Annotated in this window: 52 protein-coding genes (1 of these 52 cut by a window edge); 5 read left to right on the plus strand and 47 right to left on the minus strand. The window is 62.1% G+C overall.

The features are described 5' to 3' along the window. Window positions 1–411 precede the first annotated feature (411 nt). Entirely contained in the window at window positions 412–1,614 is a 1,203-nt protein-coding gene (locus B5477_RS01450; protein WP_079698043.1) for an acetate/propionate family kinase, read from the minus strand. Between the two features lie 117 nt (window positions 1,615–1,731). Between B5477_RS01450 and B5477_RS01455 the strand changes: the two genes are divergently transcribed. Next, on the plus strand, window positions 1,732–2,943 hold the full coding sequence (locus B5477_RS01455) for a tRNA(Met) cytidine acetate ligase (RefSeq protein WP_079698044.1): 1,212 nt from the start codon (window positions 1,732–1,734) through the stop codon (window positions 2,941–2,943). Here B5477_RS01455 and B5477_RS01460 read toward each other — a convergent pair. Further along, window positions 2,940–3,389 (minus strand): hypothetical protein, encoded by a 450-nt coding sequence (locus B5477_RS01460; RefSeq protein ID WP_079698045.1) that lies wholly within the window; start codon window positions 3,387–3,389, stop codon window positions 2,940–2,942. The two genes, B5477_RS01455 and B5477_RS01460, sit on opposite strands and share 4 nt — an antisense overlap. Before the next feature lie 165 nt (window positions 3,390–3,554). On the opposite strand from B5477_RS01460, the gene B5477_RS01465 reads away from it, so the two are divergent. Continuing rightward, window positions 3,555–6,182 carry a valine--tRNA ligase gene (locus B5477_RS01465; protein WP_079698046.1) on the plus strand — a complete coding sequence of 876 codons (2,628 nt, stop codon included), beginning with the start codon at window positions 3,555–3,557 and terminating at the stop codon, window positions 6,180–6,182. A gap of 275 nt (window positions 6,183–6,457) precedes the next feature. Beyond that, on the plus strand, window positions 6,458–7,567 hold the full coding sequence (locus tag B5477_RS01470; protein WP_079698047.1) for a hypothetical protein: 1,110 nt from the start codon (window positions 6,458–6,460) through the stop codon (window positions 7,565–7,567). A gap of 36 nt (window positions 7,568–7,603) precedes the next feature. Here B5477_RS01470 and uvrC read toward each other — a convergent pair whose 3' ends face one another. The 37 genes from uvrC to B5477_RS01655 all read right to left on the minus strand — a co-directional run bounded on the left by uvrC (window position 7,604) and on the right by B5477_RS01655 (window position 48,914). After that, the gene (uvrC, locus tag B5477_RS01475; RefSeq protein ID WP_242942092.1) at window positions 7,604–9,457 is read right to left on the minus strand and encodes an excinuclease ABC subunit UvrC; all 1,854 of its coding nucleotides are present in this window, start codon (window positions 9,455–9,457) and stop codon (window positions 7,604–7,606) included. 113 nt (window positions 9,458–9,570) lie between these two features. Next, window positions 9,571–9,834 carry an HPr family phosphocarrier protein gene (locus B5477_RS01480; RefSeq protein WP_079698048.1) on the minus strand — a complete coding sequence of 88 codons (264 nt, stop codon included), beginning with the start codon at window positions 9,832–9,834 and terminating at the stop codon, window positions 9,571–9,573. A 264-nt stretch (window positions 9,835–10,098) separates the two neighbouring features. Then, entirely contained in the window at window positions 10,099–10,860 is a 762-nt protein-coding gene (gene trmD, locus B5477_RS01485; RefSeq protein WP_079698049.1) for a tRNA (guanosine(37)-N1)-methyltransferase TrmD, read from the minus strand. Further along, window positions 10,857–11,363, minus strand: a complete 507-nt coding sequence (gene rimM, locus B5477_RS01490; protein WP_079698050.1) for a ribosome maturation factor RimM — start codon at window positions 11,361–11,363, stop codon at window positions 10,857–10,859. The genes trmD and rimM overlap by 4 nt, the downstream gene beginning before the upstream one ends. Window positions 11,364–11,472: 109 nt before the next feature. Further along, a complete protein-coding gene (locus B5477_RS01495) occupies window positions 11,473–11,706 on the minus strand; it encodes a KH domain-containing protein (RefSeq protein WP_079698051.1) in 234 nt (77 codons plus the stop codon). Between the two features lie 28 nt (window positions 11,707–11,734). After that, window positions 11,735–11,977 (minus strand): 30S ribosomal protein S16, encoded by a 243-nt coding sequence (gene rpsP / locus B5477_RS01500; protein ID WP_079698052.1) that lies wholly within the window; start codon window positions 11,975–11,977, stop codon window positions 11,735–11,737. A gap of 60 nt (window positions 11,978–12,037) precedes the next feature. Then, on the minus strand, window positions 12,038–13,375 hold the full coding sequence (gene ffh, locus B5477_RS01505) for a signal recognition particle protein (protein WP_079698053.1): 1,338 nt from the start codon (window positions 13,373–13,375) through the stop codon (window positions 12,038–12,040). Between the two features lie 39 nt (window positions 13,376–13,414). Continuing rightward, window positions 13,415–13,783 carry a YlxM family DNA-binding protein gene (ylxM, locus tag B5477_RS01510; protein WP_079698054.1) on the minus strand — a complete coding sequence of 123 codons (369 nt, stop codon included), beginning with the start codon at window positions 13,781–13,783 and terminating at the stop codon, window positions 13,415–13,417. Window positions 13,784–14,485: 702 nt separating this feature from the next. Continuing rightward, entirely contained in the window at window positions 14,486–15,346 is an 861-nt protein-coding gene (locus B5477_RS01515; protein ID WP_079698055.1) for a YitT family protein, read from the minus strand. Between the two features lie 222 nt (window positions 15,347–15,568). Further along, on the minus strand, window positions 15,569–16,522 hold the full coding sequence (locus B5477_RS01520; RefSeq protein ID WP_181966672.1) for a transketolase family protein: 954 nt from the start codon (window positions 16,520–16,522) through the stop codon (window positions 15,569–15,571). 2 nt (window positions 16,523–16,524) lie between these two features. Beyond that, window positions 16,525–17,373, minus strand: coding sequence for a transketolase (locus B5477_RS01525; protein ID WP_079698056.1), 849 nt, complete (start codon window positions 17,371–17,373; stop codon window positions 16,525–16,527). Window positions 17,374–17,422: 49 nt separating this feature from the next. Further along, the gene (locus B5477_RS01530; protein ID WP_159448891.1) at window positions 17,423–18,238 is read right to left on the minus strand and encodes an HAD-IIB family hydrolase; all 816 of its coding nucleotides are present in this window, start codon (window positions 18,236–18,238) and stop codon (window positions 17,423–17,425) included. A gap of 14 nt (window positions 18,239–18,252) precedes the next feature. Then, a complete protein-coding gene (locus B5477_RS01535) occupies window positions 18,253–19,170 on the minus strand; it encodes an RluA family pseudouridine synthase (RefSeq protein ID WP_079698058.1) in 918 nt (305 codons plus the stop codon). Beyond that, window positions 19,170–19,652 carry a signal peptidase II gene (gene lspA, locus B5477_RS01540; RefSeq protein WP_079698059.1) on the minus strand — a complete coding sequence of 161 codons (483 nt, stop codon included), beginning with the start codon at window positions 19,650–19,652 and terminating at the stop codon, window positions 19,170–19,172. Before lspA ends, B5477_RS01535 begins: the two co-directional genes overlap by 1 nt. 81 nt (window positions 19,653–19,733) lie before the next feature. Further along, entirely contained in the window at window positions 19,734–22,472 is a 2,739-nt protein-coding gene (gene ileS, locus B5477_RS01545) for an isoleucine--tRNA ligase (RefSeq protein ID WP_278335617.1), read from the minus strand. 192 nt (window positions 22,473–22,664) lie between these two features. Next, the gene (locus B5477_RS01550; protein WP_159448892.1) at window positions 22,665–23,363 is read right to left on the minus strand and encodes a DivIVA domain-containing protein; all 699 of its coding nucleotides are present in this window, start codon (window positions 23,361–23,363) and stop codon (window positions 22,665–22,667) included. A 16-nt stretch (window positions 23,364–23,379) separates the two neighbouring features. Beyond that, a complete protein-coding gene (locus B5477_RS01555; protein ID WP_132083832.1) occupies window positions 23,380–24,099 on the minus strand; it encodes a YlmH family RNA-binding protein in 720 nt (239 codons plus the stop codon). Between the two features lie 36 nt (window positions 24,100–24,135). Beyond that, window positions 24,136–24,603 (minus strand): cell division protein SepF, encoded by a 468-nt coding sequence (locus B5477_RS01560; RefSeq protein WP_079698063.1) that lies wholly within the window; start codon window positions 24,601–24,603, stop codon window positions 24,136–24,138. An 81-nt stretch (window positions 24,604–24,684) separates the two neighbouring features. Then, window positions 24,685–25,404 (minus strand): YggS family pyridoxal phosphate-dependent enzyme, encoded by a 720-nt coding sequence (locus B5477_RS01565; RefSeq protein WP_079698064.1) that lies wholly within the window; start codon window positions 25,402–25,404, stop codon window positions 24,685–24,687. Beyond that, window positions 25,382–26,605, minus strand: coding sequence for a biotin/lipoyl attachment domain-containing protein (locus B5477_RS01570; RefSeq protein ID WP_079698065.1), 1,224 nt, complete (start codon window positions 26,603–26,605; stop codon window positions 25,382–25,384). The genes B5477_RS01565 and B5477_RS01570 overlap by 23 nt, the downstream gene beginning before the upstream one ends. Next, window positions 26,602–26,853: an RNA chaperone Hfq gene (hfq, locus tag B5477_RS01575; protein WP_181966685.1), complete on the minus strand. Its 252-nt coding sequence runs from the start codon at window positions 26,851–26,853 to the stop codon at window positions 26,602–26,604. The genes B5477_RS01570 and hfq overlap by 4 nt, the downstream gene beginning before the upstream one ends. Window positions 26,854–26,958: 105 nt before the next feature. Beyond that, a complete protein-coding gene (gene miaA / locus B5477_RS01580) occupies window positions 26,959–27,909 on the minus strand; it encodes a tRNA (adenosine(37)-N6)-dimethylallyltransferase MiaA (protein ID WP_079698067.1) in 951 nt (316 codons plus the stop codon). Window positions 27,910–27,943: 34 nt separating this feature from the next. Continuing rightward, complete coding sequence (mutL, locus tag B5477_RS01585) at window positions 27,944–30,055, minus strand: DNA mismatch repair endonuclease MutL (protein ID WP_079698068.1); 2,112 nt, start codon at window positions 30,053–30,055, stop codon at window positions 27,944–27,946. Between the two features lie 125 nt (window positions 30,056–30,180). Further along, a complete protein-coding gene (gene mutS / locus B5477_RS01590; protein WP_079698069.1) occupies window positions 30,181–32,796 on the minus strand; it encodes a DNA mismatch repair protein MutS in 2,616 nt (871 codons plus the stop codon). A gap of 85 nt (window positions 32,797–32,881) precedes the next feature. Beyond that, a complete protein-coding gene (locus B5477_RS01595; RefSeq protein ID WP_079698070.1) occupies window positions 32,882–33,286 on the minus strand; it encodes a YlbF/YmcA family competence regulator in 405 nt (134 codons plus the stop codon). 22 nt (window positions 33,287–33,308) lie between these two features. After that, complete coding sequence (gene miaB, locus B5477_RS01600; RefSeq protein WP_079698071.1) at window positions 33,309–34,715, minus strand: tRNA (N6-isopentenyl adenosine(37)-C2)-methylthiotransferase MiaB; 1,407 nt, start codon at window positions 34,713–34,715, stop codon at window positions 33,309–33,311. Window positions 34,716–35,029: 314 nt separating this feature from the next. Then, a complete protein-coding gene (locus tag B5477_RS01605; RefSeq protein ID WP_242942093.1) occupies window positions 35,030–36,094 on the minus strand; it encodes a M24 family metallopeptidase in 1,065 nt (354 codons plus the stop codon). 23 nt (window positions 36,095–36,117) lie between these two features. After that, the gene (locus tag B5477_RS01610; protein ID WP_079698072.1) at window positions 36,118–36,771 is read right to left on the minus strand and encodes a GntR family transcriptional regulator; all 654 of its coding nucleotides are present in this window, start codon (window positions 36,769–36,771) and stop codon (window positions 36,118–36,120) included. Then, complete coding sequence (locus B5477_RS01615; RefSeq protein WP_200806033.1) at window positions 36,761–38,092, minus strand: L-cysteine desulfidase family protein; 1,332 nt, start codon at window positions 38,090–38,092, stop codon at window positions 36,761–36,763. The genes B5477_RS01610 and B5477_RS01615 overlap by 11 nt, the downstream gene beginning before the upstream one ends. 119 nt (window positions 38,093–38,211) lie before the next feature. Continuing rightward, window positions 38,212–39,051 carry a carbohydrate ABC transporter permease gene (locus B5477_RS01620; RefSeq protein ID WP_079698073.1) on the minus strand — a complete coding sequence of 280 codons (840 nt, stop codon included), beginning with the start codon at window positions 39,049–39,051 and terminating at the stop codon, window positions 38,212–38,214. Window positions 39,052–39,069: 18 nt separating this feature from the next. Continuing rightward, window positions 39,070–39,948: a carbohydrate ABC transporter permease gene (locus tag B5477_RS01625; protein WP_079698074.1), complete on the minus strand. Its 879-nt coding sequence runs from the start codon at window positions 39,946–39,948 to the stop codon at window positions 39,070–39,072. 147 nt (window positions 39,949–40,095) lie between these two features. Then, window positions 40,096–41,535, minus strand: a complete 1,440-nt coding sequence (locus tag B5477_RS01630; RefSeq protein WP_079698075.1) for an ABC transporter substrate-binding protein — start codon at window positions 41,533–41,535, stop codon at window positions 40,096–40,098. A 67-nt stretch (window positions 41,536–41,602) separates the two neighbouring features. Then, on the minus strand, window positions 41,603–42,565 hold the full coding sequence (locus B5477_RS01635; protein WP_079698076.1) for a uroporphyrinogen decarboxylase family protein: 963 nt from the start codon (window positions 42,563–42,565) through the stop codon (window positions 41,603–41,605). Window positions 42,566–42,778: 213 nt separating this feature from the next. Beyond that, window positions 42,779–44,188, minus strand: coding sequence for a Sapep family Mn(2+)-dependent dipeptidase (locus B5477_RS01640; protein ID WP_079698077.1), 1,410 nt, complete (start codon window positions 44,186–44,188; stop codon window positions 42,779–42,781). A 193-nt stretch (window positions 44,189–44,381) separates the two neighbouring features. Continuing rightward, the gene (locus B5477_RS01645) at window positions 44,382–46,286 is read right to left on the minus strand and encodes a hypothetical protein (RefSeq protein ID WP_079698078.1); all 1,905 of its coding nucleotides are present in this window, start codon (window positions 46,284–46,286) and stop codon (window positions 44,382–44,384) included. Window positions 46,287–46,543: 257 nt separating this feature from the next. Next, on the minus strand, window positions 46,544–48,655 hold the full coding sequence (gene feoB / locus B5477_RS01650) for a ferrous iron transport protein B (protein WP_079698079.1): 2,112 nt from the start codon (window positions 48,653–48,655) through the stop codon (window positions 46,544–46,546). Window position 48,656: 1 nt separating this feature from the next. Continuing rightward, the gene (locus B5477_RS01655; protein ID WP_079698080.1) at window positions 48,657–48,914 is read right to left on the minus strand and encodes a FeoA family protein; all 258 of its coding nucleotides are present in this window, start codon (window positions 48,912–48,914) and stop codon (window positions 48,657–48,659) included. Window positions 48,915–49,135: 221 nt separating this feature from the next. Between B5477_RS01655 and B5477_RS01660 the strand changes: the two genes are divergently transcribed. Both B5477_RS01660 and B5477_RS01665 read left to right on the plus strand, forming a co-directional pair. Further along, window positions 49,136–49,756 (plus strand): potassium channel family protein, encoded by a 621-nt coding sequence (locus B5477_RS01660; protein WP_079698081.1) that lies wholly within the window; start codon window positions 49,136–49,138, stop codon window positions 49,754–49,756. A 19-nt stretch (window positions 49,757–49,775) separates the two neighbouring features. After that, window positions 49,776–50,438, plus strand: a complete 663-nt coding sequence (locus tag B5477_RS01665; RefSeq protein WP_079698082.1) for a potassium channel family protein — start codon at window positions 49,776–49,778, stop codon at window positions 50,436–50,438. Between the two features lie 42 nt (window positions 50,439–50,480). Here B5477_RS01665 and B5477_RS01670 read toward each other — a convergent pair whose 3' ends face one another. The 8 genes from B5477_RS01670 to acpP form a co-directional block, all read right to left on the minus strand. Beyond that, window positions 50,481–51,482 (minus strand): inorganic phosphate transporter, encoded by a 1,002-nt coding sequence (locus B5477_RS01670; RefSeq protein ID WP_079698083.1) that lies wholly within the window; start codon window positions 51,480–51,482, stop codon window positions 50,481–50,483. Window positions 51,483–51,585: 103 nt separating this feature from the next. After that, a complete protein-coding gene (gene rsmI / locus B5477_RS01675) occupies window positions 51,586–52,422 on the minus strand; it encodes a 16S rRNA (cytidine(1402)-2'-O)-methyltransferase (RefSeq protein WP_079698084.1) in 837 nt (278 codons plus the stop codon). Then, window positions 52,415–53,152: a tRNA1(Val) (adenine(37)-N6)-methyltransferase gene (locus tag B5477_RS01680; protein ID WP_079698085.1), complete on the minus strand. Its 738-nt coding sequence runs from the start codon at window positions 53,150–53,152 to the stop codon at window positions 52,415–52,417. The genes rsmI and B5477_RS01680 overlap by 8 nt, the downstream gene beginning before the upstream one ends. A 66-nt stretch (window positions 53,153–53,218) precedes the next feature. Continuing rightward, window positions 53,219–53,941 (minus strand): hypothetical protein, encoded by a 723-nt coding sequence (locus B5477_RS01685; protein WP_079698086.1) that lies wholly within the window; start codon window positions 53,939–53,941, stop codon window positions 53,219–53,221. A gap of 46 nt (window positions 53,942–53,987) precedes the next feature. Continuing rightward, the gene (gene proS, locus B5477_RS01690; protein ID WP_079698087.1) at window positions 53,988–55,424 is read right to left on the minus strand and encodes a proline--tRNA ligase; all 1,437 of its coding nucleotides are present in this window, start codon (window positions 55,422–55,424) and stop codon (window positions 53,988–53,990) included. Between the two features lie 31 nt (window positions 55,425–55,455). After that, window positions 55,456–55,677, minus strand: coding sequence for an OadG-related small transporter subunit (locus B5477_RS01695; protein WP_079698088.1), 222 nt, complete (start codon window positions 55,675–55,677; stop codon window positions 55,456–55,458). 13 nt (window positions 55,678–55,690) lie between these two features. After that, on the minus strand, window positions 55,691–56,830 hold the full coding sequence (locus B5477_RS01700; RefSeq protein WP_079698089.1) for a sodium ion-translocating decarboxylase subunit beta: 1,140 nt from the start codon (window positions 56,828–56,830) through the stop codon (window positions 55,691–55,693). A gap of 192 nt (window positions 56,831–57,022) precedes the next feature. After that, window positions 57,023–57,088 carry the 3' end of an acyl carrier protein gene (gene acpP / locus B5477_RS01705; RefSeq protein ID WP_079698090.1) on the minus strand. 192 nt of this gene lie beyond the right edge of the window, so the window shows 66 of its 258 coding nt (coding positions 193–258); its start codon lies beyond the right edge, outside the window; the stop codon is at window positions 57,023–57,025.

Genomic DNA, 57,088 nt, shown 5'->3' on the forward strand with positions numbered 1-57,088 from the left:
CTGAACCCGCCCGGCACGCCCGGAGCCGCCCCAGCCGGCAGAACGCAAAGCGCCAGCGCCGCCGCCAACACGAATGCCATGATCCTGTTCTTTCCCATTTTGTCCCGTCCTCTCTGCGCAAAGGTACACCTTTGCCAATCCCGCATTTTTGCCGCGGCCAGCCTGAAAAACGGGCTGGTTTTTCCTGTTTTCAGGGGAAATCCCGCTCTTTCTAAAGGTGTAGGTTTCTGCAACACCTGTGCCGCTTTCATTATTCCATATCCCGGCTGAAAATGCAACAAAAACCGGAGAGGGGCCCGCCGGGCGCTCAAAGGGACGGCGCGGGGAGAAAGCCGGGCCCGCCACAGCATTATGCCCCATAGCCGCAAAAAAAGCCCCCGCCGGCCGGCGGGGGCTTTTCAATCGGTCTTATTACTTGCTGATGATCTCGACGGTGTCCTTGGCGATCATCAGTTCCTCGTTGGTCGGGACGACCCAGACCTGCACCTTGGAGGAGGGGGCGGAGATCATCATCTCGCTGCCCGAGGCCGAATCGTTGGCGGTCTTGTCCAGCTCGATCCCCATGAACTCCAGCCCCTCGCAGCACTCCTCGCGCAGCTCGGACGAATTTTCGCCGATCCCGCCGGTGAAGCAGACGGCGGTCAGCCCGCCCATGGCGGCGGCATAGGAGCCGATGTACTTCTTGATCTGGTAGCGCAGCATGTCGCAGGCGAGCTGGGCGCCGTGGTGATGGTCGTTGTTCTTGGCGTTGACCAGGTCGCGCGCGTCCGAGCTGAGGCCCGAAACGCCCAGGAAGCCGGACTTCTTGTTGAGCATGTCGCTCATCTCGTCCGGGGTCATGTGCTCCTTGTTCATCAGGTAGGTGACCACCGACGGGTCGACCGCGCCGGAGCGGGTGCCCATGATCAGCCCGTCGAGCGGGGTGAAGCCCATGGTGGTGTCGTAGCACTTGCCGTCCTTCACCGCGCTGATCGAGGAGCCGTTGCCCAGGTGGCAGACCACCACGCGGGTCCCCTCGGGGCGCTTGCCGGTGATTTCGAGGTACCGGGCGCTGACGTAGCGGTGGCTGGTGCCGTGGAAGCCGTATTTGCGGATGTGGTATTTCTCATAGTACTCGTAGGGCAGGGCGTACATGTACGCCTTCTCGGGCATGGTCTGATGGAAGGAGGTGTCGAACACCGCCACCATCGGGGTATCCTTGCCGAACACCTCGACGCACGCGCGCATGGCGGCCGCCTGGGGGGGATTGTGCAAGGGGCCCAGCTCGGAGAAGGACTCGATGTCCTCGATGACCTTTTCGGTGATTTTGGTGGAGACCTTGTAGACCTCGCTGCCGTGCAGCACCCGGTGGCCCACCGCCGAGATTTCCTTCACATCCCCGATCACCTTGCCCTCGCCCGAGGTGAGGACCTTGACGACCTCCATGAACGCTTCCTTATGGGTGGGGAAGGCCACCTCATACTGGATCTTCTTGCCGTCGTCGGTCTTGTGGGTGATCAGGCCGTCCACCCCGATGCGCTCGCAGTTGCCCTTGGCCAGCACATGCTCGTTTTGCATGTCGATGAGCTGATACTTCAGCGACGAGCTGCCGGCGTTTATTACCAATACCTTCATTTGCTGCTTTCCCTCCGAATATTTCAGTTTTCTTGACTTTGACTCAGATAGTTATATATTATTACATTAAGGTAAAAATTTCAAGGGCAAGACGGAAGAAACCGGAGAAAAGGCGGGATGAAAATGCGTGTCGCGGGGATCGTGGCGGAGTATAACCCCTTCCACAACGGGCACCGGTACCAAATCGAGGCGACCCGCCGGGCGGGCGCCGAGTGCGTCGTGGCGGTGATGAGCGGCAATTTTGTGCAGCGGGGCGAGCCCGCCCTCCTGGATAAGTTCACCCGCGCCAAGGCCGCCCTTTCGTGCGGGGTCGACCTCGTGCTCGAGCTGCCGCTGCCCTTCGCCGCCGCGGGGGCGCAGCGCTTCGCGCGCGGGGCAGTCGCCCTGCTCGACGCGCTCGGCTGCGTCGACACCCTCTCCTTCGGCAGCGAATGCGGGGCGCTGCCCCCGCTGCTGCAAGCCTGGCTGGCGCTGGAGGACGAGCGGGTGCGCGCCCGGCTGCGCGCGCTGCTCAAAGAGGGGCAGCCCTTCGCCGCCGCGCGCCAGCAGGCGGTGGGCGAGCTCTTCGGAGAAGATGCCGGGGCGCTGCTGCGCCAGCCCAACAACATCCTGGCGCTCGAGTACCTCGGCGCGCTCGGGAGCCTCGGCAGCAAAATCGAGCCCTTCACCGTCCCCCGCAAAGGGGCCGGACACGACAGCGGCGCACCCGTCGGGGCTTTCGCCAGCGCCAGCGCGCTGCGCGCGCTGGCAGTAAAGCAGGGGGTATCCGCCCTCTCCCCCTATGTGCCGGCAGAGGCGCTGGCGTGCTACCGCGGCGCGCCGGTCTGCGCGCCGGGGGCGCTCGAGCTCCCGCTGCTCTCCCGGCTGCGCGCCCTGGCGCCCGGGGAGCTGAGAGCCCTCCCCGAGCTCAGCGAAGGGCTGGAGCACCGCCTTTACAAGGCGGCGCGGCAGGCGCGTGACCTTGGCGAGCTCTATGCGCTCGTCAAATCCAAGCGCTACTCCCACGCGCGGGTGCGCCGCCTGGCGCTCGCCGCTTTTTTGGGGGTGCGCGACGAGGACGGCGCCCTGCCCCCACCCTACATCCGGGTCCTGGGGTACACCCCGGCCGGGAAGGAGCTGCTGACGGCTTCGAGCGCCGCCCTGCCCGTCGGCGCCTCGCTGCGCCGGCTGCAGGCGCTGGGCGGGCGCGCCCAGCGCCTGGCGCTGCTGGAGGCCGCCGCGGGGGACCAGTATGCGCTGCTGTGCTCCCCCCGCGGGGAGTGCGGGCTGGATTACACCCATCCGCTGATCCGCTCTGCCGGCCCGCATGACAAAACCTGTTCCGGTTAACCGACGGCCTGGCGCAGGGCTGAGAGCGTTTCATCCGGGAGGGTGTAGTATGCGGTCAGCATCTCCTCGGTCAGCCTCATGTTCTTGACCGCCTGCGGGGAGATCACCGCCTTTACGAGCGGGGAGTCCCGATAGAGGGTGAGGTTTAAGATGACCTCGTACTCCCGCTCCCCTTCGGGGTCCTCCCCGGCGAGCAGCGTCTTTTCCTGCCACACCACCAGCTCGTACTGTGCGGCGGGCTCGGGCTGCGGCGCTTCGGCGTCCGCCCAGTCCTCGGTGGGGGTCAGCAGTTCGATCGTCTCCTGGTCGTCGATGGTCTTGAGGAGTTCTCCCCCATCGGAATAGACCTCAACCTTGCAGGCCTTCGGCTCCTTTGCGGCGGTGTGCGCGCAGCCCGTGCATGCCACCAGGACGCCGGCCAGCAAGAGCAAAAGTGCTTTTTTCATCCCAAGCCTTCCTTTTCGATCAAATTTCATGTCCCATCTTACCGCGCCGCGCCATCTTTTGCAAGGGAGTTTTTGAGGGAGGCGTTGCGCGAACAGGGAAGATTTAGTATAATAAGAAGAATCAAAGGCTAAAATCCCCTAAAGGGAAAAGGAATGATTATAAATATGAGAAAACAGCTTGATAAGACCTATGATCCCAAGCAGTTTGAGGAAAAAACCTATCAGGCGTGGCTGCAGGGCGGATACTTCCACGCAAAGCCGAACCCGGACAAGCGTCCCTACACCATCGTCATGCCGCCGCCCAACATCACCGGCCAGCTCCATCTGGGCCACGCTATGGACTGCACGCTGCAGGACTGCCTGATCCGCTTCCGCCGCATGCAGGGCTATGAGGCGCTCTGGCTTCCCGGGGCGGACCACGCCTCGATCGCCACCGAGGCGAAGATCGTGCAGAAGCTCAAAGAGGAAGGGGTCGACAAGCAGGACCTCGGCCGCGAGGGCTTTTTAAAGCGCGCCTGGGAGTGGAAGGAGCAGTACGGCGGGCGGATCGTCGAGCAGCAGAAGAAGATGGGTTCCTCCTGCGACTGGGACCGCGCCCGCTTCACCCTGGACGAGGGGTGCTCCAAGGCGGTGAACGAGGTCTTCTGCAAGCTCTACGACGAGGGACTGATCTACCGCGGCGAGCGGATCATCAACTGGTGTCCAACCTGCAAGACCTCGATCTCGGACGCCGAGGTGGAATATGAGGACCACGCCGGCCACTTCTGGCACCTGCGCTACCCCTTCACCGACGGCAGCGGCTACATCGAGCTTGCCACCACCCGGCCCGAGACCATGCTGGGCGACACCGCCGTGGCGGTCCACCCGGACGATGAGCGCTACAAGGCGATGGTGGGCAAGACGCTCACCCTGCCGCTGGTCGGGCGGGAAATCCCGCTCATCGCCGACGAATACGTGGATATGGAGTTCGGCACGGGGGTGGTCAAAATCACCCCGGCGCACGACCCGAACGACTTCGAGGTCGGGCTGCGCCACGAGCTGCCGGTCATCAACGTCCTAAACGAGGACGCCACCCTCAACGAGCAAGGCGGCAAGTACGCCGGGATGGACCGCTATGAGGCGCGCCGTGCGATCGTGCGCGACCTCGAGGAGGGCGGCTTCCTGGTGCGCACCGAGGACCACCAGCACAACGTGGGCGCCTGCTACCGCTGCCGCTCGGTGGTCGAGCCGCGGGTGAGCAAGCAGTGGTTCGTCAGGATGGAGCCGCTGGCCGGCCCCGCGATGGAGGTCGTCAAAAACGGCAGCCTGCAGTTCGTGCCCGAGCGCTTCGCCAAGATTTATTACCACTGGATGGAGAACATCCGCGACTGGTGTATCTCCCGCCAGCTCTGGTGGGGGCACCGGATCCCCGCCTGGTACTGCGACGACTGCGGCGAGATCACCGTGGCAAAATCCGCGCCCGAGCGCTGCGCCCACTGCGGCGGCTCCCACATCCGCCAGGACGAGGACACGCTCGACACCTGGTTCTCCTCCGCCCTGTGGCCCTTCTCCACCCTCGGCTGGCCGGATAAGACGCCGGAGCTTTCCTACTTCTATCCCACCGACACGCTGGTGACGGGGTACGACATCATCTTCTTCTGGGTGGCCAGGATGATCTTCTCCGGGGTTCACAACATGGGAGAGATCCCGTTTAAAAACGTCTTCATCCACGGACTGATCCGGGACGCGCAGGGGCGCAAGATGTCAAAGTCCCTGGGCAACGGTGTGGACCCGATGGAGGTCATCGAGCAGTATGGCGCGGACGCGCTGCGCCTGACGCTCTGCACCGGGAACAGCCCGGGCAACGACATGCGCTTCTCGGACGAGAAGGTGCGCGCCTCGCGCAACTTTGCCAACAAGCTGTGGAACGCCTCCCGCTTCATTTTGATGAACCTCTCGGACGAGGTCACGTCGCTCGACCTGCCCCAGGAGCTGACGCTGGAGGATCGGTGGTTTTTGAGCCTGTACAACCGCCTGGTCCGCGAGGTCACCGACAACCTCGAGCACTTCGAGCTCGGCGTGGCGGTGCAGAAGCTCTACGACTTCATCTGGGATATCCTGTGCGACTGGTACATCGAGCTGACCAAGGCGCGCATTGCCGCGGGCGGCGAGAGCGCCAAGCGCGCCCAGCAGGTGCTGGTGCATGTGATGGGCGGCGCGCTGCGGCTGCTGCACCCGTTCATGCCCTTCATCACTGAGGAGATCTGGCAGGCGCTGCCCAGCGAGGGGATCAGCGAAAGCGTAATGGCCGCCCCCTGGCCCGAGTACCGCCCCGAGCTCTGCTTCGAGCGCGAGGAGGAAGAATTCTCGAAGATCATGGAGGTCATCAAGGCCGTGCGCAACCGGCGCAGTGAGATGAACGTGCCGCCCAGCCGCAAGGCCAAGCTCTATATCGCCACCGGGCTGCCCGAAACGATGGAAAAGGGCGCCGCCTTCTTTGAACGGCTGGCCGGGGCGTCCGAGGTAGAGATTGGGCAAAGTTTCTCGATCGAGGGTGCGGTGCAGGTGGTGACCGGGGATGCGCGTATCTTCATCCCGCTCGGAGAGCTGATCGACCTTGACAAGGAGCGCGAGCGGCTGCAAAAGGAACGCGAGCAGGCCGAGCAGGACGTTTCGTTCTTCGGCAAAAAGCTGGAGAACCCCTCCTTCGTGGACCGCGCGCCCGAAAAGGTGGTCAATGCCGAACGCGAAAAGCTGCAGAAGGCCAAGGACCGTTTACAGAAGATTGTCGAGAGCCTGGAGGCTCTGAAGTAAAGAACGGACCGCGGCGGCAAGCTATTTTAGCTTGCCGCCGCTTTCTTTGCCGGGAAATAAAATGACCGATAGCTAAGGATGCTATCGGTCATTGTTTTTATGTTTTTTGCGCGGTGGCCGGGCGCTTTTCCCACCACCTGGAAATCTTAGCCTAATTATATCCGATTCTGGCAGGAAATGCAAGGGGATCCCGCGTTTTGTGGGCCCTTCCCCCACACGGTAAGACCGCCAGTATCCTTATCTGGCGGTCTTATTGCTCTCCCGGAGGTATTGCCATGAAACGCCTGCTTTTTGCCCTGCTCGCCTGCTGCGTCCTTGCCTTGCCCTGCCGGGCAGAGGCCGCGGGCCCCTCGCCCGGCCTCCTCGTCCCGGTCATTCCCGACGCGCGCACCGGGCACTATCAGATCACCGTCTCGGACGCCGAAGCCCTTACCGCCGCCAGCGTCACCCGCAGCGTGGAACGCACCGGGATCACCGCCAAAACCGACGTGTTCGTCGAATATCCGCTCGACGTGGAGCACCCGCAGACCTACTACGTCACCGTGAGCGCCCTCCCGGAGGCGGACCGCATCGGGCTCGACGCTCCCGCCTCAAAAACATTTCCTGTCACCACCGGCTGCTGCCCGGGGGTGGAGGGAGCCTTCATCCTCGGAGACGGCAGCGCGGCCGACCCCTACCAGGTCTACACCCCGGCGCAGCTTCGGCACGTGCAGCAGCACCTGGACGCACAGTTTGCCCAAAAGCGGGACATCACCCTCACCGGGACCTGGACCCCGCTGGGCACGCTCACCGGCGTGTATGACGGAGGCGGGTATTCGATTGGCGGGCTCAATTCCACAACCGGCGGGCTGTTTGCATCTTTGAGCGGAGCCACGGTAAAAAACATGCGTCTCACCTCGCCCACCGTTGGAGGAATGTACTATGTTGGCGGGATTGCCAACGTGATGACCGGAGCGACGGTCGCGGACTGCTCTGTAACGGGCGACAATGTTTCCGGTTCGGGTTCGGACGTCCTCTCCACCGGGGGGATCGGCGGGTTGGTGATCAACACCAGGTTTGAACGCTGCACCGTCACCGGGACGATCGGGGGAACGGCGCAAGTCCAACTCCATCAGGGTGGGATCGCCGGGCATAACACCAGCTCGGTCTATATCGGCTGCCTCTCCTCGGTCCAGTTTTCCGGCTCCGCCGTGTATGCGATTTATACCGGGGGAGTTTCGGGCGCCACCGAAAACAACGCCTCTCCCATTACCCTGCAAAACTGCCACTGGACCAACCCCGTCCACGCCGTGGGCCGCGCCGCCGAATATGGCGGCAACTTTACCCCCAACACCGGCGACAGCTTCGGCAACTCCCAGGTGCCCTCGATTGACGGATTATCCTGAAAACGGCCGCCTCCAAGACACTTGGAGGCGGCCGTTTTATTCTTCCGTCTGCGGATGTAAAAACTCATAGAGGGCGTTGGCCGCGCGCTTGTTCATCCCCGGCGCCGCCTCGAGCTCCTCCCCCGTCGCCGCGCGGATCTTGTCCAGGGTCCTAAAATGCTTGTACAGCGCCCTGGCGCGGGCCTCCCCGATTCCCGGAGCGTTCATCAGCTCGAGCTGCAGCGAGGTGGTCCGGTGCTTCTTGCGCGAGAAGGAGATGGTGTAGCGGTGCACCTCGTCCTGCACCGAGGTGATGAACGAGAACACGCTCTTGTGCGCCGAGATCTGGATCTCGCCCCCGTCCGAGGCGATGGCCCGGGTGCGGTGCTTGTCGTCCTTGACCATGCCGAAGCAGGGAATCACGAGGCCCATCGCGTCGAGCACCTCCTTGGCCGCGGCGACATGCCCGGCCCCGCCGTCGATCAGCAGCAGGTCGGGCCGGCGGCCGAAGCCCTGCTCCCCGCCCTTTTCCCCGGCCTCGCGCAGCCGCTCGAAACGGCGGGTGAGCATCTCCTTCATGCTGGCATAGTCGTCCGGCGCGCCGGCAACCGACTTGATGGTGAACTTGCGGTAGGCGCTGCGCAGCGGTTTTGCCCCCTCGAAGGCCACCATCCCGCCGACAATGGTGCTCGCGCCGATGTTCGAGATGTCGTATGCCTCGATGTACTGCGGGCTCTGGCGCAACCCCAAAAGCTTTGCCACCTCGTCGAGGAGCGCCACCTCCTTGCCCGAGGCCTTCATCCGGTGGGAGAGGTACTGCGCAGCGTTCGAGCGGCACAGCTCGACAAGCTGGTTCTTCTGCCCGCGCTGGGGGATGACGAGCTCGACCTTGTGCCCGGCGCGCTCGGTGAGGTAGCGGGCGATCAGGTCTCCATCCTCGCACTCCCCGTCGAGATAGACCTGCCGCGGCAGGTCGAAGTTGTCCCGGTAATAGCTCATCAAAAACTGGGCGCGCACCGCGGCCGGGTCGCTGTCGGTGCTCAGCAAAAAGTCCTGCTTGTCGCAGAGCCGCTCATGCCGGTAGTTCATCACCGACACCCCCACCCGGTCGCTCCCGATGGCCATCGCCATGATGTCGCAGTTGTCCACCCCGGCGTAGAGCACCTTTTGCTGGCCGCTGATCCGCCTGATGGCGGCGATCCTGTCCCGCAGTCGGGCGGCCTTCTCGAACTCGAGGTTTTCGGCGGCCTTCGCCATTTCCTCCTCGAGCTGCTCGCAGAGCCCCTGGCTGTTCCCCTTGATGAAACGCAGCGCCCCGTCCACCGACTCGTTGTACTGCTCGAGCGGGATCTTCCCGGTGCAGACCCCCATGCACTGCTTGATGTGGAAATTGAGGCAGGGGCGCCCCTTGCGGAAGTCCTGCGGGAACTGCCGCTTGCAGGTGGGGAGCATAAAAATCTTGTTGGCCTGCTCGACCGTCTGCGAGACGACGTAGGACGAGGTATAGGGGCCGATCACCTGGCCGTCCTTGGGGGGCTTGGATTTCACCCAGTCGATCCGGCGCCAGGGGCCGTCCGTGATATGGATATAGAAATACCCCTTGTCGTCCTTTAACAGGATGTTGTATTTCGGGGAGTGCTGCTTGATCAGGCTGCTTTCCAGCACCAGCGCCTCGAACTCGCTGTCGGTGAGGATGTAGTCGAAATCCTTGACATTCTCGACCATCGCCAGCACCTTGGGGGTGTGGCTGTCCAGGGCGCGGAAGTAGCTGGTCACCCTGTTTTTCAGGCGCTTCGCCTTGCCGATGTAGATGATCACCCCGTCCTTGTCCCGCATGAGATAGACCCCCGGCTGCAGCGGCAGCTCGTTGGCCTTCTTGCGCAGGAGGGCTATATGCTCCATGTCCACCATACCGTTCTCCTTCTTCGGGTACGAAAACACGCCGTCAGAAAGGCTTTCTGACAGCGTGCACATTGTTCTTGTCCCGCATGGCAGGACAAAGCCAAAGCAATTATTCTTGAAACTTACTCGGCAAAGCCGCTCTCAACCAGCTTGACAAGCTCATTGACCGCCTGCTGCTCATCCGGGCCGTCCGCAATGATCTTGATGGTGGTGCCGCCGACGATACCCAGCGAAAGGACGCCGAGCAGGCTCTTCGCATTCACCCTGCGCTCTTCCTTCTCGATCCAGATGGAGGATTTGAACTCGTTCGCTTTCTGAATGAAAAAGGTAGCCGGACGCGCGTGCAAACCAACCTGATTCTGAACGGGAACGTCTTTTACAAACATAATCGTTACTCTCCTATTTCCAAGATTACTGTCACAGATTAACAACGGGACCAAAATAGCCCAGAAACGCTACAGCCTTATTATAACATACCGCTTGTCTTCGTCAACGCTTCTTGAAATTCTTTTGCGCCCATTTCCCGCAATTTCTGCTTGTTATCCATCAATTTGCAAAATCCGCCGACCTTGATTGTACATCTAATACAAAAAGTTTTCAACAATCTCGTATAGGATGAGCAACCGCCGCGCTCCCGATTTACCTGCCAATCAGGTGGTTCCGCTCTCTTCCCTATCCGGCTGCGCCCTTTTCAGGGCATCGATATATTCTATGTCGCTTTTATCAAGTTGTGCCTGTGCGAGCATATCCGGGCGGCGGCGCAGGGTGATTTTTACCGCCTCGCGCCTCCTCCAGCCCTCGATATTCTTGTGGTGCCCCGAGAGCAGCACCTCGGGCACCGGCCGCCCCATCCAGACCGGCGGGCGGGTGTAGTGCGGATATTCGAGCAGCCCGCTCTGATGGCTCTCCTCGGTGTAGCAGCTCTCGTCCGGGAGCACCCCCTCGCAGAGCCTGCCCACCGCGTCGCAGACCACCAGCGCCCCGAGCTCGCCCCCGGTGAGCACGTAGTCCCCGATCGAGAGCTCCTCGTCCACGATTTCGTCCAGAATTCTCTGGTCCACTCCCTCATAGTGTCCGCACAGCAGGAGCAAATTATTCATGTTTGCAAGCTCCCCGGCGCGCCGCTGGGTGAAGACTTGGCCCTTGGGCGAGAGGTAGATCACATGCGGGCGCACCCCGCGCAGACGGCAGAGGTAACGAAAGCAATTGTAGATCGGGCCGGGCTGCATGACCATCCCCATCCCGCCGCCGTAGGGCGAGTCGTCCACCCGCCGGTGCTTGTCCTCGGTGAAGGCGCGGATGTCGTGGCAGTCGATGGTCAGCTTCCCCGCCGCGCGCGCACGGCCGATGATGCTCTCATCCAGCACCCGCCCGCACATCTCGGGGAAGAGGGTCGCAATGTCAATGATCATTCCTCAAACAGTCCTTCCAGCGGGCGGATGTCCATCCTGCCGCCCATAACGTCGATCTTGACAATCACCTGCGGGATGGCCGGGATCAGCCGCTCCTTCCCGTCCGGGAAGCGGATGTGGTAGACGTCGTTGGCGCCGGTATGGGTCACGTCGCACAGCTCCCCGTAGCGTTCGCCGCTGTCGGCGTCGAACACCTGGAGCCCGATGATGTCCTGGATCAGATGCTCCCCCTCCCCCAGCGGGATTTCGTCCCGGTGGACGTAGAGCACCTTGCCGCGCAGGGCCGCGCCCGCCTCGACGGTGTCCACACCTTTGAACTTTAAAAGCACCATCCCCTTGTGCACCCGGCCGCTTTCGACCTCGACGGGGTTGCCGACCGTGCCCAGATGGAGCCGCTTGCGGCCGGCCAGAAAGGCGGGCTCGTCGCACCAGGGCTCGGCCTTCACCTCGCCGCGCACCCCGTGGGTGGTCACGATCTTCCCGGCTTCGATGTATTCCTTCATTTGGACGCTCCTTCCTCCCCGGGGCCTGCCGCCCCCGGTAAAAGAAACCGGGAAAGCACCTGGGGCCCCGAGGTCCTCATGCTTTCCCGTTTTGCTCGTATTGGGGTCTTCAGTCGATTTCTACCATGACCTTCTGGTCCGCGCGGGTCGCGCAGGCGCGAACCACCGTGCGGATGGCCTTGGCGATCCGGCCCTGTTTGCCGATCACCCGGCCCATGTCGTCCGGCGCGACGTGCAGATGGTAGATGATGACGCCCTCGGCGTCCGGCTCGTCGCGGGTCACGGTGACCGCATCCTTCTCATCGACCAAACCCCTAGCGATGGTGCGAATCAGCTCTTCCAAGATTTTGGGACCTCTCTTTCCTCACGCCTTACAGCACGCCCTGCTTCTTGAGCAGCGCACGCACGGTATCGGTCGGCTGGGCGCCGGTCGAGAGCCACTTCTTGGCCTTCTCCCCATCGATCTTCACCACGGCCGGGTCCTTGGTGGGGTCGTAGTACCCAACCTCCTCGATAAATCTGCCGTCGCGCGGATAGCGGGAATCTGCCACAACTATGCGATAGAAGGGAGCCTTCTTCGCGCCCATCCTTCTAAGTCTGATCTTGACTGCCATTATCTTGTCACCTCCTGAATCTTTCTATTTATCTTTATTCCGAAGAAGGAATAAACACACTTACCTCATTGGCGGGAAGCCCATGCGCGGACGCCGCTTGCCCTTTTTGGGGGCGAGCTGCTTCATCATCTGCTGCATCTGCCTAAACTGTTTTAAGAGCCGGTTGACCTCCTCCACGCTGGTGCCGCTGCCCGCGGCGATCCGGCGCTTGCGCGAGGGGTTGATGATGTCCGGGCGCTCCCGCTCGCGCAGGGTCATCGAATTGATGATCGCCTCCATGCGCTGCAGCTCCCGCTCGCCGCGCTGGGTATCCTCATCTCTCAGCTTTCCCTGCAGCCCGGGGATCATCCCCAGCACCTGGGAGAGCGGGCCCATATTCTTCACCTGCTTCATCTGTTCGAGCAGGTCGGTCATGTCAAATTTATTTTCCTTGAGCCGCTGGGCGGTCTTGATGGCCGCTTTCTCATCCATCTCGGTCTGGGCCTTCTCGATCAGAGTGAGCACGTCGCCCATCCCCAAAATTCGCGAGGCCATCCGGTCGGGATAGAACGGCTCGAGGTCCTCGAGCTTTTCGCCGGTGCCCACGAACTTGATCGGCTTGCCGGTCACCGCGCGCACCGAGAGCGCCGCGCCGCCGCGGGTGTCGCCGTCGAGCTTGGTTAAAATCACCCCGTCGATCCCCAGCGCCTCGTCGAAGGAACTGGCCACGTTGACCGAGTCCTGGCCGACCATCGCGTCGACCACCAGAAGGATTTCGTGCGGCTGCACCCGCGCCTTGATGGCGCGCAGCTCGTTCATCAGCTCTTCGTCGATGTGCAGCCGTCCGGCGGTATCCAAAATCACCGGATCGTAGCCGTAGTCCTTGGCGTACTTGAGCGATTCCTCGGCGATCTTCACCGGGTCGCCCTGGCCCATTTCAAAGACCGGGGTCTCGACCTTGGCGCCCACCACCTTCAGCTGCTCGATGGCCGCCGGACGGTAGACGTCGCAGGCGACCAGCAGCGGGCGTTTGCCCTCCTGGCGGAAGTGCCGGGCGAGCTTTGCGCTGTGGGTGGTCTTACCCGAGCCCTGCAAGCCGCACATCATGATGATGGTCGGCTTCTTGGAGGAGAAATTGATCCGTGCGTTGGTCGAGCCCATCAGCTCGGTCATCTCGTCGCGCACGATCTTGATCACCTGCTGCGCCGGGGTGAGGCTCTCGAGCACCTCTTTGCCCACCGCCTTCTCGGTCACCGCCTTGACAAAGTCGCGCGCAACCTTGAAGTTGACGTCGGCCTCCAGCAGCGCCAGGCGCACCTCGCGCATGGCTTCCTTGATGTCCTCTTCCTTGAGCCGGCCCTTGGAGCGCAGGCGCTTGAACGCTTGATTCAGTTTTTCGCTCAGTCCTTCAAATGCCATTCGTTACTCCCAGCGCCTCTATCGTAAATTCGGTTTCTTCTATTCGTCCTCGCTCAGCTTCATGGCGAGCTGCACGATCTCCCCGGCCTTGGTGTAGATCGAGGAGGCCATCCCCAGCCGGTCGCTTTCAAACTGGATGTCCTTGGCGCACTGCACGATCCTGGAAAGGGACTGCTGAATCCCTCCGAACCGCTCGGCCAGCCCCAGCCGCTCCTCCAGCTCGAAGAGGGTCGCTTCCGCCCGCTTGATCGAATCGCGCACCCCCTGCCGGGTGATCCCGCTGTGGGCGGCGATCTCGGCGAGAGAGAGGTCTTCGTTGTAGTATAGGTCCACGACCTCTTTCTGCTTGTCGGTCAGCATGTCACCATAAAAATCGAACAGCACGGTTACCCGTAGATTTTTGGGCACGGCGGCATGACCCTCCTTTTGTAGCGGCCGGTTTGTAAAGGCGATCCCTTTACATTTGACAGCTTTTTTATTATACCCTGCCAGACGTAAACTGTCAAGTTTTTTTCTTTACACCCGGACATGGCAGAATTTCCCTGTTGTGCTTTTGTTATTATAGCGCTCTGAAATAGGGAAAAACGGCTGAAGGGTGTCGAGCAAAAAAGTTTGTCCACCGTAGTGAGCTGTGCAGCCGAGACACTAAAGTATTTGGTTTCCAGAAGGGCAGGCTCGCTTTGCGAGCGGTGCGCCTCACGGGCTGGAAACGAGCCGTTTCCCCAGACGCCTTTTAAGGCGTTGGACCCCCTTTCGGGTCAGTCTTTGGTTTCCAAAGGACTAAGTCCTTTGGCGGGTGCGAGCAGCGCCCGCGGCCTTTCCGGGCTGCCACTACTCGCGGCTAGAAAATCCTCCTTCGGATCAGGAAGGGGAGCAAAAAACTTCCAGTGGAAGGTTTTTGCGTGGGGAAACCCTATCAAGGGGTTTCCCCATGGCGGCAAAGCCGCCATCCTCTCCCAAGGCAGTGCCTGTGCCCGCGCACCCGCCGGCAACACTTCCCGAGTGCTCCGTCTCCGCCCGGCCGGCAGTTCTTGATCGACCGGGGGCCTTGGCCTTCTCGGGGTATCCCGAGAAGGCCAAGGCCCCCAAAACCGCCGTAAGACGACGGTGCTAATCGAAGTGCTTGAACCCTTTTCCAAGCACGTCGCCGGCGGTGCATCCGACGATGAAGGCATGCGGGTCGATGGACCGCGTGATCTCCTGCACCCGGTAGAACTGCGCCTTGCTCACCACGCAGAAAATGATGTTGAGGTGCTCGTGCTTGTAGCCGGTCTCGCCGTTGAGCAGGGTGGTCCCGCGGTGGAGCTCCACCAAGATCCGGTCGCGGATCAGGTCGCTGCGCTCCGAGATGATGAAGAGCACCCGGTTGGTGTTCGAGCCGTAAATCATATTGTCCATCACCAGCGAGGAGGTGATGATGGTCAGCGCGGCGTAGAGCGCCGAATCGATGTTTCCATAGGCGAAAACCGACAGCACAACCACCACCAGGTTGGAGCCCATCAGCAGCTTGCCGATCGGGATATGGTGGAACCGCTTCTGCAGCAGGGCGCTGACGATCGAGGTGCCACCGGTGGTCGAGCCGCTGATATAGACCGCCGCGAGCCCAACGCCCATCAGGGCGCCGCCGAAGAGAGAGGCGAGCAGCGCATCCCCCTTATACTGGGGCATCCAGACGACCAGCAAGTCGATGCACACACTCGACATCGCCGTGGAAATGGCGGTGCGGATGGTGAACCCCTTGGAGATATGAAGCCATGCGAGGACCAGCAGCGGCACATTAATCAGGAAGGTGGTCAAGCCGATCGGGAAGCCCCACAGATAGTTCATGATGGTGGCGACGCCGGTCACGCCGCCCGGCGCGATGTGATGGGGCGCGGTGAACATCTGCACCCCCATTGCATAGGCGTAGTTGCCCACCAGGTTGAGCCCAAAAAAGCGGATATATTCCTTCAGCCTGTTCTGCCCTTCCATATCCCGTCTGCCCCTTATCGTCCAAATATTTTATTGTTGTATCGCAAGTCCGCGTTGTATTATACTCCCTTTTCACAGAGGGGTCAATGCAGGAAAAACCTCAAATTCGCAAGTAATTTGGTGCAAAACGCAGGAAACTCTTCACCCTTGCCCATGGTGCAGCTTTTCCGGCGGCGGAACACAAAAAAGCGGGGAGCCGCAGCCCCCCGCTGAAACCCTGGTTCAGTGCTTTTTAAGCGCGATTGCCGCCCTGGCCTTGACGGCCAGGTTCTGCGCGGTGAGCCCGAAATGCTCGAGCAGATCGACCGCCGGTCCGGAGCAACCGAACACATCCTCGACGCCGACGCGCAGCACCGGCGCCGGACAGCCCTCGCAGACGGCCGAGCAGACCGCCTCACCCAGGCCCCCGATCACGCTGTGCTCCTCGGCAGTCACGAGCGCCCCCGTCTCGGCCGCGCAGCGTAGCACCAGCTCCCGATCCAGGGGCTTGATGGTGTGGATGTTGACCACCCGCGCCGAAATCCCCTCCTCTTTCAGCAGCTCGGCCGCCTCGACGGCCCGCCAGACCATCAGCCCGGTGGCGATTAGGGTGACGTCCTGCCCGTCGCGCAGCACGATCCCCTTGCCCCACTCGAAGCGGTAGGAGGCGGGGTCGTTGAAGCAGGGCACCGCCAGCCGCCCAAAGCGCAGGTAGACCGGGCCGGCATACCCGGCCGCCGCGCGCACCGCCGCGCGCGCCTCGGCGTCATCCGAGGGGTTGATGACCGTCATGCCGGGGATGGTGCGCATGAGGGCGATGTCCTCGTCGCACTGGTGGGTCGCGCCGTCCTCGCCGACCGAGATGCCCGCATGGGTGGCGCCGATCTTCACATTGAGATGGGGGTAGCCGATCGAGTTGCGCACCTGCTCGAAGGCGCGCCCGGCCGCGAACATGGCAAAGGAGCTGGCAAACGGGATCATCCCGCTCGCGGCGAGCCCCGCCGCGACGCCCATCATATTCTGCTCGGCAATCCCGCAGTCGATGAAGCGCCCGGGACAGGCCTTCTTAAAAACACCGGTCTTGGTGGCGGCCGCGAGGTCCGCGTCCAGCACCACCAGCCGCTCGCAGGTGCCGCTCAGCTCGGCCAGGGCCTCGCCGTAGCTCTCCCTGGTCGCCTTCTTTTTCATCTCCGCCATCCTCAGCGCCCCCCTTCGTAAGCTTCCAGCAGCTTCTGTAACTCACCCATCGCCTGACGGTACTGCTCCTCGTTCGGCGCCGTACCGTGCCAGGAGGCCTGGCCCTCCATGAAGGAAACCCCCTTGCCCTTGGTGGACTTGGCGATGACGGCGGTGGGCTTGCCCTTCGTTTGGCGCGCCTGCGCGAAAGCGGCCGCGATCTGTCCGTAGTCGTGCGCGTCGATGTTGATAGTGGCAAAGCCGAAGGCGGCGAACTTCTCGTCGATCGGGTAGGGGGAACAGATGTCCTCAATATTCCCGTCGATCTGCAGCCCGTTGTTGTCCACGATCAGGCAGAGGTTGTCAAGTTTCTGGTGCCCGGCGAACATCGCCGCCTCCCAGACCTGGCCCTCCTGAATCTCGCCGTCCCCCAGCAGGGCGTAGACCCTATAGTCCTTGCCCATCAGCTTGGCGGCCTTGGCCATCCCGCAGGCGGCCGACACCCCCTGCCCGAGCGACCCGGTGGACATGTCCACCCCGGGAATCCCCTTCATGTCCGGATGGCCCTGCAAGCGGGAACCGATATGGCGCAGCGTCCCGAGCTCCTCCACCGGGAAGTAGCCCCGGTTGGCGAGCGCCGCATAGAGCCCGGGCGCGGCATGCCCCTTGGAGAGCACGAACCGGTCCCGGTCCTCCCACTTCGGGTTCTGCGGGTCTATGCGCATCTCCTGAAAATAGAGATATGCCAGAATGTCCGACGACGAGAGCGCCCCGCCCGGATGCCCGGATTTCGCGTGATAGACGCCCTCTATCACGCCGAGACGGATTTTGGTTGCCGCGATCTGCAGCGCCCGTGTTTCCTGCTGGGTCATTGTGTTCGATCATCCTTTCCCTTCGGCCTGTCTTCCCAATCGGTTTCTTCTATTCTTTGGTCTGTTCCTCCAGATATTCGATCAGCTGCGCGAGCGCACCGTCCATGCAGGGGCAGAGCACCTTCTGCACCCGCCGACGGACAAATTCATCCGCCGAGCCGGGAGCCGCGCTGAGCGCCGCCACCCGCAGCATTTCAAGGTCGTTTTCGTTGTCCCCGATGGCCGCGATGCGCTCCCGATCCACCCCGATGAGCGCGGCCGCCTCGAGCAGGGTGCTCCCCTTGGAAACGCCTTTGGGCAGCAGCTCGACGCAGGTCTCGCCGCTCTGCACTACGGTGAAATCCCGCTCGTACCACTCGCCCAGCTTTTGGCGCATGGCCGGCGCCTCCTGCGGGGTCTCGCTGATCACCAGCACCTTATAGATGGTCTCCTTCACGTCGTAAATCCCGCAGATCGGGGTTTGCAGCACCCGCTGGCAGAGCCGCTGCCCAAACGCGCTGCGGGAGACCCCCCAATACTTGTCCGCCGTCACCAGCATGACCGCGTGATCCCGATCCATTCTCTCGAGCACCTCGCCGGTGGCCTCCCGGATTTCGGGCGGCATGGGGTGCTCGATTAGAAACTCCCCGCTCTGCGGGTCCATCACGCAGGAGCCGTTGAGCACCACCATCGGCGCGTTGACCGCAAAATCGCGGCTGACCCGGTAGGCCGACTCCCGCGAGCGGCCGGTGGCGAAGGTGAAGCGTCCCCCTTCGCCTATGAAGCGGCGCACCGCCTCGATGTTCTGCGGCGGCACCCCGATCTCCTCGATCAGGGCCGTGCCGTCGATGTCGCTGGCGAGCAGCCATCCGCTCAAATTGGCCAAGCGGCCTTCCCTCCTTACGCCATGGGCCGAAGCCCGGATAAAAACTTTTGAAAATAGTCCGGCAGCTCACTGTCAAACGTAAGCCGCTCCCCCGTCAGGGGATGGGTAAACCCGATGGTCTTGGCGTGCAGGCACTGCCCGCCCGCCAACGCCGTTTTCTTCGGCCCGTAGACCGGGTCCCCCGCCACCGGATGCCCGATATAAGCCATGTGCACCCGGATCTGGTGGGTGCGCCCGGTCTCCAGACGCAGCGAAAGGTAGCTAAAGCCCTGGTACCTTCCCAGCACCTGGTAGTGGGTAACTGCCTCCTTGCCTCCCCGAGCGGTCACCGCCATGCGCTTGCGCTCGACGGGGTGCCGGCCGATCGGCGCCTCCACCCTGCCGCTCTCCTGCGGCAGGGAGCCGTGGACCACCGCCCGATATTCCCGCAGCATGCTGTGCGCGGCGATCTGCCGCGCCAGCCCCTGGTGGGCCTCGTCGGTCTTGGCCACCACCAGCAGGCCGCTGGTGTCCTTGTCGATCCGGTGCACGATCCCCGGGCGGATCACCCCGTTGATTGAGGAGAGCCGTCCCCTGCAATGGTAGAGCAGGGCGTTGACCAGCGTGCCGTCCTGGTTTCCCGCCGCGGGGTGGACCACCATCCCGCGGGGCTTGTTGACCACCAGCAGCGCGTCGTCCTCGTAGACGATACAGAGCGGGATGTCCTGGGGCTGCGCCTCGGGCTCCACCGGGTCCGGCAGGAGGAGGACCACCCGGTCCCCCTCCGCAAGTTTGCAGCTTTTGAGCACCGGCGCGCCGTTTAAGGTGAGCGCCCCGCCGGCGATCAGCCGCTGTAGGCCGCTGCGGGTGAGATCCCCGGCGCACCCGGCCAAAACGACGTCGACCCGCCGGCCCGCCTGCTCGGGGGAGACGGTAAACTCAAGCCTCTCCATCAGCGGTCCAATTGCTTTTTGCGGCGCTCCTGCCGCGGCTCGATCAGCAGCAGGTAGACCACCAGCAGGAAGGTCCCGCTGACCACGCAGCAGTCCGCGAGATTAAAGACCGGAAAATTGATCGGCACGAAGTAGATATAATCCACCACAAAGCCGCGCAGCACCCGGTCGATCAGGTTGCCCACCCCGCCCGCGAAGATCAGGCAGAGGGAGACGATCATCAGCGGATGGCTCACCCTGCGCGAGACGAGCAGCACCAGCACCGCGATGAGCACCGCGGTGGTGACCCCGACCAGCAGCCCGGTGCGGTTTTGCAGGATGCTGAACGCCGCGCCGTAATTTTCCCGGTAGAGCAGGTGGAGCACCCCGTCGATCAGTCGGATGTCCGGCACGGTGGACAGGTAGCTGGCCGCCCACCATTTGATCAGCTGGTCCAGCCCGATGAGCACCCCCGCGCCCAGCAACGATAGGTATAAAAACATGAGAAAACTCCTAATTGTAAAATAGCCATACCCAAATTTTGCGGCGGGGCGCCATTTCCCCCGCCGCAAAATATCCGGCCTTTATTCCCCGATCACGCCAGCGCAACGTGCACAGAGGGTCGGATGGCCTTGGTCCTTGCCGACCGTCTCGCTGTACATCCAGCAGCGCTCGCACTTTTCGCCCTGCGCGCGAGAGACCGAGACCGACAGCCCCTCGACCTCGCCCTGGTAGCTGCCCGCGACCCCGCGCGCGACAGATACCGACGAGACGATGAACACCTCGGGCAGGTTCTGCTGCGCGGATAAGAACTCGTAAAGTTCCCCGTCGCAGCAGAGCGTCACCGCCGCCTCGAGGGATTTGCCGATCAATTTCTCGTTCCGCGCGTTCTCCAACGCCTTGTTGACGTCGTCCCGCACCGCGTGCAGGCGGTCCCATTTATTTAAGAATTCGGCGCTCTCGGCGTATTTCCCGTTTTCGGGGATCTCGTTATACATCACCGAGCCGCTGTCGTACCTTTCGTCCGCGGGGATATACTGCCAGATCTCCTCGGCGGTGAAGCAGAGGATGGGCGCCACCAGCAGCGTCAGATCGCGCAGGATGCGGTACATTGCGCTCTGCGCGGCACGCCGGCGGCGGCTCTCCGCCGCCTCGGTGTAGAGGCGGTCCTTGATCACGTCGAGGTAGAAGTTGGACAGGTCGATGGTGCAGTAGTTGTGGATCGCGTGGAAAACGATATGGAAGTCGAACGCGTCATAGGCCTCCTTGGCCTTGGCGGTCAGCTCGCTCAGACGCACCAGCGCCCAGCGGTCGATCTCCTCGAGCTGGTCGTAGGGCAGCAGGTCGCGCTGCGGGTCGAACCCGTCGAGGTTGCCTAAAATGTAGCGCGCCGTATTGCGGATCTTGCGGTACGCCTCGCTGAGCTGCTTGAGGATTTCGGGCGAGATGCGGATATCCGCGTGGTAGTCGCTTGAGGCGACCCACAGCCGGAGAACATCCGCGCCGTACTGCCCGACGATGTCCTCGGGGGCGATCCCGTTTCCGAGGGATTTCGACATCTTGCGCCCCTCGCCGTCCACCACCCAGCCGTGGGTACAGACCGTCTTATAGGGGGCCTTCCCCCGCCAGGCGACGGCGGTCAGAAGGGAGGACTGGAACCACCCGCGGTACTGGTCGGCCCCCTCGAGGTAGAGGTCGGCGGGCCAGCACAGGTTTTCCCGCTCGTCGAGCACCGCCGCGTGGGTGCAGCCCGAATCGAACCAGACGTCCATGATGTCGGTTTCCTTGGTGAACTCCTCGTGTCCGCAGGCCTTGCACTTGGTGCCCGCGGGCAGGATGTCGGCAGCGTCGGTGGTGTACCAGGCGTCCGAGCCGTGACGGCGGAACAGCTCGGAAACCGCCTTAATCGAAGTCTTGTCGATCAGCTCCTTGCCGCAGTGCTTGCAGTAGAAGATGGGGATCGGCACGCCCCAGCGCCGCTGGCGGGAGATGCACCAGTCGCTGCGGTCCCGCACCATGTTGGTGATCCGCCCCTGGCCCCACTCGGGGATCCACTCGACCTCGTCGATGGCCTTGATGGCCTCCTCCTTGAACGCCTCGACCGAGCAGAACCACTGCTCGGTGGCCCGAAAGAGGATCGGGCTCTTGCAGCGCCAGCAGTGCGGATACTGGTGGATGATCTTCTCAATGGCGAAGAGATGGCCGCTCTCCTCGAGAGCCTTGGCAATCGCCTTGTTGGCTTCGTCGGTGGAAAGGCCCTGGAACGGCCCCGCCTCGGCGGTCAGCACGCCCTTGGAATCCACCGGCACGATGATCGGGATGTCGGGGTAGTTGTTGACGCAGACCTCGTAGTCCTCAACGCCGTGGCCCGGCGCGGTATGTACGCAGCCGGTGCCGCTCTCGAGCGTCACATGGTCGCCCAGGATCACCCGCGACTCCCGATCCAGGAAGGGGTGGCGGCAGGCCATGTTCTCGAGCTTCTCGCCCTCGAAGCTCGCCACGATCTCGTATTCTTCGATCTTCGCCGCCTTCATGGTGGGACCGATCAGCTCGCGGGCAACGACGTAGTATTCCTCCCCGGCCTTCACCAGGCAATACTCGTACTTCGGGCCCAGGCAGATGGCCAGGTTCCCGGGCAGGGTCCAGGTGGTGGTGGTCCAGATGACAAAGTAGACCTTGCTCTTGTCGACGCCGAGCTCCGAGAAAAGGCCCTTGTCGTCCTCGACCTGGAACTTGACGTAGATCGAATGGCAGGGGTCCTCGGCGTATTCGATCTCGGCCTCGGCCAGGGCGGTCTTGCAGTCGGGGCACCAGTAGACCGGCTTTAGCCCCTTGTAGATGTAGCCTTTTTCGGCCATCTCGCCGAAGATTTCAATCTGGCGCGCCTCGAATTCGGGGCGAAGGGTCAGATAGGGGTTTTCAAAATCGCCCAGCACGCCCAGACGCTTAAACTGCTCACGCTGCACGTCGACGTATTGCAGTGCGAACTCGCGGCAGTGCTCGCGCAGCTCGACCGGCTCGATTTGGGTGCTGTCCGCCCCCAGCTTCTGCAGCGCCTTGCGCTCGATGGGCAGGCCGTGGGTGTCCCAGCCCGGGACGTACTCCGAACAGTAGCCCGACAGGTTCTTATAGCGCACGATGATGTCCTTGAGGACCTTGTTGAGCGCCGTGCCCAGATGGATGTCCCCGTTGGCATAGGGCGGACCGTCGTGCAGGATGTACTTCGGCTTGCCCGTATTGCGCTTTATAATCTCTTGATACCGCCCGCTCTCGTCCCAGTTTTTGGCCATGTCCGGCTCCCGCTGCGGCAGCGCCGCGCGCATCGGGAAGTCGGTCTTGGGCAGGTTCAGCGTTTTGTTGTAATCCACCGTTCGTTTCTCTCCCTTAGCTTTTTCTTGTTTGTCCCAGAAGCGGGACGCCCTCCTGTCCCGGGGGCTCTCCCCACACGGGGCGGGGAATAAATCATCCCGCAGGGGCGCGGCCGGCGCCGCCCTCCTGCGGGTAAATCGCATATTTTATTTGCGGGTCAGATCGTACCCTTCGCCGAACTTGAGCTCCCCGAAACGGCTCTCCCGCGGCATCTCATGCGCCGAAGCCTCGGGCGCCGCCGATTCCTCGGGGCGTTCCTCCTCCACCGCGGGCTCGGGCAGGGGCTCCTCGAGCGGGCGCTCGGGCTCGGCCGCCTCGGGCGGGACCGGCGCTTCCTGGCGGGGCTGCGGGTTCTGCGAGCCGTTTATGATCTCCTGCGCATCCACCGTGACGTCCTGGCCCGGCATCGAGCTGATCAGCTCGAGATGCTGCTTATAAAGCACCAGCAGGCGGCTCTTGAAGTTGGAGACCTCCTTCTGGATCTTGGTGAGGGTGAACTGCTCGCGCTCGATCTGCGCGCGGGCGGCGCCGACGAGGCGGTCCGCCTCCTGGCGCGCGGCACCGAGGGTCTGCTCGGCCTTCTGCTTGGATTCGCGGATGATGCTGTCGCCGAGCTTCTGCGCGCCGAGCAAGGCCGCGCGCAGGCTCTCCTCGTCCTCGCGGTACTCCTCCACCTTCTGGGCGAGCGCCATCAGCTTCTGCTCGAGCTCGGCCTTCTCCGCCTCCAGCTTCTGGAAGTCGGTGGCCAGGCGCATAGTGAACTTGTCCACATCCTCCGGCTTGTAGCCGCCACCGAAGCCGGCTTTCTCGAATTTGTAGCTGATGATATCGTTATAAGACAACATTGACATGCCCTCCAAGCTAACAGTATCGTTTTATGTTGACGCAAAGCCGACCCTTGCGGGTGGTCTCCCCGTTATGCTCCAAAATAAATTTGCCCTCGCCGCGCACTGAAATCTTACATCCGCTGTTCAGCTGTCGTTCCACCCGCTGACAGGGCAGCGAGTCGACGCTCACAAGCCCCGCCGCAATCTTCTCCTGCGCGCGCTCGCGCGAAAGCGAGCAGACAGCGGCAACCACGCAGTCCAGCCGCAGCGAGGCGAGGCTGACGCGCTGCTCCTGAAAGCGTTGCTCAAAGTCCACCGCTTCGCTTTCGCTCTCCTGGAAGGCGAGCCCGACCTTCCCGACTCGGTCCATCTGCAGCACCAGCGGCGCGAGGCGTTTTTGCAGGAATACCCAGGCTCCCTGTCCATCAACCAGAATATCGCCCACCATCTCGCGCTTTATGCCCAGATTCATCAGCGCGCCCAAAAAATCGCGGTGGCAAAGAGAAAAACCCTTCGGAATCCGCGCCGTCAGCACGGCGAGCGGGAAATCCTCCCCCTGCGCCTCCCAATACTCGGGGAACACGCCGAGCATACGGCGCGAGGCGTCCTGCCACCCGCCAAAAAACAGGAAGGGCAGGCCGCTCCTTTGCGCAAGCGGGAGGCAGAGCGCCTGCTGGCGCTCGTCCAAAAACTCGGAAAACCGGGGCGCCCCCTTGCTTCGCACCCCTTCGATCAAATCCCCTATATGTGCCAAAAGCGCGCTGTCCGCGCTCATGGAGGCGGACAACGCTTAAAAGACCACGCCGCTGCTCTCGAGCTCGTCGAGCAGATCGCCCATGATGTCGACGTTGTACGGCGTGATGATATAGGTGCTGTTTGCAACCCGCTTGATCTGCCCGTTGTTGGCGTAGGCCACCCCGGAGAGGAAGTCGATCAGCCGGCGGGAAACCTCGCGGTTGGCGCTCTCGAGATTGAGGACCACCGTGCGCTTTTGATTGAGATGGTCGGCGATCGAGCTCGCATCGTCAAAGCGCTCGGGCTTGACCAGCACCACCTTGAGCTGGGTGGTCGCGTGGATATTGACCACCTTGTTCGAGCGCCGGGTGCTCCCCTCGATGGGAAGCTGGGTCGCGTCGATGGTGGGTGCTGCCGCCGGCGCTTCGCTGCCGGTCGCGTTCGGAACGTCCAGCCCCTCCTCATCGTAGTAGTCGTCCTCTTCCACCCCGATGAAGCCTCTGAGCTTGTCCATGATACTCATAAACCTATTCTCCCTTTAGAAACTGTGCCCGCGACGGTGCGGCACACGCGGCGCGCGGCCCAAACCAAACCCGCGCGCCTGTCAGCGAAACAAAACCGTTCCCAGCCGGACCATTGTCGCGCCGTGCTTGACGGCAAGCTTGTAATCGCCCGACATGCCCATGGATAAACAGTCCATACAAACATTATCTCTATTTTGGGCGCGAATGTCAACATATAGCGCGTGGATTTGTGAAAAATACTTTTCCATCTGCAGGGTGGTGCACTCCAGGGGCAGAATGGTCATCAGCCCGCGCACCGAGAGACTTGGCAGCTCGCGCAGCGCATCCACGAATTCCCTGCCCGCATCCGGATGGACGCCGCTCTTGTTGGGATCCTGCCCGATGTTGACCTCCACCAGCACCTGCAGCTGCTTGCCAATCGCCGCCGCCTGCTTATCGAGCTCCTTCGCCAGCGCGATCGAGTCGAGCGACTGCACGCAGTCCACCATCTTTACCACCCTGGCCGCCTTGTTGCGCTGCAGGTGGCCGATGAAGTGGATCTCCACCCCGTCGCGGCGGATTTCGTCATACTTGCCGCTCAGCGACTGCTCGCGGTTCTCGCCGATCAGGTCGATCCCGGCCTCGATGGCGGCATTGATCGTCCCGGCGGGAACCGTCTTGGTCACCGCCATCAGCCGCACTGCCGCCGGGTCGAAGCCGCCGGCGAGCGCCGCGGTGTGGATGTTCTCTTTAATGATCCCGATCCGCTGGCGCAGCTCGCAGACGCCCGGCGCCGGGTTAGAGCTTGATAATTTTTCCATCTTCCAGACCGTTCCCTCCTATGATTACTTCGTCGAAGCGCTGCAGCCCCGCCCTCTCACCGTAGCTCTCGCTGAGGATGACGTACCCCTCCTGCTCGTTTTCATACAGAATTTCCACGGGCTTGAAGCGGATGACGGTGGTCTCCAGCACATAGACCCCCCGCTCGCCCTTGTTATAGCGGATGCAGCCGCTGGGCAGCTTGTAACCGGTGATCCGCTGGAAGCTGATGTCCACCTTGTGGGTGCGCAGGTTTGAGAGCTCCTCGCTCATCTCGTCGCACCGCAGCAGCACCACGCCCCGCGCCCCGGCGCTGTCCTCCAAAATCTTATGTACCTCCCCGTCGAAAGGCTTGGTGCCCGAAAGGCCGAAATCCAGCTCCACCGTCGCCCCCTCCTGGAAGCGGCTGAGGTCGGCGGCGTTGACCATCACCGCGCAGTACCAGATGTGGGAGCGGATCATCTTTCCCACCTGGGCGCCGGTGTCCTCGGGCGAGGCGCTGATGTAGGAGGCGTATTCATCCACCGGGATGTCCTCCATATTTTCGGGGCTGAGCAGTTCCTCGAACCCGTCCACCGTCTTGGTGAAGTAGCCCGCCTCGGGCGTGATCACCGCCTCCTCGTCCGCGAAGCTGGCGCCCAGGGTGAGGATCTCTTCCTCGAGGTGCGCGATCCGGCCGTCGTACCCGTCCTCCTTGGCGGTGGCGAGATTGCGCCGGTTAAGTTGGTTGAGGATCTCGAGGCGCAGCTCCTGCGTCTCGCTTAAAGTCCCGCGCGCGGCGTTCCCGGCGATGGTGTCGATGTCCGCATAGACCCGCTGCGCCACCGTGTCGGTCTGCAGGATCAGTGCGTCGCCCGTGCCCGAGAGAGACTGCAGGTTTTGCAGCTCCTTTTGCAGCTCGTCGCGGCGCATCTGGTCGGTGATCTGGCTGCGGTCGGTGACATAGCGCGCCACCGGCGCCTCCTTGGCGACATGGGCCCCGTCGGTGTAGAGATAGACGAGGTTTTCCTTTGCCGCGCCGGGGAGGACCTCCTCGTCCCGGATGGCGATCGCCTGGGCGGTGAGCTTGTCCTCGACCACCGCCTCGCGCGCGGCCACCGTCTCATAGTCCACATAGAGATACCGCCAGAGCTGGAAGCCCGCATACCCCAGCGCGCAGACGGCGCACAGCGCCAGCATGATTCTGGAGAGTACCTTGCTCATTCGGCCGGGGTCTCCTTGCCCTCTTCCTCCATCATGGCGATCGGACGCGCCGGGATGATGGTGGAGATGGCATGCTTATAGACCAGGTTCTGCTTCCCGTCGCAGTCCAGGATGACGGTGAAGTTGTCGAACCCCCGCACCTTGCCCTTGAACTGGAAGCCGTTGGTCAGATAGATGGTGACCATGATTTTTTCCTTGCGCGCCTGATTTAAAAACAGGTCCTGTAAATTCATCGCTTTGTTCATGATTTTTCCTCCGAATCAGGTTTACCGACCGCTTTTCTGAATGGTTGTATCTTAAACTTTATTATAGCACAGTTTGTCCCAGGGCGCGTAAAAATTTTGCCGAAACCTTTACCCGCGCGGCGCCAGGCCGAGGGCCTCCCCGGTCAGCTGCGCCGCCCTGTCGGAAAGCTGCGCGGGGGAATCGTATTCGTCCACATAGAGCCAGGCGTACCGCTCATCCCGTTTAAACCAGGTCAGCTGCCGCTTGGCGTACTGGCGGGTGCGCAGCTTGAGCCGCTCCACGGCCTCTTCGCGCGTGCACTCGCCCAGCAGGTAAGGGCGCAGCTCCTTATAGCCGATGGCGGCGCAGGCGGTGGGCCCGGGGTCCCGCCCATAAAAGCGGCGCGCCTCCTCGAGGAGCCCGCTTTCCATCATACGGTCCACCCGCCGGTCGATCCGCCCCCACATCCCGGCCCGCTCGCGGTAGCCGAGCGCCAGCGCGAAGGCCCGGTAGGGGCATTCGCGCCCCTTCGCGCGGCGCTGGTGCTCGCTCATCGGCACGCCGGTGGAAAGGGTCACCTCGAGCGCCCGCAGCACCCTCCCCCGGTTGTTCGGGTGGATTTTGGCGGCCGCGCCGGGGTCGAGCGCACAAAGCTGCCGGTACAGCGGTTCGATCCCCTCGCGCTCGGCGCGCTCCTTCAGGTCGGCGCGCAGCGCCGGGTCCCCCGAAAAGCCGCTAAAATCCAGATGATCCAAAATTGCGCTGATGTAAAGCCCGGTGCCCCCGCAGAGCACCGGCAGCTTCCCACGCGCATGGATTTCCGCGATGGTTTCGCGGGCGAGGGCGGCGTAATCGGCGACCGAAAAGCTCTCCCCGATGGGCAGGAAGGAACAGAGGTGATGCACCGCCTGCGCGCGCTCCTCACGTGTCGGGGCGGCCGTGGCAATCTCCATCCCGCGGTAAATCTGCATCGAGTCGGCGCAGACCACCTCGCCCCCAAAGCGGCGGCACAGCTCGATAGCCAGCCCCGTTTTGCCCGAGGCGGTCACCCCCGCCACCACCAACAGCGGCTGCTTCATCGCGCGTCCCCCTCCCAACTTCCCGGTATCATCCTCAGGCCCTGCCGAACATCCGCTCGATCTGCGCGCGGGTGAGCACGGCGGCGATCGGCCGTCCATGCGGGCAGAAGCGCACCTCCTCGTGCTCGTCGAGGAGCCTCACCAGCGCCTCGAGCTCCCGCGGGTCGCTCACGTCGTTGGCCCGGATCGACGCCTTGCAGGCGATGGAGTGATAGATGTCCTCCACCGCCTGCACGCTGAGGCGGCCCGATCCGGCCGAGAGCTGGGAGGCGATCTGCTCCACGCTCTCCCCGGCGCGCGACGCGTCGAGCAGCAGCGGCACCTCGCGCACCAGCACGCTCCCTTCCCCGAAGTCCTCCACCCCAAACCCGAGCTCCTCGAGCAGGGGGAGGCTTTGCAGGATCAGGGCGTATTCCTCCTTCGGGAGGGTGACCGGCACGGGGGTGAGCAGCAGCTGCCGCTCCTTGCCGCCGGCGGCGCGCAGCCGCTCGTAGTTGAGCCGCTCGTGGGCGGCGTGCTTATCGATCAGGATCAGCTGCTCATCGCACTCGAGCAGGATATAGGTACGCAGCAGCTCCCCGATCAGCCGCGCGCCGCTGTAGCGGCCCCGCCCCGCCTCTTCGTCCGGCAGGGTGGACTGCACGGTTTCCCGCTCTTCCTCCTTCTTCGGGGCCGGCTCCTCCCTCTGGGCCCGCTTCGAGGCGTAATGGCTGAATAGCTGCGCCGTCTCCTCCTGGGTGGGGGCGTGCAGCTCGAGCGCCGCATCGTCCGCCTCGGTCCCGGACGAAAACAGCTCCGCCATCTTTGCGGGCGCGCTCTGCGCATGCGCACTTTGCGCAGGCGCAACTTGAGCAGGCCCACTTTGGGCCATAGACTGCGCCTTGCTGCCGAAGGGGCGCAGGCGCGGAACATAGATTTCAGCCTCCCGGGGCGCTTCGTCCCGCACGGGCAAAGCCTCCTGCCCCGGGGTGGCGGAAGCCTTCTTTGGGGATACAAGCGGGCCCGCGCCAACCAGAACCGGCTCCTTCCGCGCCCGCCCGGGGGCGGGCACAGAGCGGGCGGGGGCGCTTTGCGCCTCCCCGGGAGCCGGGGTGGGAGTTATCTGCGGCTCCTCCCGCTTGCCGGTGAGGGATTCGGGCGCGGCGACGCCCTGTAAATCCAGCCTCTGCAATGCCGCGCGCACCGCGTAATAAACCGCGTCGAAGATCAGCTTTTCGTTTTCAAAGCGCACCTCGAGCTTGGCGGGATGCACGTTGATGTCAAAGGTGCTCGGCGGCAGCGAAACATCCAGCACGCAGGCCGGGAACTTCCCCTTCATGATCGAGTGGCGGTAGGCCTCCTCGAGCGCCGCCATGCAGGTCTTGGAGCGCACATACCGCCCGTTGATGTAAAAGCTCTGCATGGTGCGGTTGCCCCGCCCCTCGCTCGGGCGGCTGACGAAGCCCGAGACCCGGACCCCGCGGTTTTCGCTGTCCACCGGGACCAAAGTGGCGAAGAACTGCCGCCCATAGACGGCGTAGAGCGCGTCGGCGAGCTTTCCGTTGCCGGGGGTGTGCAGGGTGATCTTCCCATCCCGGATCAGCTTCCAGGAAACTCCCGGATGGACCACGGCCAGCTTGTCGATCACCGAGGCCACCGCGTTTGATTCGGTCACGTCCTTTTTGAGGAACTTCATGCGCGCGGGGGTGTTATAGAAGATGTCCCGCACCACGATGGTGGTTCCCACCGGGCAGCCGGCCTCCTTCTTCTCAGTCTCCTGCCCGCCCTCTATACAGTAGCGCACCCCGGTGTCCGACTCTGGCGTGCGGGAGAGCACCTCCACGCGGCACATCGCCGCGATGGAGGCCAGCGCCTCGCCGCGAAAGCCCATGGTCAGGATGTTCTGAAGGTCGTCCGGCTCGCGCAGCTTGCTGGTCGCGTGGCGCAAAAACGCCTTGTCGATCTCGCTCGCCTCGATTCCGCCGCCGTTGTCGCTCACCCGCATATAGGTGATCCCGCCGCGCTGGATCTCCACCGTGATCTGGGTGGAATGCGCGTCGATGGCGTTCTCGGCCAGCTCCTTGATCACCGAGGCCGGCCTATCGATCACCTCGCCCGCCGCGATCAGCTCGGCCATTTCCCGGCTGAGCACGTTGATTTTACCCATAGGAATGACCATTCCTCTCTAAAAGTTTGGCGCCGGTTTCGCTGCGCGAAATTGTGGCCTTTGGCGGCAAAGGGGCAAAACTTCTTGTTTGAAAGTTCACTTTCAAACTAGCCCCTCCCTTATTGTTATATCAGGCTTTTGAGCTCCCCGAGCACGTTCATGGCCGCCAAGGGAGTCAGGTTGTTGAGATCAATCTCCCGCAGCCGGCGCACGATCTCGCTGTCATCCGACTGGCGGATCACGATCTGATCCGCCTCGGGCTCGGCGGGCCGCTTCCTTTTGTGGCTCGAGGGGGCGTCACCCGCCTCGAGCGAGCGCAGGATCACCCCCGCGCGCTGGATGACCGGGTCGGGGATGCCGGCGAGCTTGGAGACGTAAATGCCGTAGCTGTCGTCCGCCCCGCCGGGCACGATCCGGCGCAGGAAGATCACATCCTCCCCCTGCCGCTTGACCGCGATGTTGTAGTTTTTCACCCCCTCGAGATCCTCCTCGAGGGCGGTCAGCTCGTGGTAGTGGGTGGCGAACATCGTCTTTGCGCCCAAGCGGCGCTTGTCCGCGATGTACTCGACCACCGCGCGGGCGATGCTCATCCCGTCGAAGGTCGAGGTCCCCCGCCCGATCTCGTCGAGGATGATCAGGCTGTTCTTGGTGGCGCTTTTTAAAATCTCCGCCACCTCGCTCATCTCCACCATGAAGGTGGACTGCCCGGTGGTCAGGTCGTCCGACGCGCCCACCCGGGTGTAGATCCCGTCCACGATCGAGAGGTTGGCGCTCTTGGCCGGCACGAAGCAGCCGATCTGGGCCATCAGCACGATCAGGGCGGTCATACGCATGTAGGTCGACTTCCCCGCCATGTTGGGCCCGGTGATGATGGCGATCCGGTTTTGGTTCATGTCGAGATACACGTCGTTCGAGACGAAGGGGGTGCTCTTGACCATCAGCTCCACCACCGGGTGGCGGCCCTCCTTGATCTCGATGGTACCGCTCAGATCCACCTGCGGGCGGCAGTAGCCGCCCGAGAGGCTCACCCGCGCGAAGGAGCAGAACACGTCGAGGCGCGCCACCAGCCCCGCGCTGCGCTGGATCCGGGAAAGGTTTTTGCAGACCTCCCCGCGCACACGCTGGTAGAGCTCCTGCTCCACGCGCTCGATCTGCTCGGTAGCGGTGAAAATTTTATTCTCCAGCTCCTTAAGCTCGTCGGTTATGTACCGCTCACAGTTGGCGAGCGTCTGCTTGCGGATATAGGTCTCGGGCACCAGCTCGAGGTAGCTCTTGGTCACCTCGATGTAATAGCCGAACACCCGGTTGTAGCCGATCTTGAGGTTCTTGATCCCGGTGCGCTCCCGCTCGCCCGCCTCGATCCCGGCGATGAAGCCCTTGGCCCCGCTGACGAGCGAGCGCAGCTCGTCGAGGTTCTGATCGAACCCCGCCTTGATCACCCCGCCGTCCTTGAGCGCGATGGGCGGCTCGTCCGAGACCGCCCGGCCGACCAGGTCGGCCACGTCGTCGAGGGTGTCGAGGTCCCGGTAGATGTCCCGCAGGTACTGCGCGCGGCACTCCCCCAGCAGCCCGCGCAGCTGGGGCAGCCGCCGGGCGGTGTACTCCAGGCTCTTGAGCTCGCGCGGGCTGGCGTTGCCATAGACGATCCGGGACATCAGCCGCTCGAGGTCGAAGACGTCGGACAGCGCCTCCTCGCACTCCCCGAGGAGCATGGTGTTATCATAAAGCTCCCCCACCGCATTGAGTCGTTTGGAAATCCTGGTGGGGGAGAGCAGCGGCTTTTCCACCCACTGGCGCAGCAGCCGCTTACCCATCGCGGTGTGGGTATGGTCGAGCACCCAGAGCAGGCTCCCCCGCTTTTCCCCCGCGCGAAGGGTGCGGATCAATTCGAGGTTGCGGCAGGCGGTCAGGTCAAGGTTCATGTAGTCCTCGCCGCTGTAGAGGTCCAGCGTGTTCAGGCACTCCAGCCCCCGCTGCTGGGTTTCGCCGAGATAGCGCAGCAGGGCGCAGAGCGCGATTTGCAGCTGGGGCTTGTCCGCGAGGGAAAGCAGCTCGAGGTTCTGCGCGCCGAACTGCGCGGGCAGGACCTCGGCGCACTCCCGCTGTGTGACGGACGAAAAGTCGAAGCCGCTCACCACGCAGCCCAGGCGCTCCTTTAAAAAGGCGCGCAGCCCGTCTTCCAGGGATCCCCCGCCCGCCAGCTCCCCGCCGAGGAGCACCTCGCTGGGGGAAAAGCGGCCGAGCTCGCTTTTGAGGCGCTGCACATCCCCCTCGACCTGGCAGGCGCGCACCTCGCCGGTCGAGATGTCCGCAAAGGCGCAGCCGCAGCCGCCTTTGCCCGCATACAGCGAGGCGATGAAATTGTTCTTCCCCTCCTCGAGCATGTTGGTCTCGAGGATGGTGCCGGGGGTCACCACCCGGATGACGTCCCGCTTCACCAGCCCCTTTGCGGCCTTGGGGTCCTCCATCTGCTCGCAGATGGCGACGTTGTAGCCCTTCTCGATCAGCCGGGCGATGTAGGCCTCGCAGCTGTGGTAGGGCACCCCGCACATCGGCGCACGCTCCTCGAGCCCGCAGTCCCGCCCGGTGAGGGTGAGCTCCAGCTCCCGCGAGGCGGTGAGCGCGTCGTCGAAGAACATCTCATAAAAGTCGCCCAGGCGGTAGAAGAGGATCTTGTCCTTGCACTTCTCCTTGATGGCCATGTACTGCTGCATCATCGGGGAAAGATTCTGCGTCTGCATGAAGTCTGCTCCTTTGCTCTAAGCTTTGGGGAAATTGGAAAACGGGGGCGGACCGCTCTCAATCCACCCCCTCGTTAGACTTTGTTCAGTGACAGCCCGAGCACCCTTCGCAGCTGCCGGAGCAGCCGGTCTGCTCCTCGATCGAATCGGGGTCCTCGCCGTTGACGCTCCCGGTCAGGATCTGGGTGACGAAGTTCATCATCCGGTCGACCTCCTGCTTGGTCGTGTTGTAGGCGATCATGTTCGGGTTGTTCATGACCTCGGCGTAGATCTCCTTAATTTCTTTGTCGAGCTGCGCGATCCGGTCGGTGTCGCGGTCGGCCTTGCCTAGAACGTTGTTGAGCTCGAGGCGCTTGAGATTGAATTTTCCGATCAGCTCCTGCAATTTTTCGTCGCTGTCGTTGTGCTGGCGCGCCAGGTTGTAGGCGATCACCTTGTCGTCCTGCTGAATCGCCTTGCCGAGCTCTCGGGCCATTTTGATAATATCCATGTTTCCTTCTCCTTTTTCCTGATTACTCTATCATTTCCCCGCAGACCGCCCAGTTAAGCGCCCGGGTAATTTTTACCTGTAAAAATTGTCCTGCCAGGGCCTCATCCCCCGCAAACTGCGCGATCACGCCGGATTCGGTCCTGCCGCTCATCATTCCCTGCTCCTTGCCCGGCCCCTCGCAGAGGACGCGCAAGGTCCTGCCCACCATCTGCTCGTGAAAGCTGCGGGTAATCTGCTCCTGCGCCGCCAAAAGCTGCCGAAACCAGCGGGACTTCTCCTGTGCCGGCACCGGGTCGGGAAGCTGTGCCGCGGCGGTCCCGCCGCGCTTTGAATAAAGGAAGGTGTAGAGCGCGTGGAAGCGCACTTCCTTCACCAGCTCCAGCGTCTGCAAAAAGTCCTCGTACCGCTCCCCGGGGAAGCCGACCATGATGTCGCTGCTAAAGCTCACGCCCGGGATGCGTTCCCGCGCATATTCGACCAGCTCCTTGTACTGCGCGGCGGTGTAGCGGCGGTTCATCCGGCGAAGGATTTCGTCGCTGCCGCACTGCACCGGCAGGTGGATGTAATTGCAGACCTTCCCGCATTCGGCGATGGCGTCGATCAGCTCTTTGGTGCAGTCCTTGGGGTGGGAGGTCATGAACCGGATCCAGAAGTCCCCCGGAAGGTCGTTAAGCTCCCGCAGCAGCCGCGGGAAAGTAACCTCCCCCTCGAGCCCCTTGCCGTAGGAATTGACGTTTTGGCCCAGCAGGGTGATCTCCTTATAGCCCTCGGCGATCAGCTCCTTCGCCTCGCGCAGCACGTCCGGCATCGCGCGCGAGTGCTCCCGCCCGCGCACGTAGGGCACGATACAGTAGGTGCAGAAGTTGTCGCACCCCTGCATGATCGGCAGCCAGGCGCGCACCTTCCCCTCCCGGCGCACCGGCAGGTTCTCGACGATCTTCTCCCCCGGCTCCCGCCCGTCGATCACCCGGCGGCGCTCCTCCAAAAGCCGCAGCAGCAGCTCAGGCAGCCGGTGGGCGGCGTTGGCGCCGAAGGCGAGGTCGACATAGGGGTAGCTTTTTCGCAGCCGCTCGCGCACCGCCTCCTGCTGGGTCATGCACCCGCAGACGGCGATGATCATATCCGGCCTTGCCCTCTTGAGGTGGGAGAGCGCCCCGATGTTGCCGAAGACCCGCTCCTCGGCGTTCTCGCGCACCGCGCAGGTGTTGAAGAGCACCAGATCGGCCCCCGCGCTGTCGGGGCAGAAGCCGAAGCCGAGGGACGCAAGCAGCCCGCAAAGATGCTCGCCGTCGCTCACATTCTGCTGACAGCCGAAGGAGTGTACATAGGCCAGCGGCGGATGGTCGTACCGCAAAGAGAGCAGCTCCTTGATCCGCTCGGTTCTAGTCTGCGCCAGGGCGCCGTCGATATAATCGGGAAGATAGCTCAAAACCGGTGTACTCCTTCGTTAAAGTCAGGTTATATCATACCACTTTCCTCTCCTTTTTTCAATACGCAGGATTCGACGCTTTCGTACAAAACCGCATGGGGCAACTGGCAATCACAGCGGCTGAGGCCTTGTTCCGCCAGTTTCCCCATGGAACCCCTTCCATTCGCAAATGAGCTCCGCAGGCCCACCGGGCCTGCTCCCCGCCAAATTTGCTCTGGCTGTGTCCCTTCGGCGGGCAAAGTCCGTCTGCGGGACTAATTTTAATTTTTGTGTAGACAAAGGGAGCAAACCATGCGGTTTGCTCCCCCAGGAGACTACAGGATGATTAAGCTCTTGTCCGAGTGGGTCAGGTCGTCGCACCCGTCCTCGGTGACGATGACCATGTCCTCGATCCGCACCCCGAAGCGTCCGGCCAGGTAGATCCCCGGCTCGATCGTCACGCAGCCGCCCGCCTTGAGGACGGCCTTGCTCGCGGGCCCGAGGCGCGGGTCCTCGTGCACCTCGATCCCCACGCTGTGCCCGAGGTTATGGCCGAAGCACCCGCGGTAGCCGGCGCCGTCGATATAGTCGCGCGCCACGCGGTCCACCTCGGCGCAGGGCACTCCCGCGCGCACCGCGTCGAGGGCGCGGCGCTGCGCCTCGAGCACCGTCGCATAGACCTTGCGCTGCTCGTCGCTGACCTTGCCCACCGCCACGGTGCGGGTCATATCGGCATGGTAGCCGCCGATGACGAAGCCCATGTCGAACATCACGAAATCCCCGCTTTCGATCTTCTTGGTGTCCGCGCGGCCGTGGGGGAGCGAGGTCTTCTTCCCCGATATGGCGATCATGTTGATGTCGCGGTTTTCGCTGCCGTGGCGCTCCATATAAACGCCCAGCTCCAAAATCAGGTCCTGCTCGCTGACGCCGGGCTTGATGTAAGGCAGGATAAACCGGAAGGCCTCGTCGGTCAGGTCCTGCGCCCTTTGCAGATGGGCGATCTCCTCGGAGGTTTTTACTTCGCGCAGCGCGTCGATGGCGCTTTGCAGCCGCCCGTCGCGCAGCACCTCGGCCGGGAGCCCCCCGGAGAACCCCTCGAAGGCCGAGATGGTCATATACCGGCTCTCGATCCCCACGGTTTTGACCTGGTGGCGCAGGATCAGCTCGCCGAGCTGCTCCATCAGGTCGTCCTGCAGCACCACCTCGCAGTTTTTGACGGTGTCCCTTGCCTTCTCAATATAGCGGAAATCAATGAGGAAGTAGGCCTTCTCACGGGTGATGAAGAGCGTCCCCGCCGAGGAGGTCATGCCGGTGAAGTAGAAGCGGTTGGGGCCGCTCGTGATCAGCGCCGCGTCGACCCCCTCATCCATCGCCGCGCACAGGCGTTTGATCGGATCCATTGTCCATCGTCCTTTCTTGTCGTTTAAAACCGGGCCGGGGAGCCGCTTTCGTTCCAGAGCCCCAGGTCCTGGCGCAGCACGCGCAGCGCCTCTTCGAGGTCCCGGCGGGCCAGCGCCCGCACAATCATCTTGTGGGTGTCCACGTCCAGGATGATCGCGGTCTTGTGCCAGCGGTCCCAGTGAAACTGCGCATAGGCGCGCAGCTGGACGTTCATGCTGCGCTCCAGCTCCTTATAGATATATTCGTTCTGCGCCAGGGAACAAAGCAGCAGATGGAAACTCACGTTGTTCTCCCAATGCGCGACGATCTCCTGCTCGCTGTGGGCCAGCTGCTCGGATTGGACCAGGAACTGGTCGAGCCGTTCAAAGTCGGCGGCGGTCAGGGAGCCGGCGCACTGGCGCAGGCAGTGGGACTCGAGCACGCCCCGGAACTCGATAATCTCCCGCACGTCCTTCTCCGTGTAGGCGACCACCTCGTAGCCGAAGCGGGGGATGCTGCGCAGCACCCCCTCGTTGCACAGCTCGATGAGCGCGTCGCGCACCGGGGACTTGCTCACCGAGAAGCGCTCGATGAGCTGCTTTTCGCTGAGGATGGCGTTGGGCGGGTATTCGCCGCTGATCACGTCCCGGATCACCGCGGCGTAAACTTGCTCCTTTAAGGATTTCTTATCTGCCATCGCCGACGCCGTCCCCGCTGGTCTTGGAGAGCATGATGTCCAGAATCACCTTGTCGGTGATCTTCATCCCCTCCATGGTGAGCGTGCCGAGGTTGTCGATGGTCTGCTCCACATCCCCGGTGACGATCCCCTCGATCCCGGCGGCGCAGACCCCGTCGAGCGCGAGATAGGCCGCCTCGAAGGCCGCCTGCAAAGAGGCGTAGACCTTGAGCGCGCAGTCCGCCTTGGCCCCGTCGCAGATGATCCCGGTGATGTTGGCGATCATGTTGGTGATCGCCTTCTCGACGGCGCCGTACCCGCCGCCGAGCAGATAGACCACCGCGCAGCTGACCCCCGAGGCGGCGACCATCGCCCCGCACAGGGCGCTCAGGCGGTCGAGGTGGTGCTTGATGTAGATGGCGGTCATGTGGCTTAAGGTGAGCGCGCGGATCTTCTGCTCCTCGCTCGCCCCCGTCTCGGCCGCCACCACGCAGACCGGCACGGTCGCGGTGATCCCCTGGTTGCCGCTGCCCGAGTTGCTCATCACGGGCATGCTGCACCCGGCCATGCGCGCGTCGATGGCGGCGGTGGTCTGCATGATCGCGAGGTTCTGAAGGTCCTTCCCGACCAGGCCCTTTTTCTGGCGCGCCTGCATGCCCTTGCCGATCATCAGGCCGTAGTCGTTCTTGAGCCCCTCCTGGGAGATGGCGTAGTTTAAGAGGTTGGTCTTCTCGATGAATTCCAGGGTTTTGATATCCGCGCCGGAGGCGAAATCGAAGATGTCCCGCAGCGACATGGCGGAAAAGTCGATCTCCTCGCCCTTCTCCTCGTCCAGCTTCCGGTTTTGCAGCAGCGTCTCGCCGTCCCGCTCCACCAACAGGAAATGGTTGTGCTTGCCCTGGATGACGGCCCTCCCGCACGCGCCGCCCTTTTTGGCCAGTGCGTCGATGTAGATGGTCTCGTCGTTTTCGGCCAACGAAACCTTGACCTTGTGCCCGTTTACCCAGCGCTGCGCCAGGGCGATGTCCTTATCGCAGAGCCCGGTGAGCACCTCAAGGTCCTTCCCCGGGTCCCCCGCGGCAAAGCCCAAGGCCGCGGCATACTCCAGCCCGTAGAGGGTGGTGCCGGGGATGATGACGCTCATGGCGTTCTTTAAAATGTTGCGGCTGACGAGGATCTCCATTTCGGCGATCTCCTCCCGCGCGCAGCCCAGCGCCTCGGCCGCCTTGGCCGCGGCCAGGGCGACCGCCACCGGCTCGGTGCACCCGAGCGCCGGGATGATCTCCTGGTTCATCAGCTTGATATAATCCGTCCAGCTCGACGGCATTTCGTTTTTTTCCATTTTTATGACCATTCCTTTCCCGGGGGCTGCATTGGCTTCTGCCGAAATGGCGGTTGCAGGACCGCCAAAGAGCAAACCCATAAGTTTGAAAGATTCATCTTTCAAACTTTCCCTTCTCTTTAACCTTTGACCGCGCCGGCCATCAAATCTGCCTTTTGGAACTTCTGGAACAGGAAGTAAAGGATGATGATCGGCAGCACCGCGATCGAGGTGCCCGCCATGATGACCGGCCAGGGGGTCGAGAGGCCGTCGCTCACCGGCAGCAGGGAGATGGTGACCATCAGGGTATACTTCTTGGGGGTGCGCATGAAGATCAGCGGCCAGAAGAAGTCGTTCCAGCGCGAGATCATGGTCAGCGACGCCCAGGAGGCCAGCGCCGGCTTGATGATCGGCAGGATGACCCGCGTGTAGATGGTGAAGTCGCGGCAGCCGTCGATCCTGGCGGCCTCGACGATCTCGTCCGGCACCGACATGCAGTATTGGCGCATGTAGAAGATGCCCAGCGCCGTCGCCGCGCGGGGGATGATCAGCGACCACAGGGAGTTGGTCAGATGCAGCGAGCGCATGATGGTGAACAGCGGCACAATGCCGACCTCCTGCGGGATGAGCAGGGTGACGAGCACCATCAAAAACAGGGCGTCCCTCCCGGGGAAATGGAACTTCGCAAAGGCAAAGCCCGCCAGCGAGCAGAAAAAGAGGGTGCTCACCGTGCCGAAGAAGGTGACGAAGATGCTGTTCATGGTCGGGTAAAGCATGGGGGCGATCTTGTTGACCGCGCTGTAGTTGCCGAGCGTCGGGTTATGTACCACCAAGGATTCCAGCCCCGAAAGGGTCTCGCTGGTCGGCTTGATCGAGGTGAGGATCATCCAGAAAACCGGAAAGATCGAGATGATTACGATAAAGATCAGGCAGAAATAAACGAAGAAGGTCGTCAGCTTCTTTTTAGAAGTATAATCCATTTTCTCTTCCCCCTTTCCTTAGGCTTCGCCGTTGCGGCGCATGATGAAGAACTGGATGAGCGAGAACACCAGCAGGATCATGGTCAGGATGTAGCCAATCGCCGAGGCGTAGCCCATCTTGAAGATCACAAAGGAGTTCTGGTACATGTACTGGAACATCGACATGTTCGACGAGCCGGGGCCCACCATGACGTACGGCTCGGCGAAGATTTTCCAGCTCTCCACCGTCAGCGTCAAGAAGCAGAAGAAGAGGATGTCGCCAAGACACGGCAGGGTGATCTTGAAGAATTTCTGGAAGACGTTCGCCCCGTCCACCGTGGCCGCCTCATAGTAGTCCGCCGGGATATTGAGGATCCCCGACATGATGATGATGGTATACCACGGGGTGTTGCGCCAGACGTAGAGGATCATCGGCGGGATCTTGGACAGCGAGGTGCTCGTCAGCCAGGCGACCCCCTCGAGGCCCATCATCCGTAAAATCTCGTTGATCAGCCCGGCGTTGAAGTCGAAGAGCATGTTGAAGATGAGGCCCACCGCCACGGTGGCGCAGACATAGGGGAAGAAGGTCATGCTCTTGAAAAAGCCCCTGGCGCGCAGCGGCTTATAGCTGAGCAGCAGCGCCACCATCATGGCGAAGAAGAGCACAAAGACGATCGCCACCAGCCAGTAAAGGAAGGTGTTCTGCACCGTGGTCCAGAAGGTGGGGTCCTTGGCGAGCATGACGTAGTTTTGCACCCCCACAAACTCCTTGGGGCCCAGCCCGTTCCACTCGGTAAAGCTTAAAACCAGGGACCAGATCATTGGGAAGAGCTGGAACACCAAAAAGAGGATGAAAAACGGGGAGATGAACAGGTAGGCGTTAAAATGCTTTTTAAAGCCCTTTTGAAAGTTTTTCATAACGTTACCGTGCCTTTCTGTCTTAGACCCGCGAAACCAAACTTGTGCCTTATAAAAGAGGGAGGCTTGCATGCAAGCCTCCCCCGACAGTTCGTTGTCTTTTTCTGCGGCCGCTTCCCAGCGGCGCGCATGCTACGGCGGGCAGGCTTAGTTTTTCGCGGTGCCGATCTTGGCTTTGAGCTGCTCGTCGATATTCTTGATGGTCGTATCCATATCCTGGTCGCCCGCAATATACCGGTCGAGCTCGTCGGAAATGATGGTGTCCGCCTCGGCGTCCGAAGAGGTCACGACCATGTTGGGGGCCGCATCCTTGAGCCCCACGGTCTCCATCTCCTTGAAGGACTGGTCGCCGTAGAACGGGTCCGGAGACTTCCAGAACGGGTCCTCGGAGAGCGCCTTGGAGATCGGGTTCCAGCACGGACCGTCCTCGTCGGCCATGTTCTGCGCATGCTGGTTGCGGTACTCGGCGGTGAACATATAGTCATACCAGATGTCCTTGAAGAGGTCGGCGTACTTGGCGTCGGGCTTGTTGACGATCGCCATCATGCCGGTGACCGGCGCGCCGCGCAGGCCGATGTCCTCGTACTTGGGCGCGGTCATCATTCTCCACTTGCCGGCGATCTCGGGGGTGTTCTTGCGGATGAACTCATCCCAGAAGGCGCCGATGTAGAAGGTCGCGACCTCGCCATTGCGGATCGAGTCATAGAGCGGGGGCTGCATGACCTGGGAGCGCAGCAGCAGGTCCTCCTTGAAGAGGGTGTCCAGCGTCGAGGCGGCCAGCTTGGTGCCCTCGTCCGAACCGAAGACGACATTGCCCTCATCGTCCCAGATTCTCGCCTTGGCCTGCGGCCAGAGGCCGCGCCGTCCCCAGTAGGCCCAGGTCTTCTGGCTCGGGGAAGCGAAGGAGAGGTAAACCTTCCCGCCGCTCTTCTCCTTGAGCTGGCGGCCGACCTCGATGTAGCCCTCCATGGTGTCCATCTGGGCGGGGTCGATCTCATACTGGTCGAAGATTTCCTGGTTGTAGAAGAGCAGCTGCGGGCGGAAGGAATCGGGCAGCGCGTACATCTTGCCGTCGTACTGCACGTCCCCGGTCACGCCGTCGAGCATCTCGGGCTCCAGCGGCTGCAGGAAATCGGTCACATCCATCAGGATGCCGTTTTTCGCCATGTCCATCATCTGCGCGGTCGCGGTCTGCACCACGTCGGGCATCTCGTCCATCGCGCCGGACTGGTAGGTGAGGGTGACCTTCTTACGGGCATCCTCGCCGCCCTCGCACTGGATCATCTCGATCTCAACGCCCTCGGTGGCCTCCTTGTGCATGTCGAACCAGAGCTGGTACTGCTCGAGCATGAACTGCGGCTGGCCGTAGCCGTAGAAGACGAACTTGCCTTCCGGATACTTGGTGGTACCGGAGTAGGTGCCGCCCGCGGCAGGGGTCTCGGCCTCGCTGGAGGCGGGGGCTTCGGCCTCGCTGCTCTCGGGAGCGGCCGAGGAAGACTCGGCCGGGGCCTCGCTGCCGCCGCAGCCAGCGGCGATGGAGGCCAGTGTGCAGGCGGCAAGCAGAGTTGCAATCAACCTTGTTTTCATGTGGTAATCCTCCTAAATGCTTATACGTCTATTCCTAATGAACGGCCCTCGGCCGTTATTCACCTTTCTAGCGGGAAGCGTACTTCCCGGTCGCCTCGACGGCGGTGCGGATGTGCGCGTAGGGGATCTCGGTGGGCAGGGTGCAGTCGGCGCCCAGCAAAAATCCGGTGGTCCCCATCCGGTCGAGAACCGAGTAGACCTCCTGCTCGATGGCCTCCTTCGGCCCGTCGACCAGCACGCCGGCCCGATCGTCCAGCCCGCCCAGGAGCACCTTGCCCGGGAAGAGCTTCTTGCCCTCCTCCAGCGAGGGGTTCTGCTCGTAGACGCCCCAGTTGACCACCTCGCAGGGATAGTCGGTATAACGGCCCAGGTTGAGACGGTCCTTGCAGACGTGCAGGATATTGAAGGCGGGCACCTTCTTCGCCGCTTCGAGGATGCGCAGATCGCAGGGTTTTATGTACCGCTCGAACTCCTCGTCGTTAAAGAGGTAGCTCTCGCCGCCCAGCGCGGCGTAATAGATCCCGTCCACCCCGGCCTTTAAGCTCTCCTCGGTCAGCAGGGCCACCGCCTCGGCGATCACCTGGTAGCCGTAGGACACCGCCTCGGGATTCTCGCGCAGATGCTCGGCCAGAAAGCTGCTTCCCGTCTCATAGCCCGCCGGGCCGCCCCTCGCGTGCCAGGCCGAGGCCACAATTCCGTGGATGGTGGCCAGCACGATCCCCTGATCGTGGACCTTATCCAGAATCCGCTTGATGATCTCCACCTGGTCGGTGATGAACTTCGAGTTTCTGGTGAAAGGCTTTATGCTCTTCCAGTCGGAGGCAGTCTTGATCGGCACGTCGTGCGGGACCAGGTTTTCGGTCATGATTTTCATGATGTCCGTGCCGGTCTTCTCAAAATAGTCCAGGTGCGCCTGTACCGCCGCCTCGCCGTTCTGCTTGTCCTCGGTGAAGTGCAGCCAGAAGCCTGCCGGCGTCCGGTCAACCGGTTTTCCGGCAACCGCCGCCAGAACGCGTTCCCTTGCGTTCATATGATCACTCCTCTGATAAGGTTTCTAATAATACTTCTAATATTATCACGTAGCTAGATCATATCATAAATCTGAAATTTGTAAAGGGTATTTTAGTGAAAATCCCCTATTTTGTGAATTCTTGATGAAAATCCCATGTCGGATTTGTGTAAGAAAGAGATTGGGACGGGAGAGGCTGTGCGCTTCTTCCGTCCCAAACGATAACACCCGGCGTCATAAAATTTTGTCGAGCTCGAGGATTGCCGCCACATAAATTTTAATCGAGCGCAGCAGGATCCCGATATTCTGGCTCTCATCCGGCTGATGCGCATCCCCGCGTCCCGGCTCGTAGGGGAGCTTCTCCTCGGGGTCGCCCGGCCCGAAGGCCACGGCGTTCGGGAACTTGCGCGCGTAGGTCCCGCCGCCCATGGTATAGGGGGCGCGCCCGCTGCCGGTGAGCTCCCGGTAGACCCGGCAGAGCGTTTGTACCGCAGGGTGGTCGGCGGGGACATAGGTGCCCGCGTCGTCCTTGGTGACCACAAAGGAGCAGCCGTGCTCCTTGCAGGCGGCGGCGATCTTTTTGCCGATCTTGCCGCCCGAGGCGGTGACGGGGTAGCGGATGTCGAGGTTCAAATGCAGCCCGTCGCTCTCCTCGAAGAGCAGGCCGCCCACACAGGTCAGCTTGCCGGTCTGGGCGTCGGCGCAGGCGATCCCGAGCGTCTCGCCGTAATAGTGCTCAAGTGTATCCGCCAGGAAACGCCCGCGCTCAAAGTCCTCCCCCTCGAGCAGCCCGGCGCCGCACAGAAAGCGAAGCAGGCGTCCGATAGCGTTCTTGGATCCCTCGGGGAAGGCCGCATGAAAGGAGATCCCCTCGGCGCTGACCGTCAGGGTGTCCCCTTCCATTTTCGCGCAAATCCCTTCGGCCTCCCCGGCCAGGGCCAGGATTCTTTCCTTGTCAAGACCTTGGCAATCCACCTCGGCGCTGGCCTGCGCGGGCACGATGTTTCGTGCCACGCCCCCGCCGGCCCGACGCACCCGCGCGGGCTTCGGGAAAATAATGTCCCCCGAGAAGCCGCCCTTTTCCCCGTGGCAGACCGGGAAGCTGCAATCGGTCACCAGAGTGAAGTCGGGCGCCTTGTTCTTGGAGAGGTAATATTCCATATCCTTCATCCCGGTCTCCTCGTTGCAGCCCATGATGAGGCGCAGCGAGTGGCGCAGCGGCACGCCGAGCTCGCGCAGGCAGAGCATTGCGTACAGGTCGGCGGCAAAGGCCCCCTTGTTGTCCCTCGCGCCCCGGCCGACGATGTAGCCGTCGCGCAGGGTGGCCGAGAAGGGATCCACCGACCAGCCCTCCCCCACCGGCACGATGTCCAGATGGGCCGCCAGGGCGATCTCGCCCTCCTGCCCCGGCAGCACCGCGCTGCCGCAGTAGCCCTCGTGGTCGGCGACCGAGAGGCCCTGCTCCTTACAGATGGCGAGCGCACGGTCCAGCGCCCGTCTCGGGCCCGCCCCATAGGGCGCGCCGGGAAGCGGTGCCCCGCGCAGGCTGTCGATCTGTACCAATGCGCGCACCGTCTCCACGATCTGATTCCGGTTCTTTTCTACAAAGCTGTCGATCTGCTCTTGCAATTTCTGATCCAGCATGGTGATCCTCCTCAAGCGATGTTACTGCGGCTGTTGTTTTATAGGCCTGCGCGCAAACCAAGAAGGCGGGATGTTGGTATTGCCCTGGCCGTCTACCGGCTATTATAGCATCCCTTCTCCGTTTGGCAAGCAAAAAACCGCCCGGCCTTCCAAATAGAAGGCCGGGCGGCTGATATAACAATTGGGACCGCTATTACTTTTGAAGCGGCGCATCCGTGATGATAACGTCCCCTGCGAGGGAGGTAGTGAAGTGCAGGTACCCGTTTTCATCCATCCAATAATTGGGTGCGGGAATCTGTTTATAAGAGTTGGTCTCTTTGTCATAGTGGTAGAAGTAAAGAGACTTTTGATCCAGCTCCTTGTCCGGCTTGACTGCGATTTCGACCGGCATGCCGAAGCTCCCTTGCTGCGTGAAGCTGATTACCTGCAAACGGTTTTTAAACCATTTGCCAAAGAGCGCCTTGGTGGATTTTGCGCGCTCGGAAACCGTAGAGGCGGATAGGTCGATATCCTTGGTCATCTGCGCGGGGCTAAGGGTCAGCCGCACATCGACGGTACCGTCACCCAGCGTGGAGTCGGCGTAAATTTTGACCGGCGTGGTTCCCGCCGCTTCCCCGATCGCCCGCGCCGTGGCCAGCGTCATTGCGCCGACATTCCGGAACTTAACTACAGCGGAAGTGTTTCCGGCCTGCCCGGCCACCTTGAGCGCCTCCCTGGTCAGGTTGACGGCGGTCTCGGTATTGACCGGCCCGCTTATAGGTGCAGGGGCGCTGCCGCCGAGCTTCGGCGCGGTATAAGACTGGTTCCAGTTCCCGCTGTTGTCGTTCTTGTCCTTTCTGCGCGAACTCGTCGATGAACCGCCGCTGGGATTGTCGCTGATGTCGATGGTGATATCGGCCGGGAGGGTGTATTTCGGGAGGTCCTCGCCACTATAGAACGACTTCCAGACAGTTTCGCTAACCCGGTTAAAGAGGATAAAGTAATAATTTCCTCCAGCCGGAACATTGGTGAAGGTGGCCGTGCCGTTTTGATCCGTCACCTCGTCGGCGACTGTCCATGTCTCATTCATCGCATCAAGTTGGCAAACATGAACCAAAGTATTCGTCAGAGGTTTGCCCCGATCCAAAAATTTTGCTGTGAAGGCTCTCCCTTTTTTCAATTCGATATTGGGATAGTTGCCATCCGTGGTCGCAAAAACCTTGCCCTCATTCGCACCATTGTAAGCGGCGAATTCCCCCTTTTTGCGAAACACCGTAAAATAAGCACTTTGCGCAGAAGGAAGGTTGGTAAATGTCGCCACTCCGTTGCTATCTGTCTTCACAGAAATATTATCGTGCACACCCTCCACGTTGACATAAGCGCCCTTCTGGGGAACGCCATCCAAGGTTACGCGAGTAGAGCCGCTGTACCCCGCCTCCAGAACAATGTCCGGAGCACTGCCAGGAATCGAGAAGTATTCTCCGAAATCCTCTCCCCAATATTTTATATTTTGTCCTTCAACCCGATCAATCCGTATGGAACACTTGTCCCATTTTGGAAGATTGCTAAAAGTAATCGTTGGATTTGAACCGAGCGGCGCCGACAAGAGCTTCCATATATCTTTAGAAATGTAGTCCTTCGGAGACCAGAAACACAGAGCAACCGACAACTCATCCAGTTTCTGCCCATTTTCCAAGGAAACACTAAAAGAAATCGTTTCCCCTTCCTCCAGTTCAATTAAAGGAACCGGCCCCTGCGGGACGTGAAAAGTCTGCCCGGAAAATTTGCCGTCATATTCGCTAAAATCATCTGAGTCAGATGCTTCTATGGTAAAATAGCATTCTCCAGCCGGTAAGCTGTCGAAGGATACCATGCCGTCTATGTCAGTGCGTGCCGCGACTTTAAAGTTTGACCCCTTGTCCGGCTGGCAGTGCAAATGAACCGTTTTATCTTTGACGGGCTGTCCTCTAAAGGTCACCGTCGTTTCTACCTGGTATCCAGACTCCCCAACCGTACGCTCCGTTCCCGAGGCTCCATAGGCGACCACGCTAAAGGGCCCACTAAACGGCATCCCCGTCAAAACAACGGCCATAAAAAGAATCATACTGACGATCCGCAAGCTGACCTTTCCTTTTAAACACATAAAGCACACCTCAGTTCTTTGTCTTATCCTCCCCTTTACTATACCACATTGGAAAATACAGTCAATATATTGACGAAAATTGTCGACTTCATTTGGGGAAATTAGACTTTCTAACCAATGTCCAAGAGCCCCGGATGGTCAATATGACCATCCGGGGCTCTTGCCTTATTTGTAATTTGACTTAGACTTTTTCGTCCCTCAAACAGACAACTTCAAATTTCCTACAAATTTCATCATCCAAAAATCAGATTGAACGCCGCGCAGATCATCATCCCCAGCACCGTTGGAATCAAGAATCCAAGCGCGGTCCATTTGAGGCTCCCCGTCTCCTTTTTGATGGTCAGCATGGTGGTCGCACAGGGGAAATGTACCAGCGAAAAGAGCATGACGCAGCAGGCCGTCACCCAAGTCCAGCCGTGATCCACCAGCAGGGCGCGCAGCGCGCTGAGATTTTCCATCTCGATCATATGTCCGGTCGCCATGTAGCTCATAATGATGATCGGCACCACGATCTCGTTGGCCGGCAGCCCCAGAATGAAGGCCAAAAGGATAACGCCGTCCATCCCCAGCAGTTGAGCGAAGGGGTCCAAAAATCCGGCGCAGAGGCTGAGCACACTCACATCGCCGACCATAACGTTGGCCATCAGCCAGATCAGCGCTCCCGCGGGAATGGCGACCGCCACCGCCCGCCCGAGCACGAAGAGGGTCCGATCAAAGATGGAGCGCACTACCACCTTGAGCACCTGCGGCTTGCGGTAGGGCGGCAGCTCGAGCGTGAAGGAGGAGGGTAGGCCCTTGAGCACCGTCTTGGAAAGGAGCTTGCTCACCAGCAGGGTCATCGCCACGCCGAAGAGGATCACACCGGTGAGTAGCAGCGCCGAGAGGACCGAATCGAGCGGGGCCACCAGCGTCCCGCAAAAGAACATGGTGATAATTGCAATAAGGGTCGGAAAACGTCCGTTACAGGGGACAAAATTATTGGTCAGGATCGCGATCAGCCGCTCGCGGGGAGAGGAGATGATCCGGCAGCCGATCACCCCGGCCGCGTTGCAGCCAAAGCCCATACACATGGTCAGCGCCTGCTTGCCGCAGGCCCCGCAGCGGTAGAAGGCGTTATCCATATTGAAGGCGACCCTCGGTAGATACCCCAAATCCTCGAGCAGGGTGAACAGTGGAAAGAAGATCGCCATCGGGGGCAGCATAACCGACACGACCCAGGCCACGGTGCGCCAGACCCCCATGATCAAAAAGCCGTAGAGCCACTGCGGCGCGCCCGCGGCGCTCAACCATCCGCCCATGACGTCCCCCAACCCGAACAGCAGGGTGGAGAGCGCCGCGCTCGGGTAGTTCGCCCCGGTGATGGTCAGCCAGAACACCGCGCACAGGAGCAGCAGCATGATCGGGATGCCGTAGCGCTTGGAGGTGAGCACCCGGTCGAGCTTTAAGTCCCGCGACGAGCGGCGGCTGCAGAAGGTGCGCACCGTCTCCTCATAGATTTCCTGAGCCCGGGTGCCGATCTTCTTGACGACCAGGTCCTCGATCCGTTCGGGGCGCACGCCGGACAGGCGCAGGATATGCCAGGCGTGGTCGAGCGAGGAGTCGAGGTTCTGGCCGGAAGGTTCCACCCCGTTTTCCCGCACGAAGCGCAGCGCCAGCTCCTCCTGTGCGCAGAGCAGCTGCAGCGCCGCGAACCGCTTTTCCCGCTCGCCCATGAAGGGCAGGCTCTCTTTGACGGTGTCCAGCGCGTTCTCCAGCACCGGGCCGTAGCCGACCGGCGCGATATCCGGGCTCGCCGGTTCGTCGCAGGCGCGCCCTACCGCCTCCATCAGCTCCTTCATCCCCTCGCCCTGCGCCGCCGAAGCAGCCACCACCGGGATCCCCAAGCGCTTTTCCAGCGCCTTAACATCCACCGTGATCCCCTTGCGCTTCGCCTCGTCCATCAGGTTGACGCAGAGCACCACGTTCCCGGTGATCTCCAGCGTCTGCAGCAGGAGGTTCAGGTTGCGCAGCAGGGATGTGGCGTCCGCCACCACGATGGTCACATCCGGATGCTCGAAACACAGGTAATCCCGCGCGATCTCTTCCTCCGGCGAGTTTGCCGAGAGCGAGTAGGTCCCCGGCAGGTCGATCACGGTGTATTGCCTGTCCCCATAGAGGTACTCGCCGCTGGCGACCGCCACCGTTTTACCCGGCCAGTTGCCGGTGTGCTGATGCATTCCCGTCAGGAAGTTGAAGACGGTGGACTTCCCGACGTTCGGGTTCCCCATCAAGGCGACGGTATAGCCGCCCGGGGCCGTGCTATGTATCGGCGGAACGCTTTGCGGTGCGCTGTGCAGAAGGGCCATGCTAGATGGCACCTCCCTGCGCGGCGAGGGGGGAAACGCTGATCCGCATGCTGTCGCAGCTGCGCAAAGCGATGATTGCGCCGCACACCTGGTAGGCGGTCGGGTTGCCCGAGGGACTGCTGAGCACCGGCTTGATGACGCTGCCCTCGCGCAGTCCGAGGTCCAGCATCCTGCGCCGCTCGTTTCCGTCAAAATCCAGCGCCTGCACCTTGGCGCTGTGGTCTATATCAAGCTCGCTGAGGCTGATTTGCTTATCCATAGGTGAATCTCCCTTTCTTTTTTGCATTTTTATGGATGCTCCTTGCTACCAGTATATTGGTAAAAAGTTGTCTTCGTTCTCTGCGCCCCCGGACGGGCTCCCCCGTTCCTGCCGCGGCGTCCTGTGAGCGGGATGAAAGAAGCACCCCGGCAATTGCTTTTTCATGGAAAAGCGGGTATAATATTTTTTACGCAATGAACCTAATTGTTGGGGGTCATGGAATGAATATACTGATCATCGGCTGCGGCAAGGTGGGGTCCCATCTGGCCAATCTGCTCAGCCAGCTCGGTCACGACGTTGCCATCGTGGACCGCAACCCGGAGAGCTTCGATCTGCTCGACAACGACTTTGCCGGCTTCACGGTCCAGGGGATCCCCATCGACCAGGACGTATTAAAGCGCGCCGGGATCCAGGGGTGCGACGCCCTGGCCGCCGTGACGCGGGACGACAACGTCAACATCATGGTCTCCCAGGTGGCCAAGGAGATTTTCCATGTGCCCCGGGTGCTCGCGCGCATCTACGACCCGCAGCGCAAGGACGTCTTCTCCCACTTCGGGCTCAAGACCATCTGCCCGACCAACATCACCGTCGAAGCGGTCTACTCCATGCTCATCGACACCGACGAGACCAAGCAGCTGACCTTCGACTCGTCGGTGGTCGCCTTCGATACCGTCCCCCTGCCGCTGAAATACGCGGGGGATATGCTTAGCGAGCTGCCGGTGCCGAAGGGGGAGATGCTCCTCGGCGTGCTGCATGAGGACGGCAGCCTGGATTTCGCCCGGGACGGACGGGTGCGTCTGGCGGCCAAGGACCGGCTGATCTACACCAAGCTCGTGGATTGAGCGGAGAGGGAATCACACTATGAAAGTCATCATCGTCGGGGGCGGAAAGGTGGGCTACTACCTCGCGCAGACGCTGCTCTCCCACGGGCACGACCCCCACGTCATCGAAATCAACAAGGACCAGTGCGTCATGCTGGCCAACAACCTGGATATCCCCATCATCTGCGGCGACGGCTCGCTCATCGAGGTGCTGCGCTCGGCCGGGATCGAAGGGGCCGACGCCCTGGTCGGGGTGACCGGGAAGGACGAAAACAACCTGATCATCTGCCAGCTGGCCAAGAAAAAGTTCGGGGTGCGCCGCACGGTGGCGCGGGTCAACAACCCCAAGAACGCCAAGGTGATGCAGCAGCTCGGGGTGGACATCCCGATCTCCAGCACCGACAACATCGTGCGGCTGCTCGAGCGGGAGATCGACATCTCGGCCATCAAGCAGCTGGCCGCCATCAACCGCGGCGAGGCGTCGCTGAGCGAGCTGTCGATCCCGCCCGACTTTAAGCTCAACGGGATCCGTCTCAGCGAGCTGTCCATGCCGGTGGATTCGATCGTAGTCTCGATTACCCGGGACAACAAGCTGATCATCCCCCGCGGCAACACCCAGATTTTAGCCGGGGACAAGGTGGTGGTCATCTCCAAGACCGAGGTGCTCCACGACATCGGGAAAATCCTGCAGCTCACCCAATAGATTTAAAAAATCCTGCGCACCCGTTTGAGTGCGCAGGACTTTTTATGCCCCGACCACCAGCCGGGTAATGAGCCATCCGATCAGCCCGCAGACGGGGAAGGTGATCCCCCAGGCGAGCGCCATCCGTCCCACCACTCTCAGGTGCACCGTTTCGCCGCAGCGCAGCCCCGCGCCCATCACCGCGCAGGTTTTGGTGTGGGTGGTGCTCATCGGTATGCCGGTGGCGGTCGCGCCGAGCAGCAGCAGCGCGGCGGCAAGGTCGCTTGCACTCCCGCTGCGCTCCCCGAGCGAAACCATCTGCTCGCCCACCGCCTCGATGATCCGCCTCCCGCCCACCAGGGTCCCGACCGACATGACCACCCCACAGAGCAGCACAGCGCCGAGGCTCCCCGAGAGGTCCACCTCGCTGCTTGCCGGAGCGCCCAGCAGGAAGGAGTCGGCCACCAGCAGCACACCCACGAATTTGAGCCCGTCCTGCGCGCCGTGCATAAGGGAGAGGAGCACCGAGCAAAAGAGCTGTATCCGCCGCGCCCCACGGTGTCCGCCCCGCTTCAGCAGCCGCGCACAGGGGCCGCACACCAAAAAGCCCAGCACCAGCCCCCCGGCCGAGGAGAGCAGCAGTCCCCACAGCACCTTGCCCCAGGCCCCCTCGCTGATCGCCGCCTTGCCGCCCAGCGCGGCGGCGGCGCCCGACAGGGCGGCCAGCAGCGCATGGCTCTCGCTGGTGGGAATCCCGAATATCCAGGCGGCCACCGCGAAGAGGATGACCGCCGCCATCGCCGCGCACAGGGCGCTCAGGGCCGAAAAGGGGTCCGTCTGTGAAAAGTCCGCCATCTCGCGGATGGTGTTGGTCACCTTGGGCGCCAAGAGCCAGCTCAGCAGCAGCCCGCACAGGTTGCATCCCGCCGCGAGAAGAGCCGCCCTGCGGAAGGGAAGCACCCCGGTGCAGACGATCGAGGTGATCGAGTTGGGCGCATCGGTCCAGCCGTTGACGAAGATTACCCCCACCACCAGCACCACCAGGAAGAAATAGCCCGTCTGCATGAAACGCCCTCCCCACTTTGTCCATGCTCCATTCTATGGGAAAACGGGCCCTTTCATGCCAGCGGCGCCCCGGGAGACCTCCCGGGGCGCCTTGATTGCTCTTCTATTCCTCTGTTTGCAGGGCGGCCTTGTAGAGCTCGCCCTTTTTGTGCCCGCTCAGGGAGGCCACCTCGCGGCAGGCTTCGCTCATCGCCTTGCCCGAGGCGGACAGCTTTCGGACCATCGCTACCGCCTCTTCAAAGGAGAGAGCCCCCTCTTCCTCTTTTGCGGGCTTCGCCCCCTCGATCACCAGCACATACTCCCCCTTCGGCGGGTGCTCGCGGTAGTAGCGGGCGGCCTCGTCGAGGGTGGTGCGCAGCACCGTCTCATGGACCTTGGTCAGCTCCTTGGCCACCGAGACTTGGCGCGGCCCGAGCGCCCCCGCCAAATCGTCCAATGTATCGCAGAGCTTGTGCGGCGCCTCGTAAAAGATCAGGGTGCGCCGGTCGTTTTTAATTTCCTCCAGATGCGCCATCCGGCTCGAGCGCTTGACCGAAAGGAATCCCTCGAAGGAGAAGCGCCCGGTGGGCAGGCCGCTGACGGCCAGCGCCGCGATGACGGCGCTCGGCCCCGGGACCACCTCCATCCCGATCCCGCGCTCGGCGCAGAGGCGCACCAGGTCCTCGCCCGGGTCGGAAATGCAGGGCATCCCCGCGTCGGTGACGATGGCACAGCTCTCTCCCGCCTGCAGCCTCGAGAGGATTTCCTCCCCCCGCTCGCGCAGGTTATGCTCGTAATAGCTGACCATCGGCTTGTGGAGCCCGAGGTGACTGAGCAGCTTGCGGCTGACCCGGGTGTCCTCGGCGGCGATGAAATCCACCTCCCCCAGCACCTTTGCCGCCCGCGGGGAAAGGTCCCCGAGATTTCCGATCGGCGTGCCCACGATATAGAGCTTACCCATCTATCTTCCCTTCCCATCCGTAAATTTGCCGCAGCTCGGCGGAAAACCCGCCGGCCCCGTCCTGGACGAGCAGCGGGGCCTCGACCTTTAAAAATGGCCGTCCACCGCGCCGCCCCTCGATGAGCACCAGCCAGGGCGGGGTGTCGCCCCGCTTTTGCACCAGGCGCATCCGCTTGGGCTCGATCCCCGCCTCCTGCATGGCGGCGAAGACCTCCGGCAGCCGCTCGGGCCGCTGGCACAGGCAGAGCCTGCCGCCCACCTTCAAAATCCGCGCCGCACAGGTACAGACGTCCGTCAGGGTGCAAAGCGCCTCGTGCCGCGCCTTGAGCGCGTGCTCCCGTGCGCTTTCGATCCCCCGCCCCGCCGCCTTGTAGGGCGGGTTGCAGCTGACGAGATCGCAGCTGGCGCTGGGGATGTCCTCCCGGGTGAGCGCCCGCAAGTCCCGGCAGAGGGGCAGGATTTTCCCTTGCAGCCCGCTCTCCCCGGCCGAGCGCTCCAGGAGCGCCGCCGCCTCGGGCTGCACCTCGACGCAGTGGCAGCGCGCGGGCGCGCGCTCCCGTCTCCGGTACCAGAGCAGCGCCACGATCCCGCAGCCGCTGCACAGGTCGGCGGCAACCTCGCCCTTCCCAGCCGCGCAGAAGTCGGAGAGGAGGAAGCCGTCGGTGCCGAAGCGATGCGCGCGGCTGACGTAAATTTTCACCCCGCCCCCGAGGCTTTCGGGCCCTTCCATGCACACTTCCCCCTAAACCAAGAAAACTGCGGGCGCCCGCAGTTTTCCTTGATCCCTTAAAGTTTCTCAGTCGGTCTTCCCCTTGTTGAGGCTGGTCAGGTAATAGTGCCCGTCTTCCTCATAGGGGGCCAGTTTCAGGCGGTAGGTCTGCACATACTCGCCGCCCTCGATCTGGGTGGTGTCGAACTCGGCAGTGATCGTCCCGTCCTCCCCGAGGCTGACGGCCCCGAGCTCGGCGCGCTCGTTCAGCGGCAGGTCGGCGTCCATGAAGTAATAGGTGTTTTTCTCGGGGTCGAAGTTGACCGGATCGCCGCTGGCGATGTCGCCCAGCGTCTGCGCGTTGCCGCTATAGTCCAGGCTCTTGACCCCGTACCAGCGCAGCAGCAAAGCGTCGACGGTCGCTTTGTCGGCCTGGGCGTAGCCCTCGTAGTCCGGCTCCTCGGGCTGCTGGATCTGTCCGCTGAGCTCGGCCCATTTGTAGAGGGACCAGAGCATTTGCACCTGGGAAATCTCCTCGGGCTTATCGAACGATCCGTTGTAGTTGGCGACCAGCGCCAGCAGGTTCCCGCTTTGCAGCAGGTCCTCCACCAGCTCCTTGGCCTCCTCCTCGGTCATCTGCGGCTCGCTCTCCTCGCTTTCCTCGGGGGGCTGCTCCTCCTCTGGAGCCTCCTCCTGCGATGAGCTTTGCTGCGCTTCGCTGTCAAAATCCTGCGGCGTGTCCGTGCGCGACTGGCAGGCGCACAGCGCCATAACCGCCGCGAGCAGCAGGGCGATCAAACTTTTCTTCATCGGTCTTCACCATCCTTTGACGTGCGGGAATCCTCCCCCGCGCTCCTTAATACGCCTTGCCCCAGTAAACCATCTCTTTGGCCGGCTTGCCGCAGCAGACGCAGGTATCGCTGATATGCTCCTGCTCGAAGGGGATGCACCGCGAGGAGACCCCCGCGACCTCCTTGAGCTTCTCTTCGCACTGGAGGTCCCCACACCACATCGCCTTGATGTAGCCGCTGCGCTCGTCCGCGATCTTCGTTAGCTCCTCGAGCGTGGTGGCGCTAAAGGTGCGGCTCTCGCGGTTCTCGAGCGCCCGCGCGAAGAGGGAGTCGTGGATTTCTTTGAGCAGCCGGGGAATCTCGGCCGAGAGCTTTTCCAGCGGCACAAAGGCCTTCTCGCGGGTGTCGCGGCGCACCAGCACGCACTGGCCCTTTTCGATGTCCTTGGGCCCGAGCTCGAGGCGCAGCGGAACGCCCCTCATCTCATACTGGGCGAACTTCCAGCCCGGGGAATTGTCGCTGCAGTCGATCCCGGCGCGGCAGTAGTCCGAGATCATCTTCTTGACCTCTTCCGCCTTCTCGAGCACGCCCTCCTTGTGCTGGGCGATCGGGATGACCATCACCTGCACCGGCGCGATGGCGGGGGGCAGCACCAGGCCGCTGTCGTCCCCGTGGGTCATGATGATCCCGCCGATGATCCTCGTGGACACCCCCCAAGAGGTCTGGTGCGGGTACTGGGGCTTGTTGTCCCGCCCCTGGAACTGGATGTCGAACGCGCGGGCGAACCCGTCGCCGAAATAATGCGAGGTGCCGGACTGCAGCGCCTTGCCGTCGTGCATCATCGCCTCGATGGTATAGGTCGCCTCGGCCCCGGCGAATTTCTCCTTGTCGGTCTTTCTGCCCTTGACCACCGGGATGGCGAGGTACTCCTCACAAAAGCGCGCGTAGATGTTCAGCATCTGCTCAGTCTCTGCGACGGCCTCCTCGGCGGTCTCGTGCATGGTGTGCCCCTCCTGCCAGAGGAATTCCATATTGCGCAGGAAGGGGCGGGTGGTCTTCTCCCAGCGCAGCACCGAGCACCACTGGTTATAGAGCTTGGGCAGGTCGCGGTAGGAGTGGATGACGTTGCGGTAATGCTCGCAGAAGAGAGTCTCGGAGGTGGGGCGGATGCAAAGCCGCTCCTCGAGCTCCTGCCCGCCGCCCTGGGTCACCCAGGCCACCTCGGGGGCGAAGCCCTCGACATGGTCCTTCTCCTTTTGCAGAAGGCTCTCGGGGATCAGCATGGGCATATAGACGTTCTGGTGCCCGGTCTCCTTGAACATGCCGTCCAAAATCTTCTGGATATTCTCCCAGATCGCGTAGCCGTACGGCTCAAACACCATGCAGCCGCGCACCGACGAATAGTCGATCAGCTCGGCCTTCTTCACCACATCGGTGTACCATTTCGCAAAATCCTCGTCCATCGAGGTGATCTCTTCGACCATTTTCTTCTGGTCCGCCATTGGTTCACACACCCTTAATCTTTAATCTTGATTATTCTTCCCCTTCGCCCTTTTTGGGGGAGGTGATCTTTGAAAGCAGGTAGACGATCAGCGAGATGACGATCATCACCACGAATATCCCGGTCATCCCCTGCCAGAGCAGGGTCAGGGCGTGGAAAAGGTCCCCTTCTCCCGCTACGAAGACGGCCGTCGGGCCGTCCGCCCCGCCGATCACGCCGGCATTCATCATCAGGCCATTTAGGAAATTACCCATTCTGTTTTCCTCCTTAACCGAGCATCCCGGGCACGAGCCCCAGGATCATCCCGCCCGCGAGCACCGAGGCGATCTGCCCCGACACGTTCGCGCCGACGGCGTGCATCAGGATATGATTCTGCGAGTCCTCCTTGATGGCCATTTTCTGTACCACCCGCGCCGACATGGGGAAGGCCGAAATGCCCGCCGCGCCGACCATCGGGTTGATCTTCTCCTTTAGGAAAAGGTTGAGGACCTTCGCGAAGAGGCAGCCGCAGATGGTGTCAAACACGAAGGCGATAAGCCCCAGGCCCATGATCATCACCGTCTGTATGCTGACGAACCTCTCGGCGGTCATCGAGAAGGAGATGGTGATCCCCAGCAGCAGCGTGACCAGCTGGGCGAGGTTGTTCTGCGCCGTGTCGGAAAGGCGCTCGAGCACGCCGCACTCTCTTATCAGGTTGCCGAACATCAAAAACCCGACCAGCGAGACCGAAGCCGGCGCCACGATCCCTGCGATGATGGTCACGATGATCGGGAACAGGATCCGGGTGGTCTTGGAGACATTGCGCGGGTTATACGGCATGTGGATCTGCCGCTCCTTTTTAGTGGTCACCGCCCTGATGGCGATGGGCTGGATGATCGGCACCAGCGCCATGTAGGAATAGGCCGCCACCGAGATGGCGCCGAAGTACTGCGAGCCGAAGGTCTGGGCCACCAGGATGGAGGTGGGGCCGTCCGCCGCGCCGATGATCCCGATCGAGGCCGCGTCGGTGAGGTTAAAGCCCAGCAGCACCGCCGCGATCACGGTCAGGAAAATCCCCGCCTGTGCGGCCGCGCCGAAGAGGAACATCTTGGGGTTTGAAAGCAGCGGCCCGAAATCGATCATCGCGCCCACCCCGATGAAAAGCAGCAGCGGGAGCGCCTCGCTCGTTTCGATCCCGACCTCGAAGAGCCACTGCACGATCCCGTGCGTCTCGCCCACGCCCGCCATCACCTGGTTGATGGCCCCGGACTGGGGGAGGTTGACCAAAATTGCGCCGAAGCCCATCGGCAGCAGCAAGGCGGGTTCAAAGTCCTTTTTGATCGCCAGCCAGATGAGCAGTCCGCCCACGGCCCACATCACCACCTGCTGCCAGGTGATCTGCAAAAGGCCGTTCAGGATAAAATCCATTTTTTCATTTCTCCTCTTGAATCAGATGGTTCAAGTGCCTGTCCATTTCGCGGCGGGAGCCCCGCCGCGCCCATGTTCTCTTATTATATTATCTTGCCGGCGATTTTTCAACCATCATTTGCTAAAATCCCGGCACAGGGCCGCCAACATGCAAAGAAACCACCCCATAGCGGAGTGGTTTCCAAGAAAACGTTATTCCTCGCTCTCTGCCTCGGGCTCGGGCATGTGCTCGTCGATGTAGCGGACCACGTCCCCCAC

This window comes from Provencibacterium massiliense, from assembly GCF_900169495.1.
Taxonomy (GTDB): Bacteria; Bacillota; Clostridia; order Oscillospirales; family Ruminococcaceae; genus Harryflintia; species Harryflintia acetispora.

What these genes read in the sequence shown, in the direction of transcription:
- B5477_RS01450 (WP_079698043.1), bottom strand. Translation starts at nt 1,614, where the DNA reads ATGAAGGTATTGGTAATAAACGCCGGCAGCTCGTCGCTGAAGTATCAG.
- B5477_RS01455 (WP_079698044.1), top strand. Translation starts at nt 1,732, where the DNA reads ATGAAAATGCGTGTCGCGGGGATCGTGGCGGAGTATAACCCCTTCCAC.
- B5477_RS01460 (WP_079698045.1), bottom strand. Translation starts at nt 3,389, where the DNA reads ATGAAAAAAGCACTTTTGCTCTTGCTGGCCGGCGTCCTGGTGGCATGC.
- B5477_RS01465 (WP_079698046.1), top strand. Translation starts at nt 3,555, where the DNA reads ATGAGAAAACAGCTTGATAAGACCTATGATCCCAAGCAGTTTGAGGAA.
- B5477_RS01470 (WP_079698047.1), top strand. Translation starts at nt 6,458, where the DNA reads ATGAAACGCCTGCTTTTTGCCCTGCTCGCCTGCTGCGTCCTTGCCTTG.
- uvrC (WP_242942092.1), bottom strand. Translation starts at nt 9,457, where the DNA reads ATGGTGGACATGGAGCATATAGCCCTCCTGCGCAAGAAGGCCAACGAG.
- B5477_RS01480 (WP_079698048.1), bottom strand. Translation starts at nt 9,834, where the DNA reads ATGTTTGTAAAAGACGTTCCCGTTCAGAATCAGGTTGGTTTGCACGCG.
- trmD (WP_079698049.1), bottom strand. Translation starts at nt 10,860, where the DNA reads ATGATCATTGACATTGCGACCCTCTTCCCCGAGATGTGCGGGCGGGTG.
- rimM (WP_079698050.1), bottom strand. Translation starts at nt 11,363, where the DNA reads ATGAAGGAATACATCGAAGCCGGGAAGATCGTGACCACCCACGGGGTG.
- rpsP (WP_079698052.1), bottom strand. Translation starts at nt 11,977, where the DNA reads ATGGCAGTCAAGATCAGACTTAGAAGGATGGGCGCGAAGAAGGCTCCC.
- ffh (WP_079698053.1), bottom strand. Translation starts at nt 13,375, where the DNA reads ATGGCATTTGAAGGACTGAGCGAAAAACTGAATCAAGCGTTCAAGCGC.
- B5477_RS01515 (WP_079698055.1), bottom strand. Translation starts at nt 15,346, where the DNA reads ATGGAAGGGCAGAACAGGCTGAAGGAATATATCCGCTTTTTTGGGCTC.
- B5477_RS01520 (WP_181966672.1), bottom strand. Translation starts at nt 16,522, where the DNA reads ATGGCGGAGATGAAAAAGAAGGCGACCAGGGAGAGCTACGGCGAGGCC.
- B5477_RS01525 (WP_079698056.1), bottom strand. Translation starts at nt 17,373, where the DNA reads ATGACCCAGCAGGAAACACGGGCGCTGCAGATCGCGGCAACCAAAATC.
- B5477_RS01535 (WP_079698058.1), bottom strand. Translation starts at nt 19,170, where the DNA reads ATGGAGAGGCTTGAGTTTACCGTCTCCCCCGAGCAGGCGGGCCGGCGG.
- lspA (WP_079698059.1), bottom strand. Translation starts at nt 19,652, where the DNA reads ATGTTTTTATACCTATCGTTGCTGGGCGCGGGGGTGCTCATCGGGCTG.
- ileS (WP_278335617.1), bottom strand. Translation starts at nt 22,472, where the DNA reads ATGCGCGCGGCGCTGCCGCAGCGGGAGCCGGACATGGCCAAAAACTGG.
- B5477_RS01550 (WP_159448892.1), bottom strand. Translation starts at nt 23,363, where the DNA reads ATGTTGTCTTATAACGATATCATCAGCTACAAATTCGAGAAAGCCGGC.
- B5477_RS01560 (WP_079698063.1), bottom strand. Translation starts at nt 24,603, where the DNA reads ATGAGTATCATGGACAAGCTCAGAGGCTTCATCGGGGTGGAAGAGGAC.
- B5477_RS01565 (WP_079698064.1), bottom strand. Translation starts at nt 25,404, where the DNA reads ATGGAAAAATTATCAAGCTCTAACCCGGCGCCGGGCGTCTGCGAGCTG.
- B5477_RS01570 (WP_079698065.1), bottom strand. Translation starts at nt 26,605, where the DNA reads ATGAGCAAGGTACTCTCCAGAATCATGCTGGCGCTGTGCGCCGTCTGC.
- miaA (WP_079698067.1), bottom strand. Translation starts at nt 27,909, where the DNA reads ATGAAGCAGCCGCTGTTGGTGGTGGCGGGGGTGACCGCCTCGGGCAAA.
- mutL (WP_079698068.1), bottom strand. Translation starts at nt 30,055, where the DNA reads ATGGGTAAAATCAACGTGCTCAGCCGGGAAATGGCCGAGCTGATCGCG.
- mutS (WP_079698069.1), bottom strand. Translation starts at nt 32,796, where the DNA reads ATGCAGACGCAGAATCTTTCCCCGATGATGCAGCAGTACATGGCCATC.
- B5477_RS01595 (WP_079698070.1), bottom strand. Translation starts at nt 33,286, where the DNA reads ATGGATATTATCAAAATGGCCCGAGAGCTCGGCAAGGCGATTCAGCAG.
- B5477_RS01605 (WP_242942093.1), bottom strand. Translation starts at nt 36,094, where the DNA reads ATGGATCCGATCAAACGCCTGTGCGCGGCGATGGATGAGGGGGTCGAC.
- B5477_RS01610 (WP_079698072.1), bottom strand. Translation starts at nt 36,771, where the DNA reads ATGGCAGATAAGAAATCCTTAAAGGAGCAAGTTTACGCCGCGGTGATC.
- B5477_RS01615 (WP_200806033.1), bottom strand. Translation starts at nt 38,092, where the DNA reads ATGGAAAAAAACGAAATGCCGTCGAGCTGGACGGATTATATCAAGCTG.
- B5477_RS01620 (WP_079698073.1), bottom strand. Translation starts at nt 39,051, where the DNA reads ATGGATTATACTTCTAAAAAGAAGCTGACGACCTTCTTCGTTTATTTC.
- B5477_RS01625 (WP_079698074.1), bottom strand. Translation starts at nt 39,948, where the DNA reads ATGAAAAACTTTCAAAAGGGCTTTAAAAAGCATTTTAACGCCTACCTG.
- B5477_RS01630 (WP_079698075.1), bottom strand. Translation starts at nt 41,535, where the DNA reads ATGAAAACAAGGTTGATTGCAACTCTGCTTGCCGCCTGCACACTGGCC.
- B5477_RS01635 (WP_079698076.1), bottom strand. Translation starts at nt 42,565, where the DNA reads ATGAACGCAAGGGAACGCGTTCTGGCGGCGGTTGCCGGAAAACCGGTT.
- B5477_RS01640 (WP_079698077.1), bottom strand. Translation starts at nt 44,188, where the DNA reads ATGCTGGATCAGAAATTGCAAGAGCAGATCGACAGCTTTGTAGAAAAG.
- feoB (WP_079698079.1), bottom strand. Translation starts at nt 48,655, where the DNA reads ATGGCCCTTCTGCACAGCGCACCGCAAAGCGTTCCGCCGATACATAGC.
- B5477_RS01655 (WP_079698080.1), bottom strand. Translation starts at nt 48,914, where the DNA reads ATGGATAAGCAAATCAGCCTCAGCGAGCTTGATATAGACCACAGCGCC.
- B5477_RS01660 (WP_079698081.1), top strand. Translation starts at nt 49,136, where the DNA reads ATGAATATACTGATCATCGGCTGCGGCAAGGTGGGGTCCCATCTGGCC.
- B5477_RS01665 (WP_079698082.1), top strand. Translation starts at nt 49,776, where the DNA reads ATGAAAGTCATCATCGTCGGGGGCGGAAAGGTGGGCTACTACCTCGCG.
- B5477_RS01670 (WP_079698083.1), bottom strand. Translation starts at nt 51,482, where the DNA reads ATGCAGACGGGCTATTTCTTCCTGGTGGTGCTGGTGGTGGGGGTAATC.
- rsmI (WP_079698084.1), bottom strand. Translation starts at nt 52,422, where the DNA reads ATGGGTAAGCTCTATATCGTGGGCACGCCGATCGGAAATCTCGGGGAC.
- B5477_RS01680 (WP_079698085.1), bottom strand. Translation starts at nt 53,152, where the DNA reads ATGGAAGGGCCCGAAAGCCTCGGGGGCGGGGTGAAAATTTACGTCAGC.
- B5477_RS01685 (WP_079698086.1), bottom strand. Translation starts at nt 53,941, where the DNA reads ATGAAGAAAAGTTTGATCGCCCTGCTGCTCGCGGCGGTTATGGCGCTG.
- proS (WP_079698087.1), bottom strand. Translation starts at nt 55,424, where the DNA reads ATGGCGGACCAGAAGAAAATGGTCGAAGAGATCACCTCGATGGACGAG.
- B5477_RS01695 (WP_079698088.1), bottom strand. Translation starts at nt 55,677, where the DNA reads ATGGGTAATTTCCTAAATGGCCTGATGATGAATGCCGGCGTGATCGGC.
- B5477_RS01700 (WP_079698089.1), bottom strand. Translation starts at nt 56,830, where the DNA reads ATGGATTTTATCCTGAACGGCCTTTTGCAGATCACCTGGCAGCAGGTG.